At 72.3% G+C, this 56,638-nt stretch carries 52 protein-coding genes and 1 riboswitch (2 of these 53 running past the window's edge); of the genes, 42 read left to right on the forward strand and 10 right to left on the reverse strand.

Annotation, left to right across the window (positions count from 1 at the left end; genetic code table 11):
* From ACIGXO_RS20755 to ACIGXO_RS20815, 13 genes are all read left to right on the forward strand, one after another.
* Nucleotides 1-216, forward strand: partial view of an aspartate carbamoyltransferase catalytic subunit gene (locus ACIGXO_RS20755; RefSeq protein ID WP_399788666.1) — the 3' portion only. It extends 771 nt beyond the left edge of the window; 216 of the gene's 987 nt are visible here — the last part of the coding sequence; the start codon falls outside the window, past its left edge; its stop codon occupies nt 214-216.
* 2 nt (nt 217-218) lie between these two features.
* On the forward strand, nt 219-1,505 hold the full coding sequence (locus tag ACIGXO_RS20760; RefSeq protein WP_399788669.1) for a dihydroorotase: 1,287 nt from the start codon (nt 219-221) through the stop codon (nt 1,503-1,505).
* Nucleotides 1,502-2,101 (forward strand): hypothetical protein, encoded by a 600-nt coding sequence (locus ACIGXO_RS20765; protein WP_399788672.1) that lies wholly within the window; start codon nt 1,502-1,504, stop codon nt 2,099-2,101. The genes ACIGXO_RS20760 and ACIGXO_RS20765 overlap by 4 nt, the downstream gene beginning before the upstream one ends.
* A complete protein-coding gene (gene carA / locus ACIGXO_RS20770) occupies nt 2,098-3,255 on the forward strand; it encodes a glutamine-hydrolyzing carbamoyl-phosphate synthase small subunit (RefSeq protein ID WP_399788675.1) in 1,158 nt (385 codons plus the stop codon). The genes ACIGXO_RS20765 and carA overlap by 4 nt, the downstream gene beginning before the upstream one ends.
* Nucleotides 3,248-6,556 carry a carbamoyl-phosphate synthase large subunit gene (carB, locus tag ACIGXO_RS20775; RefSeq protein ID WP_399788678.1) on the forward strand — a complete coding sequence of 1,103 codons (3,309 nt, stop codon included), beginning with the start codon at nt 3,248-3,250 and terminating at the stop codon, nt 6,554-6,556. Before carA ends, carB begins: the two co-directional genes overlap by 8 nt.
* A 62-nt stretch (nt 6,557-6,618) precedes the next feature.
* The gene (locus ACIGXO_RS20780; protein WP_399788681.1) at nt 6,619-7,743 is read left to right on the forward strand and encodes a quinone-dependent dihydroorotate dehydrogenase; all 1,125 of its coding nucleotides are present in this window, start codon (nt 6,619-6,621) and stop codon (nt 7,741-7,743) included.
* On the forward strand, nt 7,740-8,585 hold the full coding sequence (gene pyrF / locus ACIGXO_RS20785) for an orotidine-5'-phosphate decarboxylase (protein WP_399788684.1): 846 nt from the start codon (nt 7,740-7,742) through the stop codon (nt 8,583-8,585). The genes ACIGXO_RS20780 and pyrF overlap by 4 nt, the downstream gene beginning before the upstream one ends.
* Before the next feature lie 225 nt (nt 8,586-8,810).
* Complete coding sequence (locus ACIGXO_RS20790) at nt 8,811-9,134, forward strand: integration host factor (protein ID WP_030251572.1); 324 nt, start codon at nt 8,811-8,813, stop codon at nt 9,132-9,134.
* Nucleotides 9,135-9,173: 39 nt separating this feature from the next.
* Nucleotides 9,174-9,779 (forward strand): guanylate kinase, encoded by a 606-nt coding sequence (gene gmk, locus ACIGXO_RS20795; RefSeq protein ID WP_399788688.1) that lies wholly within the window; start codon nt 9,174-9,176, stop codon nt 9,777-9,779.
* 66 nt (nt 9,780-9,845) lie between these two features.
* Nucleotides 9,846-10,118, forward strand: coding sequence for a DNA-directed RNA polymerase subunit omega (gene rpoZ, locus ACIGXO_RS20800; protein ID WP_006382157.1), 273 nt, complete (start codon nt 9,846-9,848; stop codon nt 10,116-10,118).
* Nucleotides 10,119-10,221: 103 nt separating this feature from the next.
* The gene (gene coaBC / locus ACIGXO_RS20805; protein ID WP_399788691.1) at nt 10,222-11,430 is read left to right on the forward strand and encodes a bifunctional phosphopantothenoylcysteine decarboxylase/phosphopantothenate--cysteine ligase CoaBC; all 1,209 of its coding nucleotides are present in this window, start codon (nt 10,222-10,224) and stop codon (nt 11,428-11,430) included.
* A 240-nt stretch (nt 11,431-11,670) separates the two neighbouring features.
* Nucleotides 11,671-12,879, forward strand: a complete 1,209-nt coding sequence (gene metK, locus ACIGXO_RS20810) for a methionine adenosyltransferase (RefSeq protein WP_363258781.1) — start codon at nt 11,671-11,673, stop codon at nt 12,877-12,879.
* A gap of 137 nt (nt 12,880-13,016) precedes the next feature.
* On the forward strand, nt 13,017-15,167 hold the full coding sequence (locus ACIGXO_RS20815; protein WP_399788694.1) for a primosomal protein N': 2,151 nt from the start codon (nt 13,017-13,019) through the stop codon (nt 15,165-15,167).
* A gap of 251 nt (nt 15,168-15,418) precedes the next feature.
* On the opposite strand, the gene ACIGXO_RS20820 is transcribed toward ACIGXO_RS20815, so the two are convergent.
* A complete protein-coding gene (locus tag ACIGXO_RS20820) occupies nt 15,419-15,952 on the reverse strand; it encodes a hypothetical protein (RefSeq protein ID WP_399788698.1) in 534 nt (177 codons plus the stop codon).
* Nucleotides 15,953-16,183: 231 nt separating this feature from the next.
* Between ACIGXO_RS20820 and fmt the strand changes: the two genes are divergently transcribed.
* The 9 genes from fmt (at nt 16,184) to ACIGXO_RS20865 (ending at nt 25,280) form a co-directional block, all read left to right on the forward strand.
* Nucleotides 16,184-17,122, forward strand: a complete 939-nt coding sequence (fmt, locus tag ACIGXO_RS20825; RefSeq protein ID WP_399788701.1) for a methionyl-tRNA formyltransferase — start codon at nt 16,184-16,186, stop codon at nt 17,120-17,122.
* Nucleotides 17,123-17,227: 105 nt separating this feature from the next.
* Nucleotides 17,228-17,668 carry a nuclear transport factor 2 family protein gene (locus ACIGXO_RS20830; protein WP_399788703.1) on the forward strand — a complete coding sequence of 147 codons (441 nt, stop codon included), beginning with the start codon at nt 17,228-17,230 and terminating at the stop codon, nt 17,666-17,668.
* A 42-nt stretch (nt 17,669-17,710) separates the two neighbouring features.
* Nucleotides 17,711-19,138 carry an RsmB/NOP family class I SAM-dependent RNA methyltransferase gene (locus ACIGXO_RS20835; RefSeq protein ID WP_399788706.1) on the forward strand — a complete coding sequence of 476 codons (1,428 nt, stop codon included), beginning with the start codon at nt 17,711-17,713 and terminating at the stop codon, nt 19,136-19,138.
* Nucleotides 19,139-19,336: 198 nt separating this feature from the next.
* A complete protein-coding gene (locus ACIGXO_RS20840; RefSeq protein ID WP_399788709.1) occupies nt 19,337-19,969 on the forward strand; it encodes a TetR/AcrR family transcriptional regulator in 633 nt (210 codons plus the stop codon).
* A 99-nt stretch (nt 19,970-20,068) separates the two neighbouring features.
* Nucleotides 20,069-21,496, forward strand: coding sequence for an MFS transporter (locus ACIGXO_RS20845; protein ID WP_399788711.1), 1,428 nt, complete (start codon nt 20,069-20,071; stop codon nt 21,494-21,496).
* A complete protein-coding gene (locus ACIGXO_RS20850; protein WP_399788714.1) occupies nt 21,493-22,704 on the forward strand; it encodes a M20 family metallopeptidase in 1,212 nt (403 codons plus the stop codon). Before ACIGXO_RS20845 ends, ACIGXO_RS20850 begins: the two co-directional genes overlap by 4 nt.
* 41 nt (nt 22,705-22,745) lie before the next feature.
* Entirely contained in the window at nt 22,746-23,429 is a 684-nt protein-coding gene (rpe, locus tag ACIGXO_RS20855; RefSeq protein WP_363258794.1) for a ribulose-phosphate 3-epimerase, read from the forward strand.
* A gap of 239 nt (nt 23,430-23,668) precedes the next feature.
* Nucleotides 23,669-24,652: a sugar-binding transcriptional regulator gene (locus ACIGXO_RS20860; RefSeq protein ID WP_399789663.1), complete on the forward strand. Its 984-nt coding sequence runs from the start codon at nt 23,669-23,671 to the stop codon at nt 24,650-24,652.
* Nucleotides 24,653-24,758: 106 nt separating this feature from the next.
* Nucleotides 24,759-25,280 (forward strand): barstar family protein, encoded by a 522-nt coding sequence (locus tag ACIGXO_RS20865; protein ID WP_399788717.1) that lies wholly within the window; start codon nt 24,759-24,761, stop codon nt 25,278-25,280.
* Nucleotides 25,281-25,329: 49 nt separating this feature from the next.
* Here the strand turns inward: ACIGXO_RS20865 and ACIGXO_RS20870 are convergent, their stop codons facing one another.
* Nucleotides 25,330-25,779, reverse strand: coding sequence for a GNAT family N-acetyltransferase (locus tag ACIGXO_RS20870; RefSeq protein WP_399788720.1), 450 nt, complete (start codon nt 25,777-25,779; stop codon nt 25,330-25,332).
* 104 nt (nt 25,780-25,883) lie between these two features.
* On the opposite strand from ACIGXO_RS20870, the gene ACIGXO_RS20875 reads away from it, so the two are divergent.
* Nucleotides 25,884-26,300: a hypothetical protein gene (locus ACIGXO_RS20875; RefSeq protein ID WP_399788723.1), complete on the forward strand. Its 417-nt coding sequence runs from the start codon at nt 25,884-25,886 to the stop codon at nt 26,298-26,300.
* A gap of 35 nt (nt 26,301-26,335) precedes the next feature.
* Here ACIGXO_RS20875 and ACIGXO_RS20880 read toward each other — a convergent pair whose 3' ends face one another.
* Nucleotides 26,336-27,313, reverse strand: coding sequence for a hypothetical protein (locus ACIGXO_RS20880; protein WP_399788726.1), 978 nt, complete (start codon nt 27,311-27,313; stop codon nt 26,336-26,338).
* 275 nt (nt 27,314-27,588) lie between these two features.
* On the opposite strand from ACIGXO_RS20880, the gene ACIGXO_RS20885 reads away from it, so the two are divergent.
* The 5 genes from ACIGXO_RS20885 to ACIGXO_RS20905 all read left to right on the forward strand — a co-directional run bounded on the left by ACIGXO_RS20885 (nt 27,589) and on the right by ACIGXO_RS20905 (nt 34,238).
* On the forward strand, nt 27,589-29,025 hold the full coding sequence (locus ACIGXO_RS20885; RefSeq protein ID WP_399788729.1) for a GuaB1 family IMP dehydrogenase-related protein: 1,437 nt from the start codon (nt 27,589-27,591) through the stop codon (nt 29,023-29,025).
* A gap of 446 nt (nt 29,026-29,471) precedes the next feature.
* Nucleotides 29,472-30,953 (forward strand): amino acid permease, encoded by a 1,482-nt coding sequence (locus ACIGXO_RS20890; protein WP_399788731.1) that lies wholly within the window; start codon nt 29,472-29,474, stop codon nt 30,951-30,953.
* Nucleotides 30,954-30,963: 10 nt separating this feature from the next.
* Complete coding sequence (locus ACIGXO_RS20895) at nt 30,964-31,419, forward strand: Lrp/AsnC family transcriptional regulator (protein WP_363258801.1); 456 nt, start codon at nt 30,964-30,966, stop codon at nt 31,417-31,419.
* A 204-nt stretch (nt 31,420-31,623) separates the two neighbouring features.
* The gene (locus ACIGXO_RS20900; protein WP_399788735.1) at nt 31,624-32,421 is read left to right on the forward strand and encodes a carbon-nitrogen hydrolase family protein; all 798 of its coding nucleotides are present in this window, start codon (nt 31,624-31,626) and stop codon (nt 32,419-32,421) included.
* 125 nt (nt 32,422-32,546) lie between these two features.
* Nucleotides 32,547-34,238, forward strand: coding sequence for a flavin monoamine oxidase family protein (locus ACIGXO_RS20905; RefSeq protein ID WP_399788738.1), 1,692 nt, complete (start codon nt 32,547-32,549; stop codon nt 34,236-34,238).
* A gap of 121 nt (nt 34,239-34,359) precedes the next feature.
* On the opposite strand, the gene ACIGXO_RS20910 is transcribed toward ACIGXO_RS20905, so the two are convergent.
* Nucleotides 34,360-35,289, reverse strand: a complete 930-nt coding sequence (locus ACIGXO_RS20910) for an LLM class F420-dependent oxidoreductase (RefSeq protein ID WP_399788740.1) — start codon at nt 35,287-35,289, stop codon at nt 34,360-34,362.
* A gap of 186 nt (nt 35,290-35,475) precedes the next feature.
* On the opposite strand from ACIGXO_RS20910, the gene ACIGXO_RS20915 reads away from it, so the two are divergent.
* Nucleotides 35,476-36,168, forward strand: a complete 693-nt coding sequence (locus ACIGXO_RS20915) for a DUF5995 family protein (RefSeq protein ID WP_399788743.1) — start codon at nt 35,476-35,478, stop codon at nt 36,166-36,168.
* A gap of 347 nt (nt 36,169-36,515) precedes the next feature.
* Here the strand turns inward: ACIGXO_RS20915 and ACIGXO_RS20920 are convergent, their stop codons facing one another.
* Nucleotides 36,516-37,901 (reverse strand): uracil-xanthine permease family protein, encoded by a 1,386-nt coding sequence (locus ACIGXO_RS20920; RefSeq protein WP_399788746.1) that lies wholly within the window; start codon nt 37,899-37,901, stop codon nt 36,516-36,518.
* Between the two features lie 247 nt (nt 37,902-38,148).
* On the opposite strand from ACIGXO_RS20920, the gene ACIGXO_RS20925 reads away from it, so the two are divergent.
* On the forward strand, nt 38,149-38,625 hold the full coding sequence (locus ACIGXO_RS20925) for an acyl-CoA thioesterase (protein WP_399788749.1): 477 nt from the start codon (nt 38,149-38,151) through the stop codon (nt 38,623-38,625).
* 70 nt (nt 38,626-38,695) lie between these two features.
* Here ACIGXO_RS20925 and ACIGXO_RS20930 read toward each other — a convergent pair whose 3' ends face one another.
* Nucleotides 38,696-39,913, reverse strand: a complete 1,218-nt coding sequence (locus tag ACIGXO_RS20930) for an MFS transporter (protein WP_399788751.1) — start codon at nt 39,911-39,913, stop codon at nt 38,696-38,698.
* A 121-nt stretch (nt 39,914-40,034) separates the two neighbouring features.
* Between ACIGXO_RS20930 and ACIGXO_RS20935 the strand changes: the two genes are divergently transcribed.
* On the forward strand, nt 40,035-41,315 hold the full coding sequence (locus tag ACIGXO_RS20935) for an ROK family transcriptional regulator (protein ID WP_399788753.1): 1,281 nt from the start codon (nt 40,035-40,037) through the stop codon (nt 41,313-41,315).
* On the opposite strand, the gene ACIGXO_RS20940 is transcribed toward ACIGXO_RS20935, so the two are convergent.
* Together ACIGXO_RS20940 and ACIGXO_RS20945 are read right to left on the reverse strand one after the other, a co-directional pair.
* Nucleotides 41,290-43,110 (reverse strand): ATP-binding protein, encoded by a 1,821-nt coding sequence (locus ACIGXO_RS20940; protein WP_399788756.1) that lies wholly within the window; start codon nt 43,108-43,110, stop codon nt 41,290-41,292. The two genes, ACIGXO_RS20935 and ACIGXO_RS20940, sit on opposite strands and share 26 nt — an antisense overlap.
* 31 nt (nt 43,111-43,141) lie before the next feature.
* Nucleotides 43,142-43,927 (reverse strand): response regulator transcription factor, encoded by a 786-nt coding sequence (locus ACIGXO_RS20945; RefSeq protein ID WP_399788758.1) that lies wholly within the window; start codon nt 43,925-43,927, stop codon nt 43,142-43,144.
* 236 nt (nt 43,928-44,163) lie between these two features.
* Here ACIGXO_RS20945 and ACIGXO_RS20950 point away from each other — a divergent pair, with 236 nt between their 5' ends.
* Nucleotides 44,164-44,952: a GAF and ANTAR domain-containing protein gene (locus ACIGXO_RS20950; protein ID WP_399788761.1), complete on the forward strand. Its 789-nt coding sequence runs from the start codon at nt 44,164-44,166 to the stop codon at nt 44,950-44,952.
* 16 nt (nt 44,953-44,968) lie between these two features.
* Here ACIGXO_RS20950 and ACIGXO_RS20955 read toward each other — a convergent pair whose 3' ends face one another.
* Nucleotides 44,969-45,781: an NAD(P)H-binding protein gene (locus tag ACIGXO_RS20955; RefSeq protein ID WP_399788764.1), complete on the reverse strand. Its 813-nt coding sequence runs from the start codon at nt 45,779-45,781 to the stop codon at nt 44,969-44,971.
* 199 nt (nt 45,782-45,980) lie between these two features.
* Nucleotides 45,981-46,111, forward strand: a riboswitch (FMN riboswitch).
* 180 nt (nt 46,112-46,291) lie between these two features.
* On the opposite strand from ACIGXO_RS20955, the gene ribD reads away from it, so the two are divergent.
* The 10 genes from ribD (at nt 46,292) to ACIGXO_RS21005 (ending at nt 54,918) form a co-directional block, all read left to right on the forward strand.
* Nucleotides 46,292-47,368 (forward strand): bifunctional diaminohydroxyphosphoribosylaminopyrimidine deaminase/5-amino-6-(5-phosphoribosylamino)uracil reductase RibD, encoded by a 1,077-nt coding sequence (ribD, locus tag ACIGXO_RS20960; RefSeq protein WP_399789666.1) that lies wholly within the window; start codon nt 46,292-46,294, stop codon nt 47,366-47,368.
* Between the two features lies 1 nt (nt 47,369).
* A complete protein-coding gene (locus ACIGXO_RS20965; protein ID WP_399788767.1) occupies nt 47,370-47,978 on the forward strand; it encodes a riboflavin synthase in 609 nt (202 codons plus the stop codon).
* Nucleotides 47,975-48,637, forward strand: a complete 663-nt coding sequence (locus ACIGXO_RS20970; protein WP_399788770.1) for a nicotinamide riboside transporter PnuC — start codon at nt 47,975-47,977, stop codon at nt 48,635-48,637. Before ACIGXO_RS20965 ends, ACIGXO_RS20970 begins: the two co-directional genes overlap by 4 nt.
* Nucleotides 48,634-49,923 (forward strand): bifunctional 3,4-dihydroxy-2-butanone-4-phosphate synthase/GTP cyclohydrolase II, encoded by a 1,290-nt coding sequence (locus ACIGXO_RS20975; protein WP_399788773.1) that lies wholly within the window; start codon nt 48,634-48,636, stop codon nt 49,921-49,923. Before ACIGXO_RS20970 ends, ACIGXO_RS20975 begins: the two co-directional genes overlap by 4 nt.
* Before the next feature lie 47 nt (nt 49,924-49,970).
* Nucleotides 49,971-50,456: a 6,7-dimethyl-8-ribityllumazine synthase gene (gene ribH / locus ACIGXO_RS20980; protein ID WP_399788775.1), complete on the forward strand. Its 486-nt coding sequence runs from the start codon at nt 49,971-49,973 to the stop codon at nt 50,454-50,456.
* 34 nt (nt 50,457-50,490) lie between these two features.
* Nucleotides 50,491-50,763 carry a phosphoribosyl-ATP diphosphatase gene (locus ACIGXO_RS20985; protein ID WP_030251465.1) on the forward strand — a complete coding sequence of 91 codons (273 nt, stop codon included), beginning with the start codon at nt 50,491-50,493 and terminating at the stop codon, nt 50,761-50,763.
* 50 nt (nt 50,764-50,813) lie between these two features.
* A complete protein-coding gene (hisG, locus tag ACIGXO_RS20990; RefSeq protein WP_399788779.1) occupies nt 50,814-51,662 on the forward strand; it encodes an ATP phosphoribosyltransferase in 849 nt (282 codons plus the stop codon).
* A 73-nt stretch (nt 51,663-51,735) separates the two neighbouring features.
* Nucleotides 51,736-52,185, forward strand: a complete 450-nt coding sequence (locus tag ACIGXO_RS20995; RefSeq protein ID WP_399788781.1) for a PH domain-containing protein — start codon at nt 51,736-51,738, stop codon at nt 52,183-52,185.
* A 274-nt stretch (nt 52,186-52,459) separates the two neighbouring features.
* On the forward strand, nt 52,460-53,815 hold the full coding sequence (locus ACIGXO_RS21000) for a hemolysin family protein (protein ID WP_399788784.1): 1,356 nt from the start codon (nt 52,460-52,462) through the stop codon (nt 53,813-53,815).
* Nucleotides 53,812-54,918 (forward strand): hemolysin family protein, encoded by a 1,107-nt coding sequence (locus tag ACIGXO_RS21005; RefSeq protein ID WP_399788788.1) that lies wholly within the window; start codon nt 53,812-53,814, stop codon nt 54,916-54,918. The genes ACIGXO_RS21000 and ACIGXO_RS21005 overlap by 4 nt, the downstream gene beginning before the upstream one ends.
* A gap of 40 nt (nt 54,919-54,958) precedes the next feature.
* Here ACIGXO_RS21005 and ACIGXO_RS21010 read toward each other — a convergent pair whose 3' ends face one another.
* Nucleotides 54,959-56,638 carry the 3' portion of an AAA family ATPase gene (locus ACIGXO_RS21010; protein WP_399788791.1) on the reverse strand. It continues 204 nt past the right edge of the window, so the window shows 1,680 of its 1,884 coding nt (coding positions 205-1,884); the start codon falls outside the window, past its right edge; the stop codon is at nt 54,959-54,961.

Here is a 56,638-nt window from a genome sequence, read left to right on the forward strand (position 1 = left end):
CCCGAGCACGCGATCGTGATGCACCCCGGCCCGATGAACCGCGGCATGGAGATCACCGCCGAGGTCGCCGACTCGCCGCGCTGCACCGCCGTGGAGCAGGTCACCAACGGCGTCAGCATCCGCATGGCGGTCATGTACCTGCTTCTGGGCGGCAACGAGCCGGCCCTCTCGACCCCCAGCACGACCAGCACCACTCGCACCGAGGAGAGCAAGTAACCATGGGCAAGACTCTGATTCGCGGCGCGAAGGTCCTCGGCGGCGAGGCGCAGGACGTGCTGATCGACGGGGAGACCATCGCCGAGGTCGGGACCGGTCTCAGCGCCGAGGGTGCCGAGGTCATCGAGGCGGACGGCAGGATCCTGCTGCCGGGCCTGGTCGACCTCCACACCCACCTGCGCGAGCCGGGCCGCGAGGACTCCGAGACGGTGCTGACCGGCACGAAGGCCGCCGCGGTCGGCGGGTACACCTCCGTGCACGCCATGGCGAACACCTTCCCGGTCGCCGACACCGCCGGCGTCGTCGAGCAGGTCTGGCGGCTCGGCAAGGAGTCCGGCTACTGCGACGTGCAGCCCGTCGGCGCCGTCACGGTCGGCCTGGAGGGCAAGAAGCTCGCCGAGCTGGGCGCCATGCACGACTCCGCCGCGGGCGTCCGGGTCTTCTCCGACGACGGCAAGTGCGTCGACGACGCGGTGATCATGCGCCGCGCCCTGGAGTACGTGAAGGCGTTCGACGGCGTCGTCGCGCAGCACGCCCAGGAGCCGCGCCTCACCGAGGGCGCCCAGATGAACGAGGGCATCGTCTCCGCCGAGCTGGGCCTGGGCGGCTGGCCGGCCGTCGCCGAGGAGTCGATCATCGCCCGCGATGTGCTGCTCGCCGACCACGTCGGCTCCCGCGTGCACATCTGCCACCTCTCCACCGCCGGCTCCGTCGAGATCGTCCGCTGGGCCAAGTCCCGCGGCATCGACGTGACCGCCGAGGTCACCCCGCACCACCTCCTCCTCACCGACGAGCTGGTGCGCACGTACAACCCGGTCTACAAGGTCAACCCGCCGCTGCGCACCGAGCGCGACGTCATGGCACTGCGCGAGGCGCTGGCCGACGGCACCATCGACTGCGTGGCCACCGACCACGCCCCGCACCCGCACGAGGACAAGGACTGCGAGTGGGGCGCGGCGGCCATGGGCATGGTCGGCCTGGAGACCGCGCTGTCCGTGATCCAGCACACGATGGTCGACACCGGCCTGCTCGACTGGGCGCAGGTCGCCGACCGGATGTCCGTCCGCCCCGCGGTCATCGGCCGCCTCGAAGGCCAGGGCCGCCCCGTCTCGGCTGGCGAGCCCGCCAACCTGACACTGGTCGATTCCGCTTACCGTGGAGCCGTGGACCCCGCAGGGTTCGCCTCCCGCAGCCGGAACACCCCGTACGAGGGCCGTGAGCTGCCGGGCCGCGTGACCCACACCTTCCTGCGGGGCCGGGCAACGGTCGTGGACGGGAAGCTGGCGTGACACCTGATTCGATCTTGATCCCTCTGGCCGCCGCGCAGAAGTCGGCCGAGGTCACCAACTGGCCCGCGCGGATCGGCTGGGTCGTCGGCCTGCTGCTCTTCATCGCGCTGCTGTACTGGCTGATGCGCGAGGGCTGGAAGTGGCGCGGCACGCTCCAGGGCGACCTGCCCGAGCTGCCGCAGACCCCGGAGGAGCCCGGCGAGCCGCGGCTGACGATGAGCGGCCGGTACCACGGCTCCACCACCGCCGGGCGGTGGCTCGACCGGATCGTGGCGCGCGGGCTCGGCACCCGCAGCCGCGCCGAGGTCACCCTCACGGAGCAGGGCGTGGACGTCGTACGGCCCGGGGCGCAGGACTTCTTCGTTCCCGCCGCCGACCTGCTCGGCGCCCGCCTGGACAAGGGCATCGCCGGCAAGGTCCTGCCCGAGGGCGGCCTGCTGGTGATCACCTGGCGGCTGGGCGAGAAGGAGATCGACTCCGGATTCCGCTCCGACCGGGCCGCCGAGCACCCCGCGTGGGTGACCGCACTCAACGAGACCATCCAGCGCAACGAGGCGCTGACCAGCACGACCACCGAAACGGAAGGCGCACGATGACGACCTCCACTCAGGGGAATGCCTCGAAGAGGAAAAGGGCGCTTCCCGCCGTACTCGTCCTGGAGGACGGCCGCAGCTTCCGCGGCCGTGCTTACGGGGCCGTGGGGGAGACGTTCGGCGAGGCGGTGTTCTCCACCGGCATGACCGGCTACCAGGAGACCCTGACCGACCCCTCCTACCACCGCCAGGTGGTCGTCATGACCGCCCCGCACATCGGCAACACCGGCGTCAACGACGAGGACCCCGAGTCCAAGAAGATCTGGGTCTCCGGCTACGTCGTCCGCGACCCCGCCCGGGTGCCCTCCAACTGGCGCTCCGTCCGCACCCTGGACGACGAGCTGAGCGCCCAGGGCGTCGTCGGCATCAGCGGCGTCGACACCCGCGCGCTCACCCGCCACCTGCGCGAGCGCGGCGCGATGCGCGTCGGCATCTTCTCCGGTGACGCGCTGCCCGACGAGGGCACGCTGCTGGAGAAGGTCCGCCAGGCCCCCGAGATGAAGGGCGCGAACCTCTCCGCCGAGGTCGCCACCGAAGAGGCGTACGTCGTCCCGGCGATCGGCACGAAGAAGTTCACCGTCGCCGCCATCGACCTGGGCATCAAGGGCATGACCCCGCACCGCATGGCCGAGCGCGGCATAGAGGTGCACGTGCTGCCCGCGACCGCCACCGTCGAGGACGTCTACGCGGTCGAGCCGGACGGCGTGTTCTTCTCCAACGGCCCGGGCGACCCGGCCACCGCCGAGCACCCGGTCGCGCTGATGCAGGCCGTGCTGGAGCGGCAGACCCCGCTCTTCGGCATCTGCTTCGGCAACCAGATCCTGGGCCGCGCGCTCGGCTTCGGCACCTTCAAGCTGAAGTACGGCCACCGCGGCATCAACCAGCCGGTGCAGGACCGTTCCACCGGCAAGGTCGAGGTCACCGCGCACAACCACGGCTTCGCCGTCGACGCGCCGCTCGACAAGGTCTCCGACACCCCCTACGGCCGCGCCGAGGTCTCCCACGTCTGCCTGAACGACAACGTGGTGGAGGGGCTCCAGCTCCTCGACCGGCCGGCCTTCAGCGTCCAGTACCACCCCGAAGCGGCGGCCGGCCCGCACGACGCCGCCTACCTGTTCGACCGCTTCGTATCCCTGATGGAGGGCCAGCGTGCCTAAGCGCACCGATATCCAGTCCGTCCTGGTCATCGGCTCCGGCCCGATCGTCATCGGCCAGGCCGCCGAGTTCGACTACTCCGGTACCCAGGCGTGCCGCGTCCTCAAGTCCGAGGGCCTCCGCGTCATCCTGGTGAACTCCAACCCGGCGACGATCATGACCGACCCGGAGATCGCCGACGCCACGTACGTCGAGCCGATCACCCCCGAGTTCGTCGAGAAGATCATCGCCAAGGAGCGCCCCGACGCGCTGCTGCCGACGCTGGGCGGCCAGACGGCCCTCAACACGGCGATCTCCATGCACGAGCAGGGCGTCCTCGAGAAGTACGGCGTCGAGCTGATCGGCGCCAACGTCGAGGCGATCAACAAGGGCGAGGACCGCGACCTGTTCAAGGAGGTCGTGGAGGAGGTCCGCAAGAAGATCGGCCACGGCGAGTCCGCGCGCTCGTACATCTGCCACTCCATGGACGACGTCATGAAGGGCGTCGAGGAGCTCGGCGGCTACCCCGTCGTCGTCCGCCCCTCCTTCACCATGGGCGGCGCCGGTTCCGGCTTCGCGCACAACGAGGAGGAGCTGCGCCGCATCGCCGGCCAGGGCCTCACGCTCTCCCCGACCACCGAGGTGCTCCTGGAGGAGTCCATCCTCGGCTGGAAGGAGTACGAGCTGGAGCTGATGCGCGACAAGAACGACAACGTCGTGGTCGTCTGCTCCATCGAGAACTTCGACCCGATGGGCGTGCACACCGGTGACTCGATCACCGTCGCGCCCGCGATGACGCTCACCGACCGCGAGTACCAGATCCTCCGCGACGTCGGCATCGCGATCATCCGCGAGGTCGGCGTGGACACCGGCGGCTGCAACATCCAGTTCGCGGTCAACCCCGTGGACGGCCGGGTCATCGTCATCGAGATGAACCCGCGCGTCTCCCGCTCCTCCGCGCTCGCCTCGAAGGCCACCGGCTTCCCGATCGCCAAGATCGCCGCCCGGCTCGCCGTCGGCTACACGCTGGACGAGATCCCCAACGACATCACCGAGAAGACCCCGGCGTCCTTCGAGCCCACGCTCGACTACGTCGTGGTCAAGGTGCCGCGCTTCGCCTTCGAGAAGTTCCCGGCCGCCGACGCCACGCTGACCACGACCATGAAGTCGGTCGGCGAGGCCATGGCCATCGGCCGTAACTTCACCGAGGCCATGCAGAAGGCGCTGCGCTCGACCGAGAAGAAGGGCAGCTCCTTCGTCTTCACCGGCGACCCCGGTGACAAGGCCGAGCTGCTGGCCACGGCGCAGGTCCCGACCGACGGCCGGATCAACACCGTCATGCAGGCCATCCGCGCCGGGGCCACCCCGCAGGAGGTCTTCGACGCCACGAAGATCGACCCGTGGTTCGTCGACCAGCTCTTCCTGATCAAGGAGATCGCCGACGAGATCGCGGCCGCCGACAAGCTCGGCCCCGAGATCCTCGCCGAGGCCAAGCGGCACGGCTTCTCCGACGCCCAGATCGCCGGGATCCGCGAGCTCCGCGAGGACGTCGTCCGCGAGGTCCGGCACGCGCTCGGCGTCCGCCCGGTCTACAAGACGGTCGACACCTGCGCCGCCGAGTTCGCCGCGAAGACGCCGTACTTCTACTCCTCGTACGACGAGGAGACCGAGGTCGCGCCGCGCGAGAAGCCCGCGGTGATCATCCTGGGCTCCGGCCCGAACCGCATCGGCCAGGGCATCGAGTTCGACTACTCCTGCGTCCACGCCTCCTTCGCGCTCAGCGACGCGGGCTACGAGACCGTGATGGTCAACTGCAACCCGGAGACCGTCTCGACGGACTACGACACCTCCGACCGCCTGTACTTCGAGCCGCTGACGCTCGAAGACGTGCTGGAGATCGTGCACGCCGAGCAGGCCGCGGGCCCGGTCGCGGGCGTCATCGTGCAGCTCGGCGGCCAGACCCCGCTGGGCCTCGCGCAGGCCCTGAAGGACAACGGCGTGCCGATCGTCGGCACCTCGCCCGAGGCCATCGACCTCGCCGAGGAGCGCGGCGCCTTCGGCCGCGTGCTCACCGAGGCCGGCCTGCCCGCGCCCAAGTACGGCACCGCCTTCTCGTACGACGACGCCAAGAAGATCGCCGCCGAGATCGGCTACCCGGTCATGGTGCGTCCGTCCTACGTGCTCGGCGGACGCGGCATGGAGATCGTCTACGACGAGCCCTCGCTCGGCGAGTACCTGCTGCGCCACGCCGGTCTCATCGACCAGCACCCGGTCCTGATCGACCGCTTCCTCGACGACGCCATCGAGATCGACGTCGACGCGCTCTACGACGGCACCGAGCTCTACCTCGGCGGCGTCATGGAGCACATCGAGGAGGCCGGCATCCACTCCGGCGACTCCGCCTGCGCGCTGCCCCCGATCACCCTCGGCGGCTTCGACATCAAGCGGCTGCGCGCCTCCACGGAGGCCATCGCCAAGGGCGTCGGCGTCCGCGGCCTGATCAACATCCAGTTCGCGATGGCCGGCGACATCCTGTACGTCCTGGAGGCCAACCCGCGCGCCTCCCGTACCGTGCCCTTCACCTCGAAGGCCACCGCGGTACCGCTGGCCAAGGCCGCCGCCCGCATCTCGCTGGGCGCGACCATCGCCGAGCTGCGCGCGGAAGGCATGCTCCCCAAGACCGGTGACGGCGGCACTCTGCCGCTGGACGCGCCGATCTCGGTCAAGGAAGCCGTCATGCCGTGGTCGCGCTTCCGCGACGCCACGGGCCGCGGCGTGGACACCGTCCTCGGCCCGGAGATGCGCTCCACCGGCGAGGTCATGGGCATCGACTCGGTCTTCGGCACGGCGTACGCCAAGTCGCAGGCCGGCGCGTACGGCGCGCTGCCCACGAAGGGCCGTGCGTTCGTCTCCGTCGCCAACCGCGACAAGCGCGCGATGATCTTCCCGGCCCGCGAGCTGGTCCAGCACGGCTTCGAGCTGCTGGCCACCTCCGGTACGGCCGAGGTCCTCAAGCGCAACGGCATCAACGCCACGGTCGTGCGCAAGCAGTCCGAGGGCGAGGGCCCGAACGGCGAGAAGACCATCGTCCAGCTCATCCACGACGGCCAGGTCGACCTGATCGTCAACACCCCGTACGGCACGGGTGGCCGCCTCGACGGCTACGACATCCGTACGGCGGCGGTGGCCCGCTCCGTGCCCTGCCTGACCACGGTCCAGGCCCTCGCGGCCGCCGTCCAGGGCATCGAGGCGGTGTCCCGCGGGGAGGTGGGCGTCCGCTCCCTCCAGGAGCACGCCGAGCACCTGACCGCGGCGCGCGACTGAGCAGCCGGCCGATCGAGGGGGACACCGACCGCGGTGTCCCCCTCTCCCATGAGGACATTCCTGTGTACAAGCTGTTCTTCAACCTGATCTTCAAGCGGATGGACCCCGAACAGGCCCACCACCTGGCCTTCGGCTGGATCCGGCTGGCCGCCCGCGTCCCCGTCCTGCGGACCTTCGTGGCCGCCGTGCTGGCGCCGCGCTACAAGGAGCTGCGCGTCGAGGCCCTGGGGCGCCGGATGCACGGCCCCTTCGGGCTCGCCGCCGGCTTCGACAAGAACGCCGTCGCGATCGACGGCATGACCATGCTCGGCTTCGACCACGTCGAGATCGGCACCGTCACCGCGCAGCCGCAGCCCGGCAACCCCAAGAAGCGCCTCTTCCGCCTCGTGAAGGACCGCGCGCTCATCAACCGCATGGGGTTCAACAACGAGGGCTCCGCGGCCGTGGCGGCCCGCCTGGCGGCCCGCAAGGCGGCTCTCGGTAATAAGCACAGCCGGACGACGCTGGGCGTCAACATCGGCAAGACCAAGGTCGTACCGGAGTCCGAGGCGGTCGGCGACTACGTCACCTCCACCGAGCGCCTCGCCGGCCACGCCGACTACCTCGTCGTCAACGTCTCCTCGCCGAACACTCCGGGCCTGCGCAACCTCCAGGCCACCGAGTCCCTGCGCCCGCTGCTGACGGCCGTGCGCGAGGCCGCCGACCGCACGGTCACCGACCGCCGCGTGCCCCTCCTCGTCAAGATCGCCCCCGATCTGGCCGACGAGGACGTCGACGCGGTCGCCGACCTCGCCCTGGAGCTGGGCCTGGACGGCATCATCGCCACCAACACCACCATCGCCCGCGAGGGCCTGGGCCTGAAGTCCGACCCCGCGCTCGTCCAGGAGACCGGCGGGCTCTCCGGCCGCCCGGTCAAGGAGCGCTCCCTCGAAGTGCTACGCCGTCTGTACGCGCGCGTCGGCGACCGCATCACCCTCATCGGCGTGGGCGGCATCGAGAACGCCGAGGACGCCTGGCAGCGCATCCTGGCCGGCGCCACCCTCGTCCAGGGCTACAGCGCCTTCATCTACGAGGGCCCCTTCTGGTGCCGTGCGATCCACAAGGGCCTCGCCGCGCGCCTGGCCACGAGCCCGTACGCCACCCTCGCCGAGGCCGTCGGCGCCGAGCACAAGAAGGTGACCTCATGACCCAGGAGACCCAGCAGCCCTTCGGCGCGCGCCTGCGCCGCGCCATGGACGAGCGCGGCCCGCTCTGCGTCGGCATCGACCCGCACGCCTCCCTGCTGGCCGACTGGGGCCTGAACGACGACGTGGCGGGCCTGGCCCGGTTCACCCGTACTGTCGTCGAGGCGCTCGGCGAGACCGTCGCGGTCTTCAAGCCGCAGGCCGCGTTCTTCGAGCGCTTCGGATCCAGGGGCATCGCCGTACTGGAGACCGCCGTGGCCGAGGCCCGGGAGCGGGGCGCGCTGGTCCTCATGGACGCCAAGCGCGGCGACATCGGCTCCACGATGGCCGCGTACGCCGACACCTTCCTCGGCAAGGACAGCCCGCTCTTCTCCGACGCGCTCACGGTCAGCCCGTACCTGGGCTACGGCTCCCTGAAGCCGGCCGTGGACCTGGCCAAGGAGAACGGCTGCGGCCTCTTCGTACTGGCGCTGACCTCCAACCCGGAGGGCCAGGAGGTGCAGCACGCCGTACGGGCCGACGGCGCCACCATCGGGGCCACCATGCTCGCCCACCTCAAGGAGGAGAACGCGGGCGCCGAGCCGCTGGGCTCCTTCGGGGCCGTCGTCGGCGCCACGCTGGGCGATCTGTCCTCGTACGACCTCGACGTGAACGGGCCGCTGCTCGCGCCCGGTATCGGTGCGCAGGGAGCGACCCCGGCGGACCTCCCGGGGGTCTTCGGGGCGGCTGTGCGCAATGTGGTCCCGAGCGTCAGCCGGGGTGTTCTGCGTCACGGTCCGGACGCCGCAGGTCTGCGCGATGCGGCGGCGCGATTCGCCGAGGATGTGGCCGCAGCGGTCGGTTAGTGACAGCCACCGGCATTTTCCCCGGTGGTTTGGTACCGAAATGTCCTGGTCGGCAGAGGCTGACCAGGACTTTTCGTCTGTTCTCGCTGACTCTGGCGCCCTCGCCCGCTAGTCTCCGACGAGAGCACCGCACGTAAGCGCGTTGTTCGTTGCTCCGCAGGTGCGGGGCGACTAGGTTCCACACCGGTCCGTATCCGACAGTTCGACATCCGAGGTGACGTAGGCGTGGCTCTTCCGCCCCTTACCCCTGAACAGCGCGCAGCCGCGCTCGAGAAGGCCGCCGCGGCTCGCCGGGAGCGCGCCGAGGTCAAGAATCGGCTCAAGCACTCCGGTGCCTCCCTCCACGAGGTCATCAAGCAGGGCCAGGAGAACGACGTCATCGGCAAGATGAAGGTCTCCGCCCTCCTTGAGTCCCTGCCCGGCGTCGGCAAGGTCCGCGCCAAGCAGATCATGGAGCGGCTCGGCATCTCCGAGAGCCGCCGCGTGCGCGGTCTCGGCTCCAACCAGATCGCGTCTCTTGAGCGTGAGTTCGGCAACGCCGCTTCCTGAGGTGCTCAGGCATCCCCGGGGAGCTGGAATAATCGCTGCATGAGTTCTGCAGTCTCCCGGGGGGCGACCCCGGCAACCCCGGACAGACAACCGCGGCTGACCGTGCTCTCCGGCCCCTCCGGGGTCGGTAAGAGCACGGTCGTCGCCCATATGCGCAAGGTCCACCCCGAGGTATGGCTCTCGGTGTCGGCCACCACCCGCAAGCCGCGTCCCGGCGAGCGGCACGGCGTTCAGTACTTCTTCGTCGACGACGAGGAATTCGACAAGCTGATCGCCAACGGTGAGCTGCTGGAGTGGGCGGAATTCGCGGGAAACCGCTACGGCACCCCGCGCCAGGCGGTCCTGGACCACCTGGCGGCGGGCGAGCCGGTCCTCCTGGAGATCGACCTCCAGGGCGCCCGGCTGGTCCGTGAGTCCATGCCCGAGGCGCGGCTGGTCTTCCTGGCTCCGCCGAGCTGGGAGGAGCTGGTCCGCCGGCTCACCGGCCGGGGCACGGAGTCGGCCGAGGTGATCGAGCGCCGGCTGGCGGCCGCGCGTGTCGAGCTGGCCGCCGAGAAGGAGTTCGACGTGACGTGTGTCAACACCTCCGTCGAGGACGTCTCCCGTGAGCTGCTAGCCTTGATGCTGAATAACTCCGGAGAATGACTTTCGCAATCCTTTAGTTGCGGTTTCTCCGGAAATTCCCTGATCAACCCCTTCGGAAGGCAGAGAGTGTCCTCTTCCATCTCAACGCCCGAGGGCATCATCAACCCGCCGATTGATGAGCTTCTCGAGGCCACCGACTCGAAGTACAGCCTCGTGATCTACGCCGCGAAGCGTGCGCGCCAGATCAACGCGTACTACTCGCAGCTCGGCGAGGGCCTGCTCGAGTACGTCGGCCCCCTTGTGGACACCCACGTCCACGAGAAGCCCCTCTCGATCGCGCTGCGCGAGATCAACGCGGGTCTGCTGACCTCCGAGGCCGTGGAGGGCCCGGCCCAGTAAGGCCGCGGTAGTTTCACTCACCAAGGGCCCGGCAGTACGACTGCCGGGCCCTTGGTGTGTCATGGGGTAGGTACACCTGTCTCAGTGGGGAGCAGCGAAGACGATGGACAAGCCCAAGGTCGTCCTGGGGGTCAGCGGCGGGATCGCCGCGTACAAGGCGTGCGAGCTGCTGCGGCGGCTGAGCGAGTCGGGGCATGACGTCCGCGTGGTGCCGACGGCCTCCGCGCTGCACTTCGTGGGCGAGGCGACCTGGGCCGCGCTCTCCGGGAACCCGGCCTCGACCGAGGTCTGGGAGTCCGTGCACGAGGTCCCGCACGTCCGGATCGGCCAGGGCGCCGACCTGGTCGTGGTGGCCCCCTGTACCGCCGACATGCTGGCCAAGGCGGCGCACGGCCTCGCCGACGACCTGCTGACGAACACGCTGCTGACCGCCCGCTGTCCGGTGATCTTCGCCCCCGCGATGCACACCGAGATGTGGGAGCACCCGGCCACCCAGGAGAACGTCGCGACCCTCCGCGCCCGCGGCGCGATCGTCATCGAGCCCGCCGTGGGCCGGCTGACCGGCGTCGACACCGGCAAGGGCCGCTTCCCCGACCCGGCCGAGATCTTCGAGGTCTGCCGCCGGGTGCTGGCGCGCGGCCCCGAGGCGGTCACCGCGGACCTCGCGGGCCGGCACGTCGTGGTCAGCGCCGGCGGCACCCGCGAGCCGCTGGACCCCGTCCGGTACCTCGGCAACCGTTCCTCCGGAAAGCAGGGGTACGCGCTGGCCCGTACGGCCGTGGCGCGCGGCGCCCGGGTGACGCTGGTCACGGGGGAGACCGGGCTGCCCGACCCGGCGGGCGTGGACGTGGTCCACATCGGTACGGCCGTCCAGCTGCGCGAGGCGGTACTGAAGGCGGCGGCCGACGCCGACGCCGTGGTCATGGCGGCCGCCGTGGCCGATTTCCGTCCGGCCCAGTACGCCACCGGCAAGATCAAGAAGCGGGACGACGTGGAACAGCCGCCGATCGAGCTGGTGCGCAATCCCGACATCCTCGCGGAAATCTCCGCCGAACGGGCGCGTCCCGGGCAAATCATTGTCGGCTTCGCCGCCGAGACGGATGACGTTCTGGCGAACGGCCGGCAAAAACTCGCCCGCAAGGGCTGTGACCTCCTGGTCGTCAATGAGGTCGGGGAGCACAAGACCTTCGGCTCGGCCGAGAACGAGGCGGTCGTGCTGGCCGCCGACGGCACCGAGACCCCCGTGCCCCACGGACCCAAGGAAGCCCTGGCCGACACGGTCTGGGACCTGGTCGCCGAGCGAATTTCCTGATCACTCGATGAGACCATTCCGGCCCGTTGGCCACCACAAACACCCTTGTTGCGGCTTACCGTTGACCGGTGTCCCGGGCCCGGATGGCAGGGTGTCCCTGGTCACGGCGCATCCATAGAACGAGACTGCGTGCCCGAACGGGACGCCTGACCGATAAACTGGCCGTGGATCGCGCCGAGCGCAGCTCTCGGCCGGTCCGTCAATGATCAGACAGCAGCCGCTGCAACCCCAGGGAGCGATGTGTCCCGCCGCCTGTTCACCTCGGAGTCCGTCACCGAGGGCCACCCCGACAAGATCGCTGACCAGATCAGCGACACGATCCTCGACGCCCTCCTGAAGGAGGACCCGGCCTCCCGGGTCGCCGTCGAGACGCTGATCACCACCGGCCTGGTCCACGTGGCCGGCGAGGTGACCACGAAGGCTTACGCCGACATCCCCACCCTCGTGCGGAACAAGATCCTGGAGATCGGTTACGACTCCTCCAAGAAGGGCTTCGACGGCGCTTCCTGTGGTGTCTCCGTATCGATCGGCGCGCAGTCCCCGGACATCGCCCAGGGTGTCGACACCGCCTACGAGAAGCGGGTCGAGGGCGACGAGGACGAGCTGGACAAGCAGGGCGCCGGCGACCAGGGCCTGATGTTCGGGTACGCCTGCGACGAGACCCCGGAGCTGATGCCGCTCCCGATCAACCTCGCGCACCGGCTGTCCAAGCGGCTGTCCGAGGTCCGGAAGAACGGCACCATCCCGTACCTCCGCCCCGACGGCAAGACCCAGGTCACCATCGAGTACGACGGTCACAAGGCGGTCCGCCTGGACACCGTGGTCGTCTCCTCGCAGCACGCCTCGGACATCGACCTGGACTCGCTGCTCGCTCCCGACATCCGTGAGTTCGTCGTCGAGCACGTCCTGAACGAGCTGATCGAGGACGGCATCAAGCTCGACACCGAGGGCTACCGCCTCCTGGTGAACCCGACCGGCCGCTTCGAGATCGGCGGCCCGATGGGTGACGCGGGCCTCACCGGCCGCAAGATCATCATCGACACCTACGGCGGCATGTCCCGGCACGGCGGCGGCGCCTTCTCCGGCAAGGACCCGTCCAAGGTCGACCGCTCCGCCGCGTACGCCATGCGCTACGTAGCGAAGAACGTCGTGGCGGCGGGCCTGGCCCAGCGCTGCGAGGTCCAGGTCGCCTACGCGATCGGCAAGGCCGAGCCGGTCGGTCTCTTCGTGGAGACCTTCGGCACCGCCACCGTCGACGTCGAGAAGATCGAGCAGGCCATCTCCGAGGTCTTCGACCTCCGCCCGGCCGCGATCATCCGCGACCTCGACCTGCTCCGCCCGATCTACGCCGAGACCGCCGCGTACGGCCACTTCGGCCGCGAGCTGGACGCCTTCACCTGGGAGCGTACGGACCGCGTCGACGCTCTCCGCAAGGCCGCGGGCCTGTAAGCCACCCGCACTTCCTGCCTCCGGGCCCGTGCCGCTGCAGCGGCACGGGCCCGGAGGCGTTTTCCGGCCCGCCCGTGCTGCGCCCCGTGCCCGGCGGGCCGCGGGCGATGTCAGTGCGGTCTGCTAAGACTGAGGGTGTGAGCAGCGAGAACGGGGCGGGGGCCGGGGAGCAGGGGGAGCAGCTGGCCCTGATCCGGGAGACCGTGCGGGAGGCCAAGAAGAAGGCGCCGAAGGCCAGGCCGCGGACCTGGCGCGGCGCCGAGCTGGCCAAGGACCGGCCGGTGGCCCGGGTCCTGGTGGACAAGGGCCCGGTGCATCTGGACAAGCTCTGGGACTATGCGGTGCCCGCCGGGATGGACGAGGAGGCGCAGCCCGGCGTCCGGGTCCGGGTCCGGTTCGGCGCGGGGACGAGCCGGGTGCGCGAGGGCCGGCGCGAGGGCGGCGGCCTGCTCGACGGGTACATCGTCGAGCGCATCGCCGAGTCCGACTACAGGGGCCCGCTGGCGGCCCTCGCCCAGGTCGTCTCCCCGGAGCCGGTGCTCAGCCCGCCGCTGCTGGCGCTGTGCCGCGCGGTGGCCGACCGGTACGCCGGCTCGCTCGCCGATGTACTGCAGCTGGCCATCCCGCCGCGGCACGCCAAGGCCGAGGCGGAGCGCTTCCCGGCGCCGCCGCCCCCGCCCGCGGTGCCCGCGCTCGCCAGCTGGGAGCGGTATCCGGACGGGCCCGGGTTCATCGAGGCACTGGCGGGCGGCGGCTCGCCCCGTGCCGTGTGGACCGCGCTGCCCGGGCCGCACTGGCCGTGGGAGCTGGCCGCCGCGATGGCGGCGACGCTGGCGTCGGGGCGGGGCGCGCTGGTCGTGCTGCCCGACGGGCGGTCGGCCGCCCGGGTGGACGTGGCGCTGACCGAGCTGGTGGGGCGCGGGATGCATACGCTGCTGACGGCGGACTCCGGGCCCGAGGAGCGGTACCGCCGCTGGCTTTCGATACGCCGGGGCGCGGTGCGGGCCGTCGTGGGGACGCGCGCGGCGATGTACGCACCGGTGGCCGATCTGGGACTCGTCGCCATCTGGGACGACGGGCACACCGCGCACAGTGACGATCACGCGCCCTACCCCCACGCCCGGGACGTCCTGCTGCTGCGGGCGGTGCATGAGAAGGCGGCGTGCCTGATCGGCGATCTCGGGCGCACGGTCGAGGCCGCGCAGCTCGTGGAGAACGGCTGGGCGCGCTCCCTGGAGGCGGGGCGCGACCAGGTGCGCGCGGCGGCGCCGCTGGTCCGCACGATCGGGGACGCGGAGACGGCGCGCGACGAGGCCGCGCGCGCGGCGCGGCTGCCGTCGCTCGCCTGGCAGACCGCGCGCGCCGGACTGGCGCGCGGTCCGGTACTGGTCCAGGTGCCCCGGCGGGGATACGTGCCGCGGCTGGCCTGCGCGCGGTGCCGTGAGCCGGCGCGCTGCCGGCACTGCGCGGGGCCGCTGGAGGCGCCGGACCAGGACAGCGCGCTGTGCTGCGGCTGGTGCGGTACGGCCGCGCCGGACTGGCACTGCACGGAGTGCGGGCACGCGCGGCTGCGTGCCCAGGTCGTGGGCGCGCGGCGGACGGCGGAGGAGCTGGGGCGGGCGTTTCCGGGCGTACCGGTGCGGACGTCCGGCCGCGATCATGTGCTGGATACGGTGCCGGACCGGCCGGCGATCGTCGTCTCCACGCCCGGCGCGGAGCCGGTCGCGGCGGGTGGTTACGCCGCCGCGCTGCTGCTGGACGGGTGGGCGTTGCTGAACCGGCCCGATCTGCGGGCGGGGGAGGAGGCGCTGCGGCGCTGGCTCGGTGCGGGCGCGCTGGTGCGCGGCGCTGAGGACGGGGGCGTCGTCGTGGTGACCGGGGAGCCTACGCTGCGGCCCGTGCAGGCGCTGGTGCGGTGGGATCCCGTGGGGCATGCGGTCCGGGAGCTCGCCGAGCGGGCGGAGCTCGGGTTTCCGCCGGTGTCGCGGATGGCGTCGGTCGCGGGGCGTCCGGAGGATGTGGCCGAGCTGGTCAGGGGGGCTGCGTTGCCGTCCTCGGCCGAGGTGCTGGGGCCGGTTCCGGTGCCGGAACCGGCCGGTGCGGGAGGGCGCCCGCGGCGGGCGGGGGAGCCGCCGGTGGGCGAGGCGTGGGAGCGGGTGCTGGTCCGGGTTCCCCCGGGGGAGGGGGCGGCGATGGTGGGCGCCCTGAAGGCCGCTTGGGCTGCTCGGATGGTGCGGAGGGAGGGGGGTGCGGTGCGGTTGCGGGTGGACCCGCTGGACCTGGGGTGAGCGCTGGTGCCCCAGCGGTGCGGTTTCGTCGGGGTGCGCCCCGGTGACGGTGTCCTCAAGCGCCGGACGGGCTTGGGTTGTACTGGGTGCGGTGACGGGCCTCCGCGGGTGGGTGTTCGGACTGCTTCGCTTTACGTCCGAACACCCACCCGCTGCGGCCCGCCCCCTCCCGTGGTGGGGAAGGATGCGGTGCGTTGTGGTGTGCCTCGTAGGGCGTCGGCGTGCGTACGAGGCTCAGGCAGGTGTACCGGTCAGCCGTTGCGGGGGCTGGGGAAAGCGCCGGCTCGGGGGTCCTGCTGGGGGACCTGGGGCTGGGACGGCATGGTGCGGGCGGCGGGGACCGACGGGGTGGGGGCCGGGGCCACGGAGACCGTGCGGGAGGCCGCGGTGTCGGTCGGGCGGGGGGTGTCCTGGGTGTCCGCCGGGGGCTGGGTGGTGGCGCGGCGGGCGCCGTAACGGCGGTGGACCGCCTGCTTGGTGACGCCGAGCGCCGAACCCACCGCGTCCCACGAGAAGCCGAGCGAACGGTCGAAGTCGACCGCGGCCGTGACGAGCGTTTCGACGCTGTCCCGCAGCTCCTGGGCGAGGCGCACCGTGGGTGCCGGGGCGCGTCCGTACACGACGAAGCCCGTGGACGGGCCGGTGCGCCGCGGACGGTAGACGTTGCCGAGCTGTGCGGTGAGCGTGCGCAGTGCGTCCACCTGCCGGCGGACCCGCTCGATGTCCCGCACCAGTAGATGGAGACTGGCGCGTGCCTGGGCGTCGTGGGTTGCGTGGTCGGCCATGAACAAGCCTCTCGAACCGGCGTTGAAACGGATGAACGAAGAATTGCGTGGACCGGGTCAGCGGTCCGGTGTGGTCAATGTCGTTTGACCAACGCGGCAGCGCCGGGTGGGGTCACGGTATGGGGGCGTACGAGCTTTCAGCTGGGGCGCGCGGTAACCCGTACGCCCCCGGTCCTGACGCCCCATAGACTGGTGTGTCTTTCCGCAGCGCTGAGAGGTAGTACGCCACCCATGAGGCTCGTCTTCGCCGGCACCCCCGAGGTCGCCCTGCCCGCCCTTGACGCCCTGATCGCGTCGGACCGGCATGAGGTGGTGGCCGTTGTGACCAGGCCGGACGCCCCGGCCGGGCGCGGCCGCCGGCTCGTCGCCAGCCCGGTCGCGCAGCGCGCCGAGGAGGCCGGCATCGAGGTGCTCAAGCCCGCCCGGCCGCGCGACGAGGACTTCCAGGCGCGGCTGCGCGAGATCGCGCCCGACTGCTGCCCGGTCGTGGCCTATGGAGCGCTGCTTCCGAAGTCCGCGCTGGAGATTCCCGCGCACGGGTGGGTGAACCTGCACTTCTCCCTGCTGCCCGCGTGGCGTGGCGCGGCGCCGGTCCAGCACGCGGTGCTGGCGGGTGACGAGGTGACCGGCGCTTCGACGTTCCGGATCGAGGAGGGGCTGGATTCGGGGCCCGTGTACGGGGTGCTGACCGAAGAGGTCCGGGCGACGGACACCAGTGGCGATCTGCTGACCCGGCTGGCGTTCGCCGGAGCCGGGCTGCTGGCCGCGACCATGGACGGTATCGAGGACGGCACGCTGCAGGCGGTGCCGCAGCCGACCGAGGGCATCACGCTCGCGCCGAAGATCGAGGTCGAGGACGCGAAGATCGACTGGTCGGCGCCCGCGCTGCGGGTGGACCGGGTGGTCCGCGGCTGCGCCCCCGCGCCCGGTGCCTGGACGCTCTTCCGGGGCGAGCGGCTGAAGGTCATGTCGCTGACGCCGGTGCCCGACCGTACGGATCTGGAGCTGGCGCCCGGCGAGATCGCGGCCACGAAGAAGGCCGTCTTCGTGGGGACCGGCAGCCACGCGGTGCAGCTCCAGTGGGTGCAGCCGCAGGGCAAGAAGCCGATGGCGGCGGCGGACTGGGCGCGTGGCGTGCGGATCGAGGCCGGGGAGCGGCTCGGGGACTGAGGAACGTTCACGGGGGAGCACCACCATTAATCAAGTTTGACGAGTGGGAGGTCGGGTATTAACTGGCCGGGAAGTAGTCAAGTTTGATTAGAGGGGGACGGTCGTATGGCGGAGTTCGTGGTGCCCGAGGCGGGGGCGTATGCGCCGACCGAGGAGGATCTGCGCGGGGTGGAGGAGTGGTTCGCGCGGTACGACGCGTTGAGCGCCGAGGCGGACGTCGAGGGGATGGCGGACATGGCCGTCTTTCCGCTCAATCTCGTCAGCGATGACTCGAAGGGCGACGCCTGGACCGGGCAGTGGAGCCGGGCCGAGTTCGTGCGGACGATGCGCGAGGTGATGGGCGGGGATGAGGACGTGTCGTTCGAGTCGGTGCGGACGCCGCACTTCCTGAGTGCGTCGCTCGCCGTCGTCTTCACGGACGCCGTGTTCACCGTCGACGGGCGGTCGCAGGCCGTGCGGTATGCCGATGTGCTGGTGAAACGGGACGGGGTGTGGGCGTTCCAGACCATGATCCAGGGCGGCTGGGGGGATCTGCTGCGGCGGTAGGCTGGGGGAATTCGTCCTCGTCAGCAGCGGAGCACCTTTCTCGTGAGCGACCAGCCTCGTCGTCGTCCCGGCAGCAAGCCCCATCGGAGGCCGAAGAAGGACCCCGTACGCATCCTCGCGTTCGAGGCCCTGCGCGCGGTCGACGAGCGGGACGCGTACGCGAACCTCGTCCTGCCGCCCTTGCTGCGCAAGGCGCGGGAGAAGGGGGACTTCGACGCGCGTGACGCCGCGCTGGCGACCGAGCTGGTCTACGGGACGCTGCGCCGGCAGGGCACGTACGACGAGATCATCTCGGCGTGCGTGGACCGGCCGCTGCGCGAGGTCGACCCGCCGGTGCTGGATGTCCTGAGCCTGGGCGCGCATCAGCTCCTCGGCACGCGGATTCCCACGCACGCCGCGGTCAGCGCCAGCGTGGAGCTGGCGCGGGTCGTGCTCGGGGACGGACGGGCGAAGTTCGTCAACGCCGTGCTGCGGAAGATCGCCGCGAATGATCTCGACGAGTGGCTGGAGCGGGTCGCGCCGCCGTACGACGAGGATCCGGAGGATCACCTCGGGGTCGTGCACTCGCATCCGCGGTGGGTCGTCTCGGCGCTGTGGGACGCGCTGGGCGGCGGCCGGGCCGGGATCGAGGACCTGCTGGAGGCGGACAACGAGCGGCCCGAGGTGACGCTCGTCGCCCGGCCCGGCCGGTCCACCCCCGAGGAGCTGCTCGACGCGGTCGGCGAGGAGAACGGGCTGCCGGGGCGCTGGTCGCCGTACGCGGTGCGGCTCACCGAGGGCGGTGAGCCGGGCGCGCTGGACGCCGTACGGGAGGGCCGTGCGGGCGTGCAGGACGAGGGCAGCCAGCTGGTGGCGCTCGCCCTGGCCGGTGCGCCGGTGGACGGGTCCGACGCGCGCTGGCTGGACGCCTGCGCGGGGCCCGGCGGCAAGGCGGCGCTGCTGGGCGCGCTGGCCGCCGAGCGCGGTGCCGCGCTGCTCGCCGCGGAGAAGCAGCCGCACCGCGCGCGGCTGGTCGCGCGGGCGCTCGCGGGCAATCCCGGGCCGTACGAGGTGATCGCCGCGGATGGTACGCGTCCGGTCTGGCGGCCCGGCTCCTTCGACCGGGTACTGGTGGACGTGCCGTGCACGGGCCTGGGCGCGCTGCGCCGCCGCCCGGAGGCGCGCTGGCGCCGCCGCCCCGAGGACCTGGACGGCTTCGCGCCGCTCCAGCGGGACCTGCTGCGGCAGGCGCTGCGGGCCGTACGGGTCGGCGGGGTCGTCGGGTACGCCACCTGCTCGCCGCATCCGGCGGAGACCCGCGCGGTCGTCGACGACGTGCTGAAGGAGCAGGGCGTGGCCGCCGAGTTCATCGACGCCCGGCCGCTGATGCCCGGCGTGCCGGCCCTCGGCGACGGCCCGGACGTCCAGCTCTGGCCGCATCTGCACGGTACGGACGCCATGTACCTGGCGCTGCTGCGCCGCGCGGCGTGAGACGGCGGAGTGGGAGTTAGGGAACGCTCTGACCCCTAACTGGGAAGGGTAAGCGGCCGGGCGGGGAGAGGCTCGGCCGATGATCGGGAACAGAGTGTTTCCGTTGAAGTATTGACCGGGTGGGTGGCCCGTCGTACGTTGTTGCCCTGTCGGCGGGGATCCGCCGGCCTCTCTCCCCTTGCCGCTGCGGAGTGCACCATGAGTTCGCGTCGTACCCCGAAGACCGAAGCAGCCCGCGGCGGCCGTCCCAAAGACCCCGAGGTGGACGGCAAGGTCCTGGACGCGGCGGCCGGGCTCCTGGAGGAGCTGGGCTATCAGGAGCTGACGATCGAGAAGGTCGCGGCCCGGGCCGGCGTCACCCGTAAGACGGTCTACAACCGCTGGGCCAACAAGTCCGCGCTCGTCGGCGAGCTGCTCATCCGGAACGCCCAGGTCGACCACATCCCCGACCTCGGGGACACCCGCGCCGAGATGCGCGAGCTCTTCGCGCAGATCGTGCGGGACGTGGGGGAGAGCCGCGGCAGGCTGCTGTCCTCCCTGTGGGCGACCATCGGCGACCCGGCCGTGCTGCACCGCTTCCGTACCGAAGTGCTGGGCCCGCGGCGGCAGTTCGCGCGCGCCGCGGTCCAGCGCGGGGTGGCCCGCGGCGACCTGCCGGCGGACATCGACGTGGACCTGCTGATCGACATGTGGTCGGGCACGGTGATGTTCCGTACCGAGGTCCGCTCGGACGCGCTGCTCGACTCGCAGGCCGACGCCATGGTCGAGCTGGCGCTGTCCGGGTGCGTACCGCGCCTCCCGGCGCCGGACGCCCCCGACCCCGCTCCGTAACCCACGGCATTCCCCTTCTCGGTACGCCTCCGCAGGCGGGCCGTTCCTCCGGCCTGCCCTCGTACGCGTACCGCATCCCTCCGAACCGAGGTGTCTGTCATGAGCAGATCAAGCATGCCCCCGCTCGGCCCCCGCACCATGCTCGCCTCCATGGCCCTCGTCGAGGTCGCCAGCGGCGCCACCCAGCAGTACCTGCCGCCGATCCTGCCCGGGCTGGGCGCACAGGCCGGAATCGGCACCGCGCAGCAGAACTGGATCATCGTGGTGCAGATGGCGAGCTGCGCCGTGCTCACCCCGGTCCTCTCCCGGCTCGGCGACGGCTTCGGCTACCGGCGGCTGCTCCGCGCCTCGATCGTCATGGTCGTGCTCGGCTCGCTGGTCATGGCGCTGCGCCCCACGCTCCCCTTCCTGACGCTCGGCGCGGCCCTTCAGGGCGGCGTGGTCGGCTTCATGCCGCTGATGATCGGCGTACTCCGCCACCAGCAGGGCGAGGCCGCCTCGCGGCGCGGCATCGGCGTACTGGTCGGCGCGCTGCTGCTGGCCGTCGGCTGTGCGGGCATCGTCTCCGGCGCGGTCGGCGCGCACGACGCCCGGCTCGGCCTGTGGATCGGCGTGGGCGCGGGCGTACTGGGGCTGGCCGCCGGGTTCCTGCTGCCGGACGGCGCGACACCGGCGGCCGGGGCCCGGCGCTTCGACGTACCGGGCTTCGTCCTGCTCACCGCCGGGCTGGTCGGCGTGGTGGTCGCGCTGGCGCAGGGCGCCGCCTGGGGCTGGACCTCGGCCGCGACCGTGGGCTGCGGGCTGGTGGGCATCGTGGCGCTGGCCGGCTGGTGGGCGCTGGAGCTGCGGGTGGCGCAGCCGCTCGTGGACGTACGGATGTTCCGCAACCCGCGGGTGGCCGTGCTCAGCGTGGTGACCTTCTTCGTCTCGGCGGCCACGATCGGCTCGATCGCCGTCAACGCGACCTTCCTCGGCGCCTCGCCGCGGGCGGTGGGCTACGGCATCGGGCTGAACGCCACCGCCATCGGCTGGGCGCTGCTCCCGATGACGCTCGCCAGCGTGGCCACCTCGGCCCTCACCCCAGTACTGCTGCGCAGGCTGGGGGAGCGCGTCACCGTGGCCGCGGCCGGCGCCACGACGCTGCTCGGCTTCGGCTTCCTCTTCGTGTGTCACACCGGCCTGGCCCACTACCTGATCGCGTCCCTGTTCGTCGGTGCCGCGCTGGGGCTCTTCGAGTCCGCGACCCGCACCCTGACCGTCGAGGCCGTAGCCCCGGAGGACACCGCGACCGCGGCCGGCGTCAACGAGCTCGTGCTGTCGCTGGGCTCCGCCGTCGGGTCCGCGGTACTCGGCGCCGCGCTCGCCGCGTACGCCACCGACGGCGGCCGGGTCGCCCTCGGCGGCTACACCACCGGCTGGGCGCTGTGCGCCGCCGCCGGGCTGGCCGCCGCGCTCGCCGTCCTGAAGCTGCGCCCCGCCGCGTCCGCCGCCCCGTCCGCCACCGTCCCCGAAGGAGTGCACCAGTGAAGCTCACCGCCCACCACCGCACCGCGCGCGACGCCGCCGAGTCCCGGCGGCAGGAGCTGCTCGGCCTCAGCCACCAGCTGCACGCCGACCCCGAGCTCTCCTTCGAGGAGCACCGCTCGGCGGCCGCGCTGGCCGGGCTCGCCGAGCGGGCCGGATTCACCGTCGAGCGCCGCGTGGCCGGGCTGGACACCGCCTTCACCGCGGTACGCGGCAGCGGTGACCTGGTCATCGGCGTGTGTGCCGAGTACGACGCGCTGCCGGGCATGGGCCATGCCTGCGGGCACAACGTCAACGGGGCGGCGGCGCTCGGCGCGGCCCTCGCGCTCGGCGAGGTCGCCGACGGCCTCGGCATCACCGTCAAGCTGCTCGGCACCCCGGCGGAGGAGGACGGCGGCGGCAAGGTGTACATGATCGAGGACGGGCTCTTCGACGACGTGGCCGTCGCGATGATGGTGCACGCGAACGACGCCGACACCGTGGGCAACGGCTCGCTGGCCATCGGCTCCTGGAACATCGCCTACACCGGACGCCCGGCGCACGCCGCCGCCGCTCCCTGGGAGGGCCGCAACGCCCTGGACGCGCTCACCGTGGCCCAGACCGGGCTCGGCCTGCTGCGCCAGCAGCTGCCCCCGGAGAGCGTCGTGCACGGCATCATCACGGACGGCGGCCAGGCCGCCAACGTCATCCCCGCCCGGACCGCCGCCCGGTACGAGGTGCGCTCGCCCACGATGGAGTCGCTGCGCGCCCTCCAGGAGCGGGTACGGGCCTGCTTCGAGGCGGGCGCGCTGGCCACCGGCACCGAGCTGCACATGGAGCCGCACGGGCACGACTTCGCGGACCTGCGGCAGGACACGGCGGTGGCCGAGCTGTACGCGGGTGCCGCCGAGGCCCTCGGGCGTACCGTCGGGCGTGCGCCGGAGCGCACCGGCTCCACCGACATGGGCAACGTCTCGCACCTGCTGCCGACGATCCACCCGATGATCGGCTACGACACCGGCGGCGCCCGGCAGCACACCCCCGAGTTCGCCGCCGCCGGCACCTCCGAGGGCGCCGACCGCGCGGTTCTGGACGGCGCCGTCGCCATGGCCTGGACGGGCGTCTCGCTGGCCGCGGACCCCGGACACCGCGCGCGGCTGCTCGCCGACGCGGGGCGTCGCGCCGCCGCCCGGGAGCGCGTGCCGGAGGGCGCGGCGGGCCCGCGTCCTTGACCCGCTTATGGTTGTCGGCGCGGTCACGACATACTGGTGTCATGGCCTTGATCAACCCCAGCATTCTGTCCGCCGACTTCGCCCGTCTCGCCGAGGAGGCGAAGGCCGTCGAGGGCGCTGACTGGCTCCATGTCGATGTCATGGACAACCACTTCGTGCCCAATCTGACGCTCGGCGTTCCCGTCGTGGAGTCGCTGCGGAAGGCGACCGACACCCCCCTCGACTGCCACCTGATGATCGAGGACCCGGACCGCTGGGCGCCGCAGTACGTCGAGGCCGGTGCGGGTTCGGTCACCTTCCACGCCGAGGCCGCGGCCGCGCCGGTCCGCCTCGCGCGGGAGATCCGGGCCAAGGGCGCGCGGGCCTCGATGGCGCTGAAGCCCGCCACGCCCATCGAGCAGTACGAGGACCTGCTGCCCGAGCTGGACATGCTGCTGATCATGACGGTTGAGCCGGGCTTCGGCGGGCAGGCGTTCCTGGACATCATGCTTCCGAAGATCCGCCGCACCCGCGCGCTGATCGCCAAGCACGGTCTGGAGATGTGGCTGCAGGTGGACGGCGGGGTCTCCGACAAGACGATCGAGCGCTGCGCCGAGGCGGGCGCCGACGTCTTCGTCGCGGGCTCCGCGGTGTACGGCGCCGAGGACCCGGCGAAGGCCGTGCGTTCGCTGCGGGACAAGGCCGACGCCGCGACCGCGGCGGCGGGCTGGGGCTGCGCGCACTGACGCGGCCGCCGGGTCGCGCTGACGCGTGGCCGTTGTCGCGCGAAGGTGCGGCCGGGGCCGTGCGCAGGCGCGGCCCCCACCCGGGGCGGCGGGGATTGACCTCGTGGCCACGCAGCGTTCATCGCGGGCCGAAGGGTCATGGCCCACGGCGACCTCGGGTTTCTGGAAGGATGACCGCAGAGTCGATCAGGTGCGCAGTAGGGGAGAATTTCGTGGTTGCCAGCCGCCCACATTCCGGGATGGGCCCCGCCGAGCTGGTGCAGGCTGCGGCCATGGCCCGCCGGTTCTATCTCGAGGGCAAGTCCAAGATCCAGATTGCCGAGGAGTTCGGCGTCAGCCGTTTCAAGGTCGCGCGGGTGCTGGAAACGGCGCTGGAGCGTGACCTCGTACGGATCGAGATCCGCGTCCCGGCCGAGCTGGACGCCGAGCGCTCGGACGCGCTCCGGGCCCGCTACGGCCTGCGGCACGCCGTCGTCGTGGAGTCGGCCGCCGACTCCGACGACGCGCCGGATCCGGAGAACCTCGGCGACGTCGCCGCCGACCTGCTCGGTGAGCTGGTCGCCGAGGGCGATGTGCTCGGCATCGCCTGGGGCCGCTCGACGATCCACATGGCGTCGGCCCTGCACCGGTTGCCGCCGTGCACGGTCGTCCAGCTGACCGGTGTGTACGACGCGGGCACCGCCGACAGCGGCTCGGTGGAGGCGGTCCGCCGCGCCGCCGACGTCTCCGGCGGCGAGGCGCACCCCATTTATGCGCCGATGCTGCTGCCGGATTCGGCCACAGCGGCAGCGCTGCGCGGCCAGACGGGTATCGCGCGGGCGTTTGATTACTTCGACAAGGTCACCGTCGCCTGCGTGTCCATCGGCTCCTGGGCGCCCGGTATCTCGACGGTGTACGACATGCTCTCGGAGGACGAGCGCGAGCACTACGCCTCGCTCGGCGCCGCCGCGGAGATGTCCGCGCACCTCTTCGACGGCGAGGGCCGGCGTATCGGCCGTGACCTGGGGGAGCGCTGCATCACGGTCGAGGCCGACCGGCTGCGCCGCATCCCCGAGGTGATCGCCATCGCCGGCGGCCGGCGCAAGGCGCACGCGATCGGCTCGGTCCTGAAGTCCGGCCTGGTCACGAGCCTGGTCACGGACACCGCAGCGGCCGACCACCTCCTCCTGGAGGCCACTCCGGGCCCGCGCCCGGCCCTGGACCGCGCGGACCCGGACTCCTGAACCGGGACTCCTGACACCGGGACTCCCGACGCCACCCGCATCCGGCGTCCGCCGTACGGAGGCCGTTCGTCCGGCGCGGCGGCCGGGGCTGTGACAGCATCGCGGCATGCCAGATTCCCCCGGAGTCCCCGGCCAGGCGGGTGCCGGCCGGCGTGCCGGCGCCCCCGGCCCCGCGCCCGACGGCGTGCCCAGGCCGCTGGCCGCGGTGCTCGACGGGCGGACGCCGCCCGGCGTGCTGTCCTGGCCCGCCGGCCGGCCCGTGCAGGAAGCGCTGGACGCCGCGCTGACCGCGGGCTGGCAGGGCACCGTCCTCGACCTCGAGGGCGTCGCCGACAAGGCGGAGTTCATGACGCGCGCCGCCGAGGCGCTGCGGCTGCCGTCCTGGTTCGGGCGGAACTGGGACGCGCTCGCCGACTGCCTCGGCGACCTCTCCTGGTGGCCCGCGGAGCACGGCGGCCGGCTGCTGGTCGTCAGGGCCTGGCAGGGCTACGCGGCGGCCGAGCCGGCGGAGTGGCGGGTGGCCGAGTCGGTCCTCGCCGACGCGGTGGCGCACTGGCGCGACACGGACACCGGGCTGGCCGTACTGCTGACCCGCGACGCGGGCGGCACGGCGCGGGCCCGCACGTAGGAGGTGCGCCGCAGGCCCGCCGCCAGGAGTCCGCGCCCGTACTGGACGGTTACAGCACCCGCTCGAAGCACCACGAGGCCGCGACCCCCGCGTACGCCCCGAAGTTGGGGATGCGGGTGTATCCGGAGCGCGTGTAGAAGCGGACCGCGGCGTGCTGCCGGTCGCCGGTCTCCAGGCGGAGGCGGGTCCAGCCCCGGGCGCGCGCCCACTCCTCCAGGGCCCGCAGCACGGCGGCCGCGGCGCCGGAGCCGCGCCGGTCCGGCAGGACGTACATCCGCTTGACCTCGCCGATTCCGTCGCCGAGGTCGCGCAGGCCGCCGCAGCCCACCGGTATGCCGTTGTCCTCGTACGCCACGAAGAACGCGGTGATGTCCGCCGCCGAGGGCGGGACACCGGGCTCGCTGTCCGGGGTCCCGTAGATCTCGGCGATCTCGGTCCGCTGCTGTGCCCGCAGGACGGCGGCGTCCGGGTCGTCCCAGGCCACCTGTTCGATCTTCATGCCCGGGATTCTGCCGAGACGCCGTTTCACCCAGGTAACGCGGCGGCCGCCCACCCCGGCCGTCTACTAGCCTGACGTGATCCGTGTGCAGGGGGGAGCCGACCGTGGAGAACGTGCTGTCCGTGGCCATCGGTGCCGGACTGGGCCTGACAGGGGCGGTGTTCGGCGCGTGGTTCACCGCCCGCCGGCAGGACCGCATGTGGCTGCGCGAACAGAAGCTCAAGGCCGGGGTCGGCTTCAACACCGCCGTGACTCAGCTGATCGACTACCTCCGGGACGCCCGGCTGAGCGACGACGGTGCCGGCGCCAACGAGCTGGCGGGCCGGATGCAGGAAGCGCGCTCCGCCCTCTACCTCCTGTGCGAGGACGACACCGTCGACCTCGCCAACGCCCTCGCCCGCCGGGTCTGGAAGTCCCGGCCCAGCGAGGGCAGGGACGACCGCAGGGCCGAGCACAGGGAGACGGAGGACCTCCTCCGCCGTTTCACCCGCCAACTCCGGCAGGAGATCGCCAGTTCGTAGCTTTCCCGCGGTGCCCCGACCCCCGGATCGAAGGACTACAGGCGGTCCCGCAGCACCGAGCCGCCGAAGTCCTCGTCGTCCGTGCCCCAGAGGGCGTGGTCGCCGTCGGGGAGCAGGGCGACCGCCTCGATCTTGCGGTTGTCCTCCGTGGTGTAGCGGCGCACCTCTTCCGGCTTGCTCAGCTTCAGCGCGGGCCGTCCCTTGTCGACACCGAGCCGGCCGGCCTCGTACACCGCGGAGCTGAACGGGCCGGAGTTCTTGTTCGGGTCCTGGGCCGCGGAGAGCACCACGGTCCCGTCCGACGCGATCTTCAGGTCGCTGATGTGCCGTACCTCGTCCTGCGCCGGCCACGGCGCGCGGAACGCCACGGGGTCGCTGACGTGCCCGAAGACCTTGCCGGGGGCGGCCGCGGCCGGATCGAAGGCGGCGCTGCGCACCTGGGAGGCGGTGCCGTTGCTGCCGCGCGTGGCCCAGACCGCCACGTACTTCTCGGTGGCCCGGTCCCGGTGCACGGCGAACGCCTCGTAGTTCTGCGTGTCGTCGCCCGCGTACTTCTCGGTGCCCGGCAGCGGCGCCGACCAGCGGACCGTCGCCGTACCGCCGCTCACCTTCACGTCGTACACCGTCGGACGGAACTTTCCGCTGTCCCCGCTGCTCACGGTGGTGTACTCGCCGGGCCGCCCGGGCACGGCGTCCAGCGACTCCAGGTCCTTGGGCACCTCGCTACCGGCCCACTTCAGGTCCCGGACGGCGGGAGCGTGGCCGGGCGCCAGCCGTACGGCCGAGAGCCGGGGCTGGCCGGATTCCTTGTTGTCCCGGGCCACGAGCAGGTCGAGGCGGTCGTCCGCGGCCTTGGCCACGACCATCCCGCTGACGCCGCCGGTCATCCCGTCGCCGACCTTCTGCCACTTGCTTTCCTGAGCGCCATGGGCGCTCAGCGCGCCGATGGTGACCAGGAGGGCGCAGGCGCCCACGCCCGCGACACCCGTTGCAACAACTCGATTCTTGGCCATGGCGGAACGTTAGGGGCCGAACCTTCTACGCGCGATGACCGAGTCCGTATCGTCCGTCGTGAGCACTGAATTTCGGCGGAAGCGACAGCCGTGGGCGGGGCCGCTCAGGTGAACCCACAGAACCGCCCTCAAGAGTCGCCATCGGCTGACCGGATCAGCGATGATGTACTAGGAGCTTGATGCCTGATCCGCTGTTGGCCGCTCTGTATCCGCTGTCGGACCGGTGCTGACTCCCCGCCCGCTACCCAAGCAAAACCGCAGGTGAGAGAGTTAGCATGCGATTTCTGAACGATTCGAAGCCGCCGTACGACCTGACGTACGACGACGTGTTCATGGTGCCGAACCGCTCCGCGGTCGGCTCCCGGCAGGGCGTGGACCTTTCCTCGCCGGACGGCACGGGCACCACCATCCCGCTGGTCGTGGCGAACATGACCGCGATCGCCGGGCGCCGGATGGCCGAGACGGTCGCCCGCCGCGGCGGCCTCGTCGTCATCCCCCAGGACATCCCGATCGACGTCGTCACCGACGTCGTCGGCTGGGTCAAGCGGCGCCACCTCGTCCTCGACACCCCGATCGTGCTCTCGCCGATCGCCACCGTCGCGGACGCGCTGTCCCTGCTGCCCAAGCGGGCGCACGGCGCGGGCATCGTCGTCGAGGGCGGCCGCCCGATCGGCGTCGTCACCGAGCACGACCTGGCCGGCGTGGACCGCTTCACCCAGGTCGCCGAGGTCATGTCCAAGGACCTGCTGGTCCTGGACGCCGACATCGACCCGCGCGAGGCGTTCAACCAGCTCGACGCCGCCAACCGCAAGCTCGCCCCCGCGGTCGACAAGGAAGGCCAGCTGGTCGGCATCCTGACCCGCAAGGGCGCGCTGCGCGCGACCCTCTACACCCCGGCGACCGACGCCGACGGCAAGCTGCGCATCGCCGCCGCCGTCGGCATCAACGGCGACGTGGCGGGCAAGGCCAAGGCGCTGCTGGCCGCGGGCGTGGACACCCTCGTGGTGGACACCGCGCACGGCCACCAGGAGTCCATGATCAGCGCGGTCAAGGCGGTCCGGGCGCTGGACCCGCAGGTCCCGATCGTCGCGGGCAACATCGTCGCCGCCGACGGCGTGCGCGACCTCATCGAGGCCGGCGCGGACATCATCAAGGTCGGCGTCGGCCCGGGCGCCATGTGCACGACGCGGATGATGACCGGCGTGGGCCGCCCGCAGTTCTCCGCCGTCCTGGAGTGCGCCGCCGAGGCCAAGAAGTACGGCAAGCACGTCTGGGCGGACGGCGGCGTGCGGCACCCGCGCGACGTCGCCATGGCGCTGGCCGCCGGCGCGTCCAACGTCATGATCGGCTCGTGGTTCGCCGGTACGTACGAGTCGCCCGGCGACCTCCAGCAGACCGCCGACGGCCGGTTCTACAAGGAGAGCTTCGGCATGGCCTCGGCGCGCGCGGTGCGCAACCGCACGAGCGAGGAGTCGGCGTACGACCGGGCCCGCAAGGGCCTCTTCGAGGAGGGCATCTCCACCTCGCGGATGTTCATCGACCCGGCCCGTCCCGGCGTCGAGGACGTGATCGACTCGATCATCGCGGGCGTGCGGTCCTCCTGCACCTACGCGGGCGCCTCGAACCTCGCGGAGTTCGCCGAGAAGGCCGTCGTCGGCGTGCAGAGCGCGGCCGGCTACGCCGAGGGCAAGCCGCTGCACAACAGCTGGTAGGCGACGCGTCCTGTCGTTCCTGAGGGCCCGGCCCCGCACGCATGACGTGCGGGGCCGGGCCCGTTCGCGTTTTCCGGCGAGCGGGCGAGGCGGGTCCGGGGGCCGGAGCCCTCCCTCCCGGCCGCGGTGACGCGTGAGATCGATTACTTCCGGACACGGCCGCCCGCCCGGCCGAAATGTCTCTCCTTCGAATCCATGGCCCCAACGCGCCCCGGGCGCGCAACAAATGGCCGCTCTGCCGCTTCGTGCGCAAGGATCATGCGCGCATGCGCAAAGAACCCGCATTACGGCAGGTCACGCGCGGGCCTTAAGGTCAGGCAAGTTAGTTACGTGGAGTGGCGGGGACCGTCCGCTCGGCGGTTCCCGTGCGGGTTGCTTCATGCTGCCCGTGTACGGGCCGCCCCGGTCACCGCCGCCGGAACGGCAGCGATAAAGGAGCCACCCCAGTGTTGGACCACGGCGCAGCCCCTCCCAGCGAGGGCAGCGACCCCCAGCCGCAGCAGCCTCCGTCCCGTCCCGGGCCGCTCGGCGCGCTGATGCGGCGCAAGCCCGTCGAACGCCTGGTCGCCGAAGGTGGTCAGGGGGAGGGCGGTACGCTGCGCCGCTCCCTGGGCATGTGGCAGCTGACGATGATCAGCATCGGCGCCACGCTCGGCACCGGCATCTTCGTGGTGCTGGGCGAGGCGGTGCCGGACGCCGGCCCCGCGGTGATCATCTCGTTCGTGATCGCGGGCATCACCGCGCTCTTCTCGGCGCTGTCCTACGCCGAGCTGGCCGGCACCATCCCGGTCTCCGGCTCCTCGTACTCCTACGCCTACGCCACCCTCGGCGAGCTGGTCGCCTGGATCTGCGGCTGGTGTCTGATCCTGGAGTACGGCGTCTCCGTGGCCGCGGTCGCGGTCGGCTGGGGGCAGTACCTCAATGAGCTGCTGTCCGGCACGTTCGGCTTCACCATCCCCGACGCGATCGCCGCGCCGCCCGGTGACGGCGGCATCTTCAACCTGCCCGCGCTCCTGGTCGTGCTGCTCGCGATGGCCTTCCTGCTGGGCGGCGCGAAGGAGAGCGCCCGGGCCAACACGATCATGGTCGCGGTGAAGATCGCCGCGCTGCTGCTCTTCTGCGGCGTCGCCTTCCAGGGCATCCGCGCCGGGAACTACGCCCCCTTCATGCCGCTCGGCATGGCGGGCGTCAGCGCCGCCGGCGCCACGCTCTTCTTCTCCTACATCGGCTTCGACGCCGCCTCCACGGCCGGCGAGGAGGCCAAGAACCCGCAGCGCGACCTGCCGCGCGCGATCATGCTCTCGCTGGTGATCGTCACGGCGCTGTACTGCCTGGTCGCGGCGGTCGCCGTGGGCGCGCTGCCGTGGAAGCGGTTCGCCGGTACCGAGGCCGCGCTCGCCGGGATCATGAAGGACGTCACCGGCCAGGGCTTCTGGGCCGTGCTGCTCGCGCTCGGCGCGGTCGTCGCCATCGCGTCCGTCGTGCTGACCGTGCTCTACGGCCAGACCCGCATCCTCTTCGCGATGTCCCGCGACGGCCTGGTGCCCAAGGTCTTCTCCAAGGTCCACCCGAAGACCGGCGCGCCCCGCGCCAACACCGTGATCGTCTCGCTCTTCTGCGGCATCCTGGCCGCCGCCGTGCCGCTCGGCCAGCTGGCCGACGCCACCAGCATCGGCACGCTCTTCGCGTTCGCGCTGGTCAACATCGCGGTCATCGTGCTGCGCAAGACCCGCCCGGACATGCCGCGCAGCTTCCGCACGCCGCTGTCGCCGCTCTTCCCCGCGATCGGCTTCCTGCTCTGCATCTGGATGATGGGCAGCCTCGACGCCGTCACGTGGATGGTCTTCGGAGTCTGGATGGTGGCGGGTCTCGTGTTCTACTTCGCTTACGGCATGCGCCGCTCCCGATTGGCCACCGCAGAGAAGTGAAACACCCCCCGTGCGACTGAACGACCTCGACGAACGCATCGTCCACGCCCTGGCTGAGGACGCCCGCCGCTCCTACGCCGACATCGGTCAGGAGGTCGGGCTCTCGGCCCCGGCCGTCAAACGCCGGGTGGACCGGCTGCGTGAGCAGGGCGCCATCACCGGGTTCACCGTACGGGTGGACCCGGCGGCGCTCGGCTGGGAGACCGAGGGCTTCGTCGAGCTCTACTGCCGCCGCAACACCTCGCCCGAGGCCATCCACCGCGGCCTCGCGCGCTATCCCGAAGTGGCGTCCGCCTCCACCGTGACCGGTGAGGCGGACGCCATCGTGCAGGTCTTCGCCTCGGACATGCGCCATTTCGAGCGCGTCCTGGAGCGCATCGCCGGCGAGCACTTCGTCGAGCGGACCAAGTCCGTACTCGTCCTCTCGCCCCTCCTGCGGCGCTTCTCCTCGGGCTCTCCGGTCTGACGCGCCGCCCTTTGGGCCCCGGGCGCCATGGCGCGCTGCGAGAGCGCAACGAATCGCCGCGAGCGGCTCGGAAGACGCAACGAATCGGTGCGTGGAGCGCAATGGTGCAGCCTTGTACCACTTGTGCCGCGGACCGTACCGTCTAGACGTCTTCCGAAAGCCCGTACGCACCACCCGTGCCGTACGCATCATCCGAGGGGTCCCATGTCTTCGCTGCGCACCGCCCTGCTCCAGAGTTCGGGACGGCCCGGCGACGTGGCGTACAACCTCAAGGCGCTGGAGCGGGCCGCGGCGGACGCCGCCGCGGCCGGTGCCGGGCTGCTGGTGACCTCGGAGATGTACCTGACCGGGTACGCGATCGGCGCGGACGTGCCCCGGCTGGCCGAGCCCGCCGACGGCGACAGCGCCGACGAGGTGGCCCGGATCGCCGCCGAGCACGGCATCGCCGTCGCCTACGCCTACCCGGAGCGCGACGGCGCGGCGGTCTACAACGCCGTCCAGCTCATCGGCCCCGACGGGACCCGGCTCGCGAACTACCGCAAGACGCACCTCTTCGGCTGCTTCGAGCGCGAGTGGTTCACGCCCGGCGAGTCGCCCGTCGTCCAGGCCGAGCTGAACGGCGTCCGGATCGGCCTGATGATCTGCTACGACGTGGAGTTCCCGGAGAACGTCCGGGCGCACGCGCTGGCCGGTACCGACTTCCTGGTCGTGCCCACCGCGCAGATGCACCCCTACCAGTTCGTCGCGGAGTCGGTGATCCCGGTCCGCGCCTTCGAGAGCCAGCTGTACGTGGCGTACGTCAACCGGGTCGGCCAGGAAGGCGAGTTCGAATTCGTCGGACTGTCCACGCTGGCCGGTCCCGACGGGGTCGTCCGGGCCCGTGCCGGGCGCGGCGAGGAGCTGGTCCTCGGCGACGTCGACCCCGGCCTCCTCGCGGCCTCCCGCGAGGCCAATACCTACCTCGCCGACCGCCGCCCGGACCTGTACGGCTCACTCGGCTGACCCACCGCGTCCCGGCCGGTACCGCCCGGCCGACCGTGGCCCGACCGCGCCCGGCCCGGCCCCGCCTGCCCTTTTCCCCGCGTTTTGCGCTGTTCCGCGCTGTTTTCTGCAAGGAGTCCCGCCCCATGACGTCCACGGTGCCCACCGCCGTCCAGCACACCGACGCGCAGCCGCCGATCACCATGTTCGGACCGGACTTCCCCTTCGCGTACGACGACTTCCTCGCCCACCCGGCGGGCCTGGGCCAGATACCCGCGACCGAGCACGGCACCGAGGTCGCGGTCATCGGCGGCGGCCTCTCCGGCATCGTCACCGCCTACGAGCTGATGAAGATGGGCCTCAAGCCCGTCGTCTACGAGGCGGACCAGATCGGCGGCCGGCTGCGCACCGTCGGCTTCGAGGGCTGCGATCCCTCGCTCACCGCCGAGATGGGCGCGATGCGCTTCCCGCCGTCCTCCACGGCGCTGCAGCACTACATCGACCTGGTGGGGCTTACGACCAAGCCGTTCCCCAACCCGCTCGCGCCCGACACCCCCTCCACCGTCGTCGACCTCAAGGGCGAGTCGCACTACGCCCGCACCGTGGACGACCTGCCGGAGGTCTACCACCAGGTCATGAACGCCTGGAACGCCTGCCTGGAGGAGGGCGCGGACTTCTCCGACATGAACCAGGCCCTCCGTGAGCGCGACGTCCCGCGCATCCGCGAGATCTGGTCCAAGCTGGTCGAGAAGCTCGACAACCAGACCTTCTACGGCTTCCTCTGCGACTCCAGCGCCTTCAAGTCCTTCCGGCACCGGGAGATCTTCGGGCAGGTCGGCTTCGGCACCGGCGGCTGGGACACCGACTTCCCCAACTCCATCCTGGAGATCCTCCGCGTCGTCTACACCGAGGCCGACGACCACCACCGCGGCATCGTCGGCGGCAGCCAGCAGCTTCCGCTGCGCCTGTGGGAGCGCGAGCCCGAGAAGATCGTGCACTGGGCCCAGGGCACGTCCCTCTCCTCGCTGCACGACGGCGCGCCGCGCCCCGCCGTGACCCGGCTGCACCGCACCGCCGGCAACCGGATCACCGTCACCGACGCCTCCGGCGACATCCGCACCTACCGGGCGGCCGTCTTCACCGCGCAGTCCTGGATGCTGTTGTCAAAGATCGAGTGCGACGACGCGCTGTTCCCCATCGACCACTGGACGGCGATGGAGCGCACCCACTACATGGAGTCCTCCAAGCTCTTCGTGCCGGTCGACCGGCCCTTCTGGCTGGACAAGGACGAGGACACCGGACGGGACGTCATGTCGATGACGCTGACGGACCGGATGACCCGCGGCACCTACCTCCTCGACAACGGGCCCGACGAGCCCGCCGTCATCTGCCTCTCGTACACCTGGTGCGACGACAGCCTGAAGTGGCTGCCGCTGGACGCCAACGAGCGCATGGAGGTCATGCTGAAGTCGCTCTCGGAGATCTATCCGAAGGTCGACATCCGCAAGCACATCATCGGCAACCCCGTGACCGTGTCCTGGGAGAACGAGCCGTACTTCATGGGCGCGTTCAAGGCCAACCTGCCGGGGCACTACCGCTACCAGCGCCGGCTGTTCACGCACTTCATGCAGGACCTCCTTCCCGAGGACAAGCGCGGCATCTTCCTCGCCGGTGACGACATCTCCTGGACGGCCGGCTGGGCCGAGGGCGCCGTGCAGACCGCGCTGAACGCCGTGTGGGGCGTGATGCACCACTTCGGCGGCAGCACGGACGCCACCAACCCGGGCCCCGGCGACCTGTACGACGAGATCGCCCCGGTCGAACTGCCGGAGGACTGACCGCCCGACGGCCATCCGGAGCCCGGCCGACGACCGCCCGGCCGGGCGCGGTCCGGCCGGGGCCCGGACTCGGGGACGGAGGGGACAGGGGGAGCCGCCGCGGCCGCGGCTCCCCCTGCGCTCATATCCCGGCCGCCCGCGCCGCTTCGTACACCTCCGCCGCCAGGTCCTTCAGCTCCTCCGCGTCCCGGGCCCGGCCCTGCAGGTCGAGCAGGATCTCCTCCAGGCCGACCTCGGCATGGGCCGCCAGGTCCTCGACGATCTGCGCGACGCTGCCCTGGAAGGGGGCGCGGTCCTGGCCCTCGTACGCCTTGGGTGTGTGCTGGGCGTTCACCCGCAGGACGTTCTGGAACGGGGCCGTGCGGCCGCGCTCGCCGGCCAGATCCTGTATCCGCCGCCACTCCTCGGCCAGCTTCTCCGCGCCCATGCCCACCGGCATCCAGCCGTCCGCGCGGTCCACCAGGCGGCGCAGCGCCCGCGGGCTGTTGGCGGGCAGCAGCACCGGGATCGGCCGGGCCGGCTTGGGGCCGACCTCGGACGGCGCGATCTTCGTCAGCTCGCCCTCGTACGCCACCGGGTCCGGGCCCCACACCGCCCGGCAGACGTCCAGCAGCTCGTCCAGCACCTTGCCGCGCCGCTCGAACGGGGCCACCGCCGCGGCCGCGTACTCGTCCAGGGACCAGCCCGTGCCGAGGCCGGCGATCACCCGGCCGCCGCTGGCCGCGTCCAGCGAGGCGAGGCTGCGGGCAAGCTGGAAGGGCACGTGCAGCGGGGCGACCAGCACGCTCGTGCCCAGCCGCGCCCGCTCCGTCACCGCGGCCGCCAGCGTCAGCGTCACCAGCGGGTCGGCCACCGAGCGGTACTGATCGGGCCACGGCAGGCCCGGTATGCCGTACAACCCCTGGGTCGCGGGCTCGGGGAAGAGCACGCGCTCGAAGACCCAGAGGCTTTCGTAACCGGTCTGCTCGGCGGCGCGCGCCACGTCCGGCACGTCGCGCCCGAGGTCGTACTGGCGCATCTGCGGAAGGCTCAGCCCGAGTCGGACAGCCATGTCTGTGCTCCTTCGGATCCCGTCGCCGGCGGTGTACATGCGATCAACGCCCGCCGGTCCCGCGGTAGTTCCGGCTGCCGGGGGCGCAAAGGCGCGCGCCCCCGGCGCGCGCTGATCGTTAGCCCGATCCGGTCACGCGTCGCCGCGCCGTCCCTGCCGGGCCCCCGGCCCTGCCACGCTGACCGCATGACGACGATGCAGCCGACGGATGCGACGGCAGGCGTGGCGAAGATCGTGGCGCGGCTGCGCGCGCTGGACGCGGCGCTGCCCCCGCGCGACGGCGTCGCGGTGTTCAACCAGGTGTACTTGCAGGTCACCGAGGAGGTCGGGCGGCAGATCGACGCGGGCGGCTTCCGGGACGCGGGCGCGGCCGCCGAGCTGGACGTGCGGTTCGCACTGCGGTACTTGAGCGCGGTGGACGCCGGTACGGCCGGGCTGCGTCCGCCGGCCTGCTGGCGCCCGCTGTTCCAGCTCCGCTGCCATCCCGGCGTCAAGCCGCTGCAGTTCGCGCTGGCCGGGATCAATGCGCATATCGGGCACGATCTTGCGCTCGCCCTGGTGGACACGTGCCGGGTCCTGGAGTGCGAACCGGCCGCGCTGGAGGCCGACTTCGACCGGGTGGGGCGGGTGCTGACCGGACTGGAGGAGCGGGTGCGCGAGCGGCTGATGCCGGGCCCCGACCTGCTGGACATCGCCGACCCCCTGACCCACCTGGCCGGCTCGTGGAGCCTGGAGGCGGCCCGGGACGGCGCGTGGGCGGCGGCCCGGGTGCTGTGGAGCCTGCGCGGACTCCCGGACGTGGGGGAGGAGTTCGCGCAGCGGCTGGACGCGGGCGTCGGCCTGGTCGGCCAGATGCTCCTGACCCCGCTGCGCGGCTGACGCCCGACTCCGCCACCCGGGTTCGCAGACCGGGTTCGCCGCCTGCCCCCTTTGGGTAACCCCCTGGTGGGGGCCTCCGGGTGTGCGCCTGTATGCGCAGCGCCCCGCCGCTTAACCCCCCGCTCCACCGGATAACGCCGGCCCCGCTTGGGTAACCCCCAGGTGGGGGGCTCCGGGGCTGCACCCGTAGGCGCGCCGCTCCGCGGGATAACCCAAGCCCCGCCGGATAGCTTCAGCTCCGCGTGGGTAACCCCCAGGTGGGGGGCTCCGGGGCTGCACCCGTATGCGCAGCGCTCCGCGGGTATACGCACCGCCCCCGGGTAATGCGCACCGCCCCCGCGGCACGGCTACTTGCCGTCCGACTCCTCGTCGTAAGCCGACGTCCCCTCGTCCAGCAGTGGTTCCTGGGTCTTGAGGTGGGCCGGGGCCATGGCGCGCAGTACGTGGTAGCCGGAGAGGACGACGATCGTGCCGAGCGCGATGCCGCTCAGCTCGAAGTTGTCGGAGATCTTCAGGCTGACGCCGCCGACGCCGATGATGATGCCCGCGGCCACGGGGACGAGGTTCAGCGGGTTCCGCAGGTCCACCTTGTTGTGGACCCAGATCTGCGCGCCGAGCAGGCCGATCATGCCGTACAGGATGACCGTGATGCCGCCGAGCACGCCGCCCGGGATCGCGGCGACCACCGCGCCGAACTTCGGGCAGAGCCCGAAGAGGAGGGCGAAGCAGGCGGCGGCCCAGTAGGCGGCCGTCGAGTAGACGCGGGTGGCCGCCATGACGCCGATGTTCTCGGAGTACGTGGTGTTGGGCGGGCCGCCGAGCGCGGTGGAGAGCACGGAGGCGGCGCCGTCCGCGGAGATCGCGGTGCCGAGCTTGTCGTCCAGCGGGTCGCCGGTCATCTCGCCGACCGCCTTGACGTGCCCGGCGTTCTCCGCGACCAGCGCGATCACCACCGGCAGCGCGACCAGGATCGCGGACCACTGGAAGCTCGGCCCGTGGAAGGACGGCAGGCCGACCCAGTCGGCCCGGCCGACGGCCGAGAAGTCCAGCCGCCAGTGGTCGGTGACCTTCCCGGCGGCGTTCTGCGAGTGGATCATCCCGAAGACGAGGTCGAAGACCCAGGAGATGAGATAGCCGAAGACCAGGCCGAGGAAGATCGCGATGCGCGACCAGAAGCCGCGCAGACAGACCACGGCCAGCCCGGTGAAGAGCATGGTCAGCAGCGCCACCCACTGGTCCTGCGGCCAGTACGTGCTCGCGGTGACGGGAGCCAGGTTGAAGCCGATCAGCATCACGACCGCGCCCGTCACCACCGGCGGCATCGCCGCGTGGATGATCCGCGCGCCGAACTTCTGGACGGCGAGCCCGATGGCGAAGAGCACCGCGCCGACCACGAGGACCGCGCCGGTCACCGTGGCGCTCGTACCGCCCTGCGCCCGGATGACCGCCGCGACGCCCACAAAGGAGAGGCTGCAGCCCAAGTAGGAGGGCACCCGGCCGCGGGTCGCCAGCAGGAAGATCATCGTGGCGACGCCGGACATCATGATCGCGAGGTTCGGGTCCAGGCCCATGAGGACCGGCGCCACGAAACTCGCCCCGAACATCGCCACCACGTGCTGCGCGCCGAGGCCCGCGGTACGCGGCCAGGTCAGCCGCTCGTCGGGCCTGACCACGGCTCCCGGCGCCGGGGTGCGCCCGTCTCCGTGGAGGGTCCAGCGCACGCCGAGGCCCATGAATGCTCCCGTTCTCGTCAAGTCGTCATCAGGTCACCGACCGGCGGTGACCGGCCAATGTTAGTGCGGGCCGCGTCCGCTTCCTCCGGCTACGGGCGGATCGGCGGCGCATGGTCTCGGTCACTCGGCCCGGCGCGCAAGCAGTCTAAGCGCATGCTTACGATGGGATGGTTCAACTTTTGAACACATCTGTGGTGCATCTGTACCGCAGCTGTCCCATCCGTACCGCACCACCAGGAGCACGACCGTGAGCGCCCCCGCCCCGTATACCGCCGAGACCCTCCCCTTCGGGGAGCTGGTCCCCGTGACGGTCCACTTCGACGACCTCGACGCGCTCGGGATGCTCCACAACTCGCGCTTCCCGCTGCTCGTCGAGCGCGCCTGGGGCGAGTACTGGCACGGCCACGGCTTCGGTTACTCGGGGGACTGGGCGACCGCGGGCGACATGGCCAACGTCATCAAGGAGATGCGCGTCTCCTACGAGGCGCCGATCACCCGCCCCGGTACCTACGCGGCGCACCTGTGGATCGAGAAGCTGGGGCGGACCAGCCTCACCTACGGTTTCCGGGTCTGCTCGGCGGACGGCGCCACCACGTATGCGCAGGGCCACCGCATCCTGGTCCGCGTGGACGCAGCGACCCTGCGGCCCACTCCCTGGACCGACGAGGCCCGTGCGATAGCCCGCAAGCTGGCCCGCCCGGAGGCGCTGCCGGACGCGAGCTGAGCACCGGACGCGAGCTGAGCACCGGCCACTGCCGGTAGCGGCGGGTCGTGACCCCTTCAGGCGCCCGTGGTCACGACCCCTTCAGATCGAACGTCGCCGAGCTGACCGACGCACGGCGCTCCGGTACGCGCAGTACGCCCGCCCCCAGTACCAGCCCCAGCGCCAGCGCCGTGACCAGCACGAAGGAGCCGGTCAGCGAGGTGGCCTGGGCGATCGAGCCGATCGCGGAGGGCGCGATCAGGCCCGAGGTGTACGTGATCGTCGCGACGCCCGCAATGGCCTGGCTCGGCGCCGGGCCGCTGCGGCCCGCCGCCGCGAACGCCAGCGGCACGACCACCGCGATGCCCAGCCCGATCAGCGCGAAACCCGCCATCGCCATGACCGGGTGCCGGGCCGCGATGATCAGCAGTCCGCCCGCCGTGGCCAGTACGCCGCCCGTCCGTACCGTGCGCACCGCTCCGAAGCGGGCCACCACGTGGTCGCCCGCCAGCCGGGCCACCGCCATCGTGCAGGCGAACGCGGTCGTCGAGCCGGCCGCGAGCCCCGCCGACGTGCCCAGCACGTCCCGCAGGTACACCGCCGACCAGTCCAGGCTCGCGCCCTCGGCGAACACCGCGCAGAACCCGACCGCGCCGATGATCAGCGCGGACTTCGGCGGCAGCGCGAACCGCGGCGGCGGGTGCTCGTCGGGGGTGCTGCGCAGGTCCAGTACGCCCTGGCAGCAGACCGCGCCCAGGACGGTCAGCACGCCCGCGGCGAGCGCGAGATGCACGCGGGCGTCGGCGCCGGCGTGCGCCGCGACCGTGCCGGCCGCCGAGCCGAGCAGCGCGCCCACGCTCCACATGCCGTGCAGCCCGGACATGATCGGCCGGTCCAGGCGGTTCTCGGTCTCCACGCCGAGCGCGTTCATGGCCACGTCCGACATCCCGGCCGTCGCGCCGTAGATGAGCAGCGCGCCGCAGAGCGTGTACAGGTTGGGGGCGAGCGCGGGCAGGGTCAGGGCCAGCGTCCACAGGGCGAGCAGGCCGCGCAGCGCCGCACGCGCGCCGAAGCGGTGGCTGATCCGCCCGGCCAGCGGCATCGCGAGAGAGGCGCCGATCGCCGGGAAGGCGAGCGCGAGCCCGAGCTGACCGGCGCTGACGCCGGTGTGCTCCTGGATCCAGGGGACGCGGGTGGCGAAGTTCCCGGTCACCGAGCCGTGTACGAGGAAGACCAGCGCCACCGACCAGCGGGCCAGGCGCAGTTGGCGGGGGAGCGCGGACGGGTCGGAACCACCGTTGGCGGGCATGGCCGTCAAACTAGCAGGGACCCTGCCTATTAATCTTCGATTATTCGCGGCGCTGATCTCCGATGATGGGTGGCGCTGATCTCCGTTATTCGCGGCGGGCGCGCTCTGGAAGGATTCGGCCATGGCTGACACCTCCGCGCGCACCGGCCGTACGGCGTCCCGTACGGCGTCGCCGCGCACCGCGCGGGCCATCAACGACCGCATCGCCCTCCAACTGCTGGAATCGGGCGGACCATTGACTGCTCATCAGCTCAAACTGCGGACCGGGCTGTCCCGGCCCACGGTGGCCGACCTCGTCGACCGGCTGCGGGCCGCCGGGCTGATCACGGTCGTCGGCGAGGCGGGCGCCGACCGCCGCGGCCCCAACGCCCGGCTCTACGGCATCGTCGCCGACCGCGCCCACCTCGCCGGCATCGACGTCCGCACGCACGGCGTCACCGTCGCCGTCGCCGACCTCCTCGGCACCATCCGCGCGCAGGAGTCCGTACCGGTCGCCGAGGGCGCGGCCCCGGAGGACGCGGTGGCCGGCGCGTACGCCGCGCTGGACCGGGCGCTGGCGCGCGCCGGCGGGGTACGCCCGCACACCGTCGCGGTCGGCGCCCCCGGCCTCGTCGACCCCGCCACCGGCCGGCTGACCGGCACCGGAACGCTGCCCTCCTGGCACGGCGCGCTGGTAGCCGGGCTGCGCGACCGCCTCGAAGCGCCGCTGCTCCTGGAGAACGAGGTCAACCTCGCGGCCATCGCCGAATGCCGGGACGGCGCGGCCCGGGACCGCGACACCTTCGTGCTGCTCTGGCTGGGCCACGGCGTGGGCGCCGCGGTGTTCCTGGACGGCCGGCTCCGCCGCGGCGCCTCCGGCGGCACCGGCGAGATCGGCTTCCTGCCCGTGCCGGGGACGCCGTCGCTGCCCACCGCCGCGGGCTGCGACGGCGGCTTCCACGCCCTCGCGGCCTCCCCGGCGATCGTCGACCTCGCCGCGGAGTACGGCTTCACCCCCACGCCCGCCGAAGGCAGCACGGACGCCCCGCTCACCGAAGGCAGCACGGACGCCCCGCCCACCGAAGACGCCCCGCCCGCCGAGCACGTCGTCCGCGCGGCAGTGGCCGCCGGACCGGCCGGTACCGGTTTCCTCGACGCGCTCGCGCGGCGCCTCGCCGTCGGCGTGGCCGCGGTGGCCGCCGTGCTCGACCCCGGCTGCGTCGTGCTCGGCGGCGAGATCGGCCGGGCGGGCGGCGAGGCCCTGGCGGGCCGGGTGGCCACGTACGTGGCCCGCATGTCGCCCCTGTGCACCGAGGTCCGCGCGGGCACGGTGGGCGGCGGCGCGGTGCTCCGCGGCGCCGTACTCGCCGCCAAGGACGCGGCCCAGGACGATCTCTTCACCCCGGACGGCGCGGCGCACTGAGCGACGCGTCCCCCGGCCCCGGGGCCCGCGGCCACGGAGACGCGTCGTCGGCCCACCGGGCCAGCAGGCGGTTGAGCACCGCGAGGGACAGCGGCTTGGCCAGGTGGGCGTCGAAACCGGAGCGGGCCGACAGGGCGCGGTCGGCCTGCCCGCTGAAGCCTGAGACGGCGATCAGCCGGGTGCGGTCGGCCGGGAACGCCGCGCGCAGCCGGCGGGCGAGGTCATGGCCGTGCACGTCGGGGAGCGCCAGATCGCTCAGGACCAGGTCGAACGGAGTGGCGTGGGCGGCGGCCAGGCCGTCGCGCCCGGTGTGGCAGACCGTCACATGATCGCCGCAGTGCTCCAGCAGGGTGCGGTAGGTGGCCGCCAGGTCGGCGTTGTCCTCGACCACCAGCACGCGCAGCGGCGGGCGGCTGACGTCCGCGGCCGGCTCACCGGGCCGGGGGTCGGGCGCGGGGGAGGCCAGCGGCAGGCGGATGCGGAAGTGCGCGCCGCTGCCGGGGCCCTCGCTGTGCGCCCGTACGGTACCGCCGTGCAGTTCGGCGATGCCGCGGACGATCGGCAGGCCGAGCCCGAGCCCGCCGGAGGTGGTGTCGGCGGCCGGGGCGGCGCGGACGAAGGCGTCGAAGAGGGCGTCCGCGGTGGCCGGGTCGAACCCGATGCCGTCGTCGCGCACGGTCAGCACCGCGTGGCCGGCCTCCGCGGCGCCGGAGCCGGCCACCGTCTCCAGCTCCAGTTCCACCCTGCCGTTCGGCCGGGTGTACTTGCAGCCGTTGCTGAGCAGGTTGGCGGTCATCTGCGCGAGCCGGACCCGGTCCCCCTCGACGGGCACCGGACCGGACGGCACGACGACCAGCAGCCTGCGCCGCGTCCGGGCGTACTCGGGCAGCATGTCCTCGGCGGCGGTGGTGACCACGGAGCACAGGTCGAGCCGCTCGCGGGCCAGGTGCAGCCGGCCGGTCAGCGCCCTGGTCGCGTCCAGCAGGTCGTCCGTCATCCGCACCATGTGCGTGATCTGCCGTTCCAGGACGGCCAGCGCGGGGTGCGACTCGGGGCCGTCCAGGGCGAGCAGTTCACCGGCGGCCCGGAGCGCGGCCAGGGGATTGCGCAGTTCGTGCGAGAGGGTGGCGATGAAGCGGTCCTTGGCCTCCTGCTGCTCGCGCAGCGCCGCCCCCGCGGTGGTCAGCGCCTCGTTGGCCTCCCGCAGCCGCTGGTTCGCCTCCTGGACCTCGCGGCTGCGGGTGAACAGTTCGCTCTCCATCCGTCCGGCGCGCTGCTGATGTTCGGCGGCGGCCCGCCGCTGGCGCTGCCCGGCACGGCGCAGGCGGACGAACTCGGTGACGTCCTCGACCCGGTGGATGATGTGGGTGAGCGTGCCGTTGCCGTCCAGGACGGGGGAGTTGACCGGGCTCCAGTACCGCTCCTCGAAGGCGCCGTCCGTGCCCGCCGGGATGTCGTACCGCTGCATGGCCATGGTGTCGGGCCGGCCGGTGGCCAGCACGGTGTGCAGGGACCGGGACAGGTTCCGGACGCCGTCGGCGGCCGGGTTGCCCGGGTTGTCGGGGAAGACGTCGAACACCGGGCGGCCGAGGATGGCCTGCCGCTCGGTGCCGGTGGCCGCCAGGTACGCCTGGTTGACCTCGACGATGCGCAGTCCGGGATCCAGGACCAGGTACGGCGACGGTGTCGCGTCGAACAGCGCCCGGTAGTCGGGCGTTTCCTGGGAACGGCGGGCGGCGTCGTCCCGGTCCGGTCCTGGTGTCTGAGGTCCTGGCGTCTGCGGGCCTGGTGTCATGGCACTGCACCTCGTCCTGGGTGAGGCTGTGTCAGCCGAAGGGTTCGGACGCCACGTCCAGGCGGTAGCCGAAGCCGCGCACCGTCGTGATCCGCGGCGCCCCGACACCGGCGGCCATGAGCTTGCGCCGTACGCGGTAGACGTGTTCGGTGACGGTCGCCGGGTCCTGCCAGTCGGCGCCGTCCCACAGCCGGCCCATCAGCTGGCCGGGGGAGAAGGTCTGGCCCGGGGAGGCCGCGAGGAACTCCAGCAGCGCGTACTCGCGCGGCGTGAAGGCGATCGGGCCGCCCACGCTGCGCACCTGCCGGGCGCCGGTGTCCACGATGAGGTCGCCCAGCCGGAGGACCGGCCGTCTCCCGGCGCTCCGCCCGTCCTGCGGGGGTGCCGCCCGGCGCAGCACGGCCCGGATGCGCGCGGCCAGTTCCCGTTGCGAGAACGGCTTGACCATGTAGTCGTCGGCGCCCAGCTCCAGGCCGAGTATCCGGTCGGTCTCCTCACCGCGCCCGGTCACGATGATCACCGGCGGACCGCCGGCGTCGCGCGCACCGCGCAGCAGGTCCAGGCCGTTGCCGTCCGGCAGCCCCAGGTCCAGTACCACCAGGTCGACCCGTCCGGTGCGCAGCACCGCCTGCCCCGACCGGGCGTCGGGCGCGCACACCACGGCGAAGCCCTCGCGTTCCAGGTGTGCCTGCTCCATCGCGACGAGGTCGGACTCGTCCTCGATGAGCACGATCACCGGCCGTCGTCCGGCCGGCGCGTGGCCCGCGGCGGCGTCGGCGGCGCCGCTGGCCCGGGGAGGTCCGGAAGATGACGGCAACGTGGCCCCACGAGGGTCGACAGAATTGATAGGGCGTTGATCCGGCGTGCAGGAGGCGGTCAGCCGGCCGCGCTATCACTGGAACACCGGACGCTGAAGCGCTGTCCACCGCAGCATCTCACGACGAGGACAGGCGAACACCGTGAAGCGTCCATTCGGCCGGGCGCGGCCCGGCCGAATGCCGGTGAGCCTGGAGCCACCGCCCTTCCGGACACTGCCCCTGCCAGGAATCTCCCATGTCTGACCCCACCGGTTCTTCGTACGGCGAGCACGAACACTCCTTCGTCCACGCCCTGTTGAATCTGATGCAGGTGCACGCGGACACCACGTCCGGCACGCTGCCCCGGCGCCTGGTCGAGCACTGCCTCGCGCTGCTGCCCGTCGATTCCGCGGGCGTCCTGCTCGTCGCCCCCGCGGCCCCGAGGGACCGGAAGCGCGCCGGTACCGGCGGCGTCATCGAAGTGGCCGCCAGCTCCCACGAGACGCTCCGCGGCGTGGCGGCGTACCAGATCGACACCGCGCAGGGCCCGTGCATCGAAGCCCTGCGCACCGGCTGTCCGCACCACGTCGCGGACCTCACCGCCCACCGCTCCCGCTGGCCCGGACTCGCCCTGCGCGCGGCGGCCGCCGGCTACCGGGCCATGTGGGCCGAACCCCTGTACCACTGCGACCAGCCCGTCGGGGTCCTCCACCTCTGCCGCCGCGCCACCGGGGCGCTGGACCCGCGGGACCAGCGGCGCGCCCGGACCCTGGCCCGGGCGGCCACCACCGGCCTGCTGCTGCAACGGACGCTCGACGAGCGCCGGTTACGGATCGACCAGCTCCAGCAGGCCCTCGCCAGCCGTATCCCGATCGAGCAGGCCAAGGGCATCCTCGCCGGCCGGCTCGCGCTCTCGCCGGACGCCGCCTTCGAGATGATGCGCACCCATGCCCGCGCACATCAGATGCGCCTGCACGACCTCGCCCGCGTCCTCGTCGACGACCCCGCCGGGCCCTGGCCGCCGTCGAACGTGCAGTGGCCGTGAACCGGCGGCCGGCCCCTCATCCCCTCGGAGAGTCGCCGCTCCGTACCATCCGGACGCCCGGGACCCGGCCGCCGCGCTCCGCCAGGAAGTCCGTGTAGCGCAGCTTGCCGGTCGCCTGGTCCGGGGCGAGGTTGCCGCCCGCCCGCAGGGCCCGGAACGTGGCGCCGGGCAGCCGCATCGGCATCATCAAGCGGCGGCGCTCGCCCGCGCGCAGGGTGCGGTCGACCAGTTCGCGGGCGGTGAGGATCTCCGGGCCGCCCATGTCCGGTACGTGCCCGGCGGGTTCGCCGTACGCCAGCTCCACCAGCCGCGCGCCCACCTCGCGGACGTCGACGGGCTGGATCCGTACGCCCATCGGGACCGGCAGCACCGGCGAGCGCGCGCCCGTCTTCACCAGCCGCAGCACCAGGTCGTGGAACTGTGTCGTACGCAGCACGGTCCATGGCACGTCCGACTCCGCCAGCAGCCGCTCGACCTCGTGCTTGGTGCGGTAGTAGCGCAGGGGTACGCGGTCCACGCCGACGATGGATATATAGACGAGATGGCGTACGCCCGCCGTCCGTGCCGCATCCACCAGTTGGCCCGCCGAATCCAGGTCGCCGCCGGACGGCGTCGAGGCGCAGTGCACGATCACCTCCACGCCGGACACCGCGGCGGCGAGCCCGACGCCGTTGCGCAGATCGACGGCGTACGAGTGCAGCCGCGGGTTTTCCGTGCGGGTGTGCGGCCTGCGGCTGAGCACCCGCACGGTGTGCCCGTCGGCCAGCAGCCGGTCCACCACCACCCGGCCGAGGGTCCCCGTGCCGCCGGTCACCAGAAACGTCGTCATCGCCCGCTCCTCCCGGAGACTGTCCTGTCATGCGACCGCGCCGGCGCGGTCCGTCACCGTAAGAACTCCCCAGGAACGCGCGGAGAACTCCGGGTGGGCCGTGCGTACACATCCCGCCACCCAGTGTGAGTCAGCCCACAGCCATCCGCTCGCATGGCCGACGATCAGACGTGGCAGACTGGAGGGGTACTGACATACGCAGCGCACTCCGGGGTCGGTGAAAGTCCGAACCGGCGGTAATAGTCCGCGACCCGTCCGCAGCCAGCGGCCGGTTGAGCAGGTGAAATTCCTGCACCGACGGTTAAAGTCCGGATGGGAGGCAGTGCGCGGCGGGCGAGCAGCATCGGTGCACCGCCGTCGGCGGTCCCGTCCAGGTGGGCGGGATCCTCTGTCCGGCCCGGTGAGCGTGTTGTTCCGTACCGCTTCTGTCGCTCGCGACAGCCCCGGAGTCCGTGCCTGAAGAGGCAGGAGGACCCGGTGGCCGCGACAGCCCCCGCTGAGACCACGGCGATGCGCCGAGCCATCGAGCTCGCCGCCCGCGGCCTCGGGCACACGAGCCCCAATCCCGCCGTCGGCTGTGTCGTCCTCGACGCCTCCGGGCAGCTGGTCGGGGAGGGCTGGCACCAGCGGGCCGGCGGCCCGCACGCCGAGATCCACGCGCTCGAAGCGGCCGGTGAGCGGGCCCGCGGCGGTACCGCGCTGGTCACCCTGGAGCCCTGCAACCACACCGGCCGTACGGGCCCCTGCGCCCAGGCCCTCATCGACGCCGGGATCGCCCGCGTCGTCTACGCCGTACCGGACCCGAACCCCACCGCGACCGGCGGCGCCGTCACGCTCCGCGCGGCCGGCGTCGACGTCGAGGGCGGGCTGCTGGCCGACGAGGCGGCGGCCGGGAACGAAGCCTGGCTGACCTCCGTACTGCGCCGCCGCCCCTTCGTGCTGTGGAAGTACGCGGCCACGCTGGACGGCCGGATCGCGGCCGCCGACGGCACCAGCCGGTGGATCACCTCGCCGCAGTCCCGCGCCGACGTGCACCGGCTGCGCGCCCTGGCCGACGCCGTGATCGTCGGCTCCGGGACCGCCCGCGCGGACGACCCGCAGCTCGGCGCGCGGCTGCCGGACACCGAGGTCACCCAGCCGCTGCGGGTCGTCGTCGACTCCTCCGCCACGGCCGTGAAGCCCGGCGCCCGCATCCTGGACGGCACGGCCCCGACCCTGATCGCGGTCGCCGAGGACGCCGACGCCACGCACCTCGAAGGGCTCGCGCCCATCGTCCGGCTGCCGCGCGCCGCGGACGGCCCCGGCCTGGACGTACCGGCCCTGCTCGGCGCGCTGTACGACCGCGGCGTCCGCTCCGTGCTGCTGGAAGGCGGCCCGACCCTCGCCGGCTCCTTCGTCGCGGCCCGCGCCGTCGACAAGGTCGTCGGCTATCTCGCCCCCACGCTGCTCGGCGCCGGCCCGGCCGCGCTGGGCGACGCCGGAATCTCCACCATCGCCCGGGCGTTGCGCCTCGACGTGACCGACATCGAACGGCTCGGCCCCGACCTGCGCATCACCGCCACCCCCGCCCTCCACGAGGAGAACTGAAGTGTTCACCGGAATCGTCGAAGAACTGGGTGAGGTCGTCTCCGTCGAGGAGCTGACCGATGCCTCCCGCTTCCGACTGCGCGGGCCGCTCGTCACCGAGGGTGCCAAGCACGGCGACTCCATCGCGGTCAACGGTGTGTGCCTGACCGTCGTGGAGACGGAGAACGGTGAATTCACCGCCGATGTGATGGCCGAGACGCTGAAGCGGTCCAGCCTGGGCGCGCTGGAGAAGGGCTCCCGGGTCAACCTGGAGCGCCCGATGGCGCTCGGCGGGCGGCTCGGCGGCCACCTCGTCCAGGGACATGTGGACGGTACGGGCACGATCGCCGAGCGCACCCCCGGTGAGCACTGGGAGATCGTGAAGATCGCGCTCCCGGACGGCCTGGCCCGCTACGTCGTCGAGAAGGGCTCCATCACGGTCGACGGCGTCAGCCTCACCGTCGTCGAGGCGGGCGCCGACTACTTCACCATCAGCCTCATCCCGACCACCCTGGACCTCACCACGCTCGGCATCAAGCAGGTCGGCGACCCGGTGAACCTGGAGGTCGACGTCCTCGCCAAGTACGTCGAGCGGCTGCTCGGCCACGACGGCGCGGGGGCCGCGCGATGACCGGGCCGACGGGGCTGGCCTGGCTGAACGGCGAGGCGTTCACCGCCTTCGGCCAGCACGTCATCTGGTCCGACATGATCGGCAACACCGTCGGCCTGATAGCCCTGGCCCTCGGCTGGCGCCGCTCCATATGGACCTGGCCCGCGCAGTTCCTCTCCGGCGTCATCCTCGTCGCCGCCTACGCCTCCGCGCAGCTCGCCGGCGGCGTCGGCAAGCAGCTGCTGGTCATCGGCGTCGCCCTGTGGGGCTGGCGGCAGTGGCAGCGCGGCCGGCAGCAGGCCCAGGACGGCACGATCGCCGTCCGCTTCGCCTCCTGGCGCGAGCGCGGCGCCCTGCTCGCGGGCACCGCCGCCGGCACCCTCGCCGTCGGCTTCCTCTTCAGCCAGATCCCCCAGCTGTCCTGGAACCCCTGGCCGGACGCCTACATCTTCGTCGGCACGCTCGCCGCGATGGTGGCCCAGGCCCGCGGCCTGGTCGAGTTCTGGTTCGCATGGCTGCTGGTCGACGTGGTCGGCGTCCCGCTGGCCTTCAGCAGCGGCCTGGCCTTCTCGGGCCTGGTCTACGTCGTCTACTTCGGTCTCGTCCTGTGGGGCCTGCGCGACTGGTGGCTGCGCTCCCGTACGAGTACGCAGCCCGTCCTGGAAGGAGCGGCGGCATGACCGCACAGCAGAACTGGTACGAAGGTCCCGACGCGATCGACCTCACCCTCGACCCCGTCGAGCGGGCCATCGCGGACATCGCGGCCGGCCGCCCCGTCGTGGTCGTCGACGACGAGAACCGGGAGAACGAGGGTGACCTCGTCCTGGCCGCCGAGAAGGCGACCCCCGAGATCATCGCGTTCATGATGAGCGAGTGCCGCGGCCTGATCTGCGCGCCCATGGAGGGTCCGGAGCTGGACCGGCTCGAACTCCCGCAGATGGTCCAGAACAACACCGAGTCGATGCAGACGGCCTTCACCGTCTCCGTGGACGCCACCGCCGAGCACGGCGTGTCCACCGGCATCTCCGCCGCCGACCGCGCCACCACGCTGCGGCTGCTGGCCTCCGGCGAGTCCACGGCCGGGGACTTCGTCCGGCCCGGCCACATCTTCCCGCTGCGCGCCAAGCCCGGCGGTGTCCTGACCCGCAACGGCCACACCGAGGCCGGCGTGGACCTCGCCCGGCTCGCCGGGCTGCGCCCCGCCGCCGCGATCGTGGAGATCGCGGGCGAGGACGGCACGATGCTGCGGCTGCCCGAGCTGATCCCGTTCGCCCGCAAGCACGGCCTCGCGATCATCTCCATCGAGGACCTGATCGCCTACCGCCGCAGCGCGGAGCCGACCGTCCGCCGCGAGGCCGAGACGAAGCTGCCCACCGCCTTCGGCGACTTCACCGCGTACGGCTACCGCTCCACCGTCGACGGCGTCGAGCACATCGCCCTCGTGGCGGGGGAGATCGGCGACGGCGAGGACGTCCTGGTCCGGGTCCACTCCGAGTGCCTGACCGGCGACATCTTCCACTCGCTGCGCTGCGACTGCGGCCCCCAGCTGGAGGAGTCCCTCAAGCGGATCAGCGACGCGGGCCGCGGCGTGGTGATCTACCTGCGCGGCCACGAGGGACGCGGCATCGGACTGCTGTCCAAGCTGCGCGCCTACGAGCTCCAGGAGCGCGGCCGCGACACCCTGGACGCCAACCTGGAGCTGGGCCTGCCCGCCGACGCCCGGGACTACGCGGCCGGCGCGCAGATCCTCAACGACCTCGGCGTGCGCTCGCTGCGCCTGCTGACCAACAACCCCGAGAAGACCGCGGCCCTGGTCGAGCACGGCCTCTACGTCACCGGCCGGGAGCCGATGCCGGTCCAGGCCGGCGAGCACAACCTGCGGTACCTGCGCACCAAGCGCGACCGCATGGGCCACGACCTGCCGTGGCTGGACGCCGAGCACGCGTCCGCCTGCAGCACCCAGTAAGACATCCCCGTACCCCGACACCATCAGCAAGCAGCACGAGGAGCAACGTGAGCGGCAAGGGCGCACCCGAACTGTCCGTGAAGAACTGTGGCGACCTCCGGGTGGCCGTCGTCGCGGCCCAGTGGCACACCCAGGTCATGGACGGCCTGGTGAACGGCGCGCTGCGCGCGCTGACCGAGCTGGGCATCGACGAGCCGACCCTGCTGCGCGTCCCGGGCAGCTTCGAGCTCCCGGTCGTCGCCAAGGTCCTCGCGGGCCGCGGGTACGACGCCGTGGTCGCGCTCGGCGTGGTCATCCGCGGTGGCACCCCGCACTTCGAGTACGTCTGCCAGGGCGTCACCCAGGGCCTGACCCAGGTCTCCATCGACACCGGTGTGCCCATCGGCTTCGGCGTGCTGACCTGCGACGACGAGCAGCAGGCCCTGGACCGCGCGGGCCTTGAGGGCTCCCACGAGGACAAGGGCCACGAGGCGGTCACCGCCGCCGTCGCCACCGCCGCCACGCTCCGTTCAGTATCCGAACCCTGGCGCTGAGCCGGGGCGGGCGACCGCTAGGGTGGGTATCACCATGTCCAAGAAGACGTTCGAGGAGCTCTTCGCCGAGCTCCAGCAGAAGGCCGCCACCGGCGACCCCGCCACCTCCCGCACCGCCGAGCTGGTCCAGTCCGGCGTCCATGCGATCGGCAAGAAGGTCGTCGAAGAGGCCGCCGAGGTGTGGATGGCCGCGGAGTACGAATCCCACGACGCCGCCGCCGAGGAGATCTCCCAGCTCCTCTACCACCTCCAGGTGATGATGGTCGCCAAGGGCATCAGCCTTGACGACGTCTACGCCCACCTCTGATCCGCATCACCCACCGCTCACCCATCTCCTCGTACAAAGGAAGCTCTCTCATGCTGCGCATCGCCGTCCCCAACAAGGGTTCACTGTCCGAGCCTGCGTCGGCGATGCTCCATGAGGCCGGCTACCGGCAGCGCAAGGACCGCAGGGAGCTGGTCCTGGTCGACGCCGACAACGAGGTCGAGTTCTTCTTCCTGCGCCCCCGCGACATCGCCGTCTACGTGGGCTCCGGCAAGCTCGACATCGGCATCACCGGCCGTGACCTGCTGCTGGACTCCGGCTCGGACGCCGAGGAGATCATGCAGCTCGGCTTCGCCGGGTCGACGTTCCGCTACGCGACCCTGCCGGGTACCGCCAAGGACGTCAGCGAGTTCGGCGGGATGACCATCGCGTCCTCCTTCTCCGGGCTGGTCAAGCAGCACCTCGCCGACAACGGTGTGGACGCCTCGGTCGTCCACCTCGACGGCGCGGTGGAGACCGCCATCCAGCTGGGCGTCGCCCAGATCATCGCGGATGTGGTCGAGACCGGCACGACGCTGCGCAACGCGGGCCTGGAGATCATCGGCGAGCCGATCCTCAAGTCCGAGGCGGTCGTGATCCGCCGCAAGGGCGCCCCCGCCGACGACCCGAAGGTGCAGCAGTTCCTCCGCCGCATGCAGGGCGTCCTGGTGGCCCGCCGGTACGTGATGATGGACTACGACATCCGCGTCGACCAGGTCGAGAAGGCCGTGGCCCTCACCCCGGGCCTGGAGTCCCCGACCGTCTCCCCGCTGCACCACGAAGGCTGGGTCGCGGTCCGCTCGATGGTCCCCTCCAAGGACGCCCAGCGCATCATGGACGAGCTCTACGACCTCGGCGCCCGCGCGATCCTGACGACTGGCATCCACGCCTGCCGCCTCTGACCCCGTACGGCCGGGCCGTACGTACCTTTGCGTACGGTCCGCGCCGCCACCCTCCGCCACGGAAGACGACGACGTGTCCGCGCCTCTGCCCGACCTCCCGGTGACCTTCCGGCCCGCCCGCACCCGTGCCGTCCTGTACGTCGTCGGCATCGCCCAGCTGGTGGCCCTCACGGTCGTCGCGTTCCTGCTGCCGGCGCTCAGCGGCGGCGAGCGGATCAGCTTCGTGTTCACCGGGCTGCTCGTACTGGCCGTCCTGCTGCTGCTCGCGCGGCCCAAGGTCGTCGCCACCGTGCGCGGCGTGACCGTCGTCAACCTCACGACCAAGCGCGAGCTGGCCTGGGCCGAAGTCGTGCGGGTGAACCTCCGCGTCGGCGACTCCTGGGTCCACCTCGACCTCGCCGACGGCACCAGCCTGCCCGCCATGGGCATCCAGCCCGGCATCGCCAAGGAACAGGCCGTCCAGGACGCCCGTGCCCTGCGGGCACTGGCCGAGGCACACGGCTCCGGCGGCCACGACCGCTGACCGGACGGGGCCCGTCCCGTCCGTCCGCACGGTCCGGCCGGGCCGCGCGGTGCGGCGTACCGCACGTCCGTCGGCTCTCCCCGTGCCACGCCCGGCCTGATTACTCTGTAGCCCGGGGCCGCGCCGTGCGTGCCCCGCCCCCTTCGCGGGGGACCCTGCGACCCGAGGAGTGACTCCTTCCAGCAATGGACGGATCGTCCTGTAGTACCTGCGCCGCCCCTCCCGGACGCCGCCCGCACCCCGCGGCCGTCCCGTGCACGATGGAGGCGGCGGCATGACAGTTCCTCTGCTGCTGCTCGCCGCGGCCTTTGTGCTGATCCTGGCGAACGGCTTCTTCGTGGCCGCGGAGTTCGGCCTCGTCACCGTGGAGAAGGCGGCCGCCGAGCGGGCCGCCGAGGCCGGTGACCGCCGTGCCCGTACGGTCGTCACCGCGCTGCGCGAGCTCTCCTTCCAGCTCTCCGGCACCCAGCTGGGCATCACGATCACCTCGCTGGTGGTCGGCATGCTCGCCGAGCCCGCCCTCGCCGACCTGCTCGGCGGGCCGCTGGCGGCCACCGGCCTGCCGGCCGGCGCGGTGCCCGGCATCGCCGTGGTCATCGGCATGCTGCTGGCCTCCGCCGTTCAGATGGTGATCGGCGAGCTGGTCCCCAAGAACTGGGCGGTCTCCAAGCCGCTCACCGTGGCCCGCTTCGTCGCGGGCCCGCAGAACGCCTTCTCGCGCTTCTTCCGCCCGGTGATCTCGCTGCTCAACACCGTGGCCAACCGCCTCGTACGGTCCCTCGGCGTCGAGCCCACCGACGAGCTGGCCTCAGCGCGCACCCCCGGCGAACTGGTCTCGCTGGCCCGGCACTCCGCGCAGGCCGGCGCCATCGAGCAGGACACCGCCGACCTGTTCGTGCGCACCCTCGCGCTCGGCGAGCTGACCGCGGAGAACGTGATGACCCCGCGGGTACGGGTCTCCGCGCTGCAGTCCTCCGCGACCGCCGAGGACGTCCTGAACCTCACCCGCGCCACCGGCCTCTCCCGCTTCCCCGTCTACCACACCCGGATCGACGAGGTCGTGGGCATGGTCCACCTCAAGGACGCGCTCGCCGTCCCCGCGGACGAACGGCTGCGCACCCCCGTCGGCCGGATAGCGGTCGCCCCGCTGCTGGTCCCGGAGTCGCTGCCCGTCCAGCCGCTGCTGGAGCGGCTCCGCAGCGAGCAGCCGATAGCCGTGGTCGTCGACGAGTACGGCGGCACGGCCGGCGTGGTGACCCTGGAGGACATCGTCGAGGAGCTGGTCGGCGAGGTCCGCGACGAGCACGACCACGCGGACCTGCCGGAACTGGTGCTCGCGCCCGCCGAGGACGGCCACCCCGCCTGGGACGCCGACGGCGGCTGCCGCGTCGACACGCTCCGCCGCATCGGCCTGAGCGCGCCGGACGGCCCGTACGAGACCGTGGCCGGACTGGTCGCCCATGTACTCGGCCGGATCCCCGCCCCCGGGGACACCGCCGAACTGGACGGCTGGCGGCTGCGGGTGCGGCTGGTCGACCACCACCGTGCCGACCGGGTGCGCCTGATACGGACCGGGGCGCCGCAGGGCGCCGTCGCCGAGCGGGCCGGCGAGACGGCAGGTGTCCGATGAGCGCACTGCAGCTGTTCTTCGCCGCCCTCCTCGTGCTCGCCAACGGCTTCTTCGTCGGCGCTGAGTTCGCGCTGGTCTCCGTGCGCCGCAGCCAGATCGAGCCGCTCGCCTCCGAGGGCTCGAAGCGGGCGAAGCGGGTGCTGTACGGGCTGGAGAACCTCCCGCAGATGATGGCCGCCGCGCAGTTCGGCATCACCGTCTGCTCGCTGACGCTGGGCGCGGTCGCCGAGCCGACCGTGGCCCGGCTGCTGGAGCCGCTCTTCCACGCCGTGCACCTCCCCGAAGCGCTGATCCACCCACTGGGTTACGCCATCGCGCTGGCCCTCGTGGTCTTCCTGCACCTGGTCATCGGCGAGATGGTGCCGAAGAACCTCGCGATGGCCGCGCCGGAGAAGACCGCCCTGTGGTTCAGCCCGGGGCTCGTCGTCTTCGCCCGGATGTGCCGCCCGGTCACCGCCCTGCTGGGCGCCTGCGCCCGCGGCATCCTGCGGCTCTTCCGCGTGGAGCCCAAGGACGAGGTCGAGGCGGTGTTCACCACCGAGCAGCTCACCCACCTCGTGGCGGACGCGGGCCAGGCCGGGCTGCTGGACCCGGGGGAGCAGGAGCGCCTCTCCGACGCCCTGGAGCTGGGCCGCCGCCCGGTCACCGACGTACTGATCGACCGCGCGGCCCTGGTCACCGTCGACCCGTCCGTCACGCCTCGGCAGGTCGAGGAGCTGACCGTGAAGACGGGCTTCTCACGCTTCCCGGTGTCCGCGCCGGGCGGTGCGTACATGGGCTACCTGCACGTCAAGGACGTACTGGACCTGGAGGAGCGGGACCGTGCCGTGCCGCAGCGGATCTGGCACCCGATGACCACGCTGCGCGCCGAACTCCCGCTGGACGACGCGCTCACGGCGATGCGCCGGGCCGCCTCGCACCTCGCGGCGGTCTCCGACGGCGCGGGCCGGGTGCTCGGCCTGGTCGCGCTGGAGGACGTACTGGAGAAGCTGGTCGGTGAGGTACGCGATCCCGCCCACCGCGGCGAGATCGCACCGGCGCGCATCGCCGAGCCGCGCGGGGCCGGGGATCTCCAGCCGGGGGACCGGGCGCTGGCGGGCTGATCCCCTGTAGGAGCGGGCGGGGCGGCCCGGGCCTGCGGCTTTACGGCCCCGGGTCCGGCGCCGGTCCCCGCCCCGACAGCACCTCGCCGTACGCCTGCATCAGGTCCGGCAGCCGCAGCGTGGCCAGGTCCTCGCGGGACGGCGTGCCCGACCACGTCGACAGCCGCAGATCGCGGTAGGCGCAGCTCTTCTCGTACAGCGTGCGCAGGAAGCGGCCGTTGCCCAGCTCGTCGATCCAGCCCTGGTCCACGACGTGCCCGGCGATGCTGCGCAGCTCGTCCAGCGATTCCTCGTCCCAGTGGTCGCCGTTGTCGGCCGCCAGTACCTCGCCGATGGCCGTCAGCTCCAGCGGGCGGTAACTGGGGAAGTCCACGCGGGTGGTGAAGCGCGAGGAGAGGCCGGGATTCGCGGCCAGCAGCCGGTCCATGCCCTCCGGATACCCGGCGAGGATCACCACCAGCCGGTCGCGGTTGTCCTCCGCGCGCTTGAGCAGCACCTGCAGCGCCTCGTCGCCGTACGCGTCGCCCTTGGTGTAGCCGGAGTTGGAGAGGGAGTACGCCTCGTCGACGAAGAGCACGCCGCCCAGCGCCGAGTCGATCAGCTCGTTCGCCTTCACCGCCGTCTGGCCGAGGAACTCGCCCACCAGATCGGCCCGTTGGGCCTCCACGAGATGGTCGCCGCCCAGCAGCCCCAGCGCGTAGAAGACCCGGCCGAGTATCCGTGCCACGGTCGTCTTGCCCGTCCCCGAGGGGCCCGAGAAGACGAAGTGCCGTTTCGGCGGCTGTACGGGAAGGCCCTGTCCGGCGCGCAGCCGTGCCATCCGCAGCTGTGCCGAGAGCGCCCGGACCTGCCGCTTCACCGGCTCCAGCCCCACCATCCGCTCGAGCTCCTGGAGCGCCTGCTCCAGCAGGACGGGGTCGGCGGGCCCGGTCGGCAGCTGGTCGGTGCCGCGCTGTTCCGGCACGCGCGGGGCGCGGGCGGGGCCCGCGGCGCCGGCGGACTGCGATCCGAGCAGGTCCCCGTCGGGGCCCTCCGGATCGGCGGTGGCCAGCAACTCCCGGCCGTCCACCGGGTCCAGCGGCGCCAGCGGGTCCAGATCGCCGCCGTTCTCCTGCCCGAGCCCGGCCGGCACCGCGGCCAGGTCCGCGCCCTCCTCCAGGCCGTCGCACTCGGCGATGGCCGCGAGCCGGGCCGCGGTGTCCATGAAGGCCGGATCCACGCGGTGAACGGCTCGATACAGCGGGAGGGCCGCGGCGCTGCGGCCCGTGCCCTCGTGCGCCCGCGCCAGCCAGTACCGCAGTTCCTTGCGCTGCGGCTGCTCGCTGCGGCAGCGCATCAGGGCGGCCGACAGCAGCGGTTCGGCCTGTCCGTACATCTCCAGCCGGACCCGCGCCATGCCGCCGAACAGTCCCGCCTCGATGCCCAGCAGCGGGTCGTCGATCAGCGGCTCGGTGTGCCGTACGAGCTGCTCCCAGTCCTTGACCAGGTAGGCGCGGCAGGCGTGCAGGAAACGCACCTGCGGGTCGGCGTCGACCGGCGGGCAGCCGGCCAGCGCCTGGTCCAGCTCGGCGACGTGCCGGCCGTCCAGCCAGTGCGAGGCGTGCGCGAGCAGCAGGTCGCGGCCGGACTCCAGCACCGGCTGCACCCACCAGCCCAGCCAGTACCAGGAGTTCAGGGTGCGGCGGTGGCGGGCGCGCTGCTCGCCGAAGCGGTCGCGGTG

The sequence above is a fragment of the Streptomyces sp. NPDC053542 genome, assembly GCF_044544685.1.
In the GTDB taxonomy this organism is placed as follows: Bacteria; Actinomycetota; Actinomycetes; order Streptomycetales; family Streptomycetaceae; genus Streptomyces.

Excerpts from the sequence above, each read along its gene's own strand:
- ACIGXO_RS20760 (WP_399788669.1), top strand. The coding sequence starts at position 219 with ATGGGCAAGACTCTGATTCGCGGCGCGAAGGTCCTCGGCGGCGAGGCG.
- carA (WP_399788675.1), top strand. The coding sequence starts at position 2,098 with ATGACGACCTCCACTCAGGGGAATGCCTCGAAGAGGAAAAGGGCGCTT.
- pyrF (WP_399788684.1), top strand. The coding sequence starts at position 7,740 with ATGACCCAGGAGACCCAGCAGCCCTTCGGCGCGCGCCTGCGCCGCGCC.
- gmk (WP_399788688.1), top strand. The coding sequence starts at position 9,174 with ATGAGTTCTGCAGTCTCCCGGGGGGCGACCCCGGCAACCCCGGACAGA.
- coaBC (WP_399788691.1), top strand. The coding sequence starts at position 10,222 with ATGGACAAGCCCAAGGTCGTCCTGGGGGTCAGCGGCGGGATCGCCGCG.
- ACIGXO_RS20820 (WP_399788698.1), bottom strand. The coding sequence starts at position 15,952 with ATGGCCGACCACGCAACCCACGACGCCCAGGCACGCGCCAGTCTCCAT.
- fmt (WP_399788701.1), top strand. The coding sequence starts at position 16,184 with ATGAGGCTCGTCTTCGCCGGCACCCCCGAGGTCGCCCTGCCCGCCCTT.
- ACIGXO_RS20830 (WP_399788703.1), top strand. The coding sequence starts at position 17,228 with ATGGCGGAGTTCGTGGTGCCCGAGGCGGGGGCGTATGCGCCGACCGAG.
- ACIGXO_RS20840 (WP_399788709.1), top strand. The coding sequence starts at position 19,337 with ATGAGTTCGCGTCGTACCCCGAAGACCGAAGCAGCCCGCGGCGGCCGT.
- ACIGXO_RS20845 (WP_399788711.1), top strand. The coding sequence starts at position 20,069 with ATGAGCAGATCAAGCATGCCCCCGCTCGGCCCCCGCACCATGCTCGCC.
- rpe (WP_363258794.1), top strand. The coding sequence starts at position 22,746 with ATGGCCTTGATCAACCCCAGCATTCTGTCCGCCGACTTCGCCCGTCTC.
- ACIGXO_RS20860 (WP_399789663.1), top strand. The coding sequence starts at position 23,669 with ATGGGCCCCGCCGAGCTGGTGCAGGCTGCGGCCATGGCCCGCCGGTTC.
- ACIGXO_RS20865 (WP_399788717.1), top strand. The coding sequence starts at position 24,759 with ATGCCAGATTCCCCCGGAGTCCCCGGCCAGGCGGGTGCCGGCCGGCGT.
- ACIGXO_RS20870 (WP_399788720.1), bottom strand. The coding sequence starts at position 25,779 with ATGAAGATCGAACAGGTGGCCTGGGACGACCCGGACGCCGCCGTCCTG.
- ACIGXO_RS20880 (WP_399788726.1), bottom strand. The coding sequence starts at position 27,313 with ATGGCCAAGAATCGAGTTGTTGCAACGGGTGTCGCGGGCGTGGGCGCC.
- ACIGXO_RS20885 (WP_399788729.1), top strand. The coding sequence starts at position 27,589 with ATGCGATTTCTGAACGATTCGAAGCCGCCGTACGACCTGACGTACGAC.
- ACIGXO_RS20900 (WP_399788735.1), top strand. The coding sequence starts at position 31,624 with ATGTCTTCGCTGCGCACCGCCCTGCTCCAGAGTTCGGGACGGCCCGGC.
- ACIGXO_RS20905 (WP_399788738.1), top strand. The coding sequence starts at position 32,547 with ATGACGTCCACGGTGCCCACCGCCGTCCAGCACACCGACGCGCAGCCG.
- ACIGXO_RS20910 (WP_399788740.1), bottom strand. The coding sequence starts at position 35,289 with ATGGCTGTCCGACTCGGGCTGAGCCTTCCGCAGATGCGCCAGTACGAC.
- ACIGXO_RS20915 (WP_399788743.1), top strand. The coding sequence starts at position 35,476 with ATGACGACGATGCAGCCGACGGATGCGACGGCAGGCGTGGCGAAGATC.
- ACIGXO_RS20920 (WP_399788746.1), bottom strand. The coding sequence starts at position 37,901 with ATGGGCCTCGGCGTGCGCTGGACCCTCCACGGAGACGGGCGCACCCCG.
- ACIGXO_RS20930 (WP_399788751.1), bottom strand. The coding sequence starts at position 39,913 with ATGCCCGCCAACGGTGGTTCCGACCCGTCCGCGCTCCCCCGCCAACTG.
- ACIGXO_RS20935 (WP_399788753.1), top strand. The coding sequence starts at position 40,035 with ATGGCTGACACCTCCGCGCGCACCGGCCGTACGGCGTCCCGTACGGCG.
- ACIGXO_RS20940 (WP_399788756.1), bottom strand. The coding sequence starts at position 43,110 with ATGACACCAGGCCCGCAGACGCCAGGACCTCAGACACCAGGACCGGAC.
- ACIGXO_RS20950 (WP_399788761.1), top strand. The coding sequence starts at position 44,164 with ATGTCTGACCCCACCGGTTCTTCGTACGGCGAGCACGAACACTCCTTC.
- ACIGXO_RS20955 (WP_399788764.1), bottom strand. The coding sequence starts at position 45,781 with ATGACGACGTTTCTGGTGACCGGCGGCACGGGGACCCTCGGCCGGGTG.
- ribD (WP_399789666.1), top strand. The coding sequence starts at position 46,292 with ATGCGCCGAGCCATCGAGCTCGCCGCCCGCGGCCTCGGGCACACGAGC.
- ACIGXO_RS20970 (WP_399788770.1), top strand. The coding sequence starts at position 47,975 with ATGACCGGGCCGACGGGGCTGGCCTGGCTGAACGGCGAGGCGTTCACC.
- ACIGXO_RS20975 (WP_399788773.1), top strand. The coding sequence starts at position 48,634 with ATGACCGCACAGCAGAACTGGTACGAAGGTCCCGACGCGATCGACCTC.
- ACIGXO_RS20985 (WP_030251465.1), top strand. The coding sequence starts at position 50,491 with ATGTCCAAGAAGACGTTCGAGGAGCTCTTCGCCGAGCTCCAGCAGAAG.
- hisG (WP_399788779.1), top strand. The coding sequence starts at position 50,814 with ATGCTGCGCATCGCCGTCCCCAACAAGGGTTCACTGTCCGAGCCTGCG.
- ACIGXO_RS21000 (WP_399788784.1), top strand. The coding sequence starts at position 52,460 with ATGACAGTTCCTCTGCTGCTGCTCGCCGCGGCCTTTGTGCTGATCCTG.
- ACIGXO_RS21005 (WP_399788788.1), top strand. The coding sequence starts at position 53,812 with ATGAGCGCACTGCAGCTGTTCTTCGCCGCCCTCCTCGTGCTCGCCAAC.